69 protein-coding genes and 1 pseudogene (2 of these 70 cut by a window edge) are annotated in these 57671 nt (G+C 39.5%); 4 read left to right on the plus strand and 66 right to left on the minus strand.

What is annotated here, in order from left to right; translation table 11 throughout:
• The 5 genes from HXT40_RS04420 to HXT40_RS04440 form a co-directional block, all read right to left on the minus strand.
• Positions 1-403, minus strand: the 5' end (the start) of a protein-coding gene (locus tag HXT40_RS04420; protein ID WP_421777178.1) for an AAA family ATPase. Its footprint begins 1559 nt before the window's first position; only the first 403 of its 1962 coding nucleotides appear in the window; the start codon lies at positions 401-403; its stop codon lies beyond the left edge, outside the window.
• The gene (locus HXT40_RS04425; protein WP_033888671.1) at positions 396-1469 is read right to left on the minus strand and encodes a DNA cytosine methyltransferase; all 1074 of its coding nucleotides are present in this window, start codon (positions 1467-1469) and stop codon (positions 396-398) included. The genes HXT40_RS04420 and HXT40_RS04425 overlap by 8 nt, the downstream gene beginning before the upstream one ends.
• Positions 1470-2189 (minus strand): DNA-methyltransferase, encoded by a 720-nt coding sequence (locus tag HXT40_RS04430; RefSeq protein ID WP_410310502.1) that lies wholly within the window; start codon positions 2187-2189, stop codon positions 1470-1472.
• A 26-nt stretch (positions 2190-2215) separates the two neighbouring features.
• The gene (locus HXT40_RS04435; protein ID WP_004110921.1) at positions 2216-2401 is read right to left on the minus strand and encodes a helix-turn-helix domain-containing protein; all 186 of its coding nucleotides are present in this window, start codon (positions 2399-2401) and stop codon (positions 2216-2218) included.
• 599 nt (positions 2402-3000) lie between these two features.
• Positions 3001-3318, minus strand: coding sequence for an integrase (locus HXT40_RS04440; protein WP_410311213.1), 318 nt, complete (start codon positions 3316-3318; stop codon positions 3001-3003).
• Between the two features lie 140 nt (positions 3319-3458).
• Between HXT40_RS04440 and HXT40_RS04445 the strand changes: the two genes are divergently transcribed.
• Positions 3459-3764, plus strand: coding sequence for an IS3 family transposase (locus HXT40_RS04445; RefSeq protein WP_421777179.1), 306 nt, complete (start codon positions 3459-3461; stop codon positions 3762-3764).
• Between the two features lie 128 nt (positions 3765-3892).
• Here the strand turns inward: HXT40_RS04445 and HXT40_RS04450 are convergent, their stop codons facing one another.
• The 4 genes from HXT40_RS04450 to HXT40_RS04465 form a co-directional block, all read right to left on the minus strand.
• Positions 3893-4117, minus strand: coding sequence for a hypothetical protein (locus HXT40_RS04450; protein ID WP_410310504.1), 225 nt, complete (start codon positions 4115-4117; stop codon positions 3893-3895).
• Positions 4118-4130: 13 nt separating this feature from the next.
• Positions 4131-4694, minus strand: a complete 564-nt coding sequence (locus HXT40_RS04455; RefSeq protein WP_410310505.1) for a hypothetical protein — start codon at positions 4692-4694, stop codon at positions 4131-4133.
• A 469-nt stretch (positions 4695-5163) separates the two neighbouring features.
• Entirely contained in the window at positions 5164-5487 is a 324-nt protein-coding gene (locus HXT40_RS04460; protein WP_116438308.1) for a type II toxin-antitoxin system RelE/ParE family toxin, read from the minus strand.
• Complete coding sequence (locus HXT40_RS04465) at positions 5487-5789, minus strand: type II toxin-antitoxin system RelB/DinJ family antitoxin (protein ID WP_410310506.1); 303 nt, start codon at positions 5787-5789, stop codon at positions 5487-5489. Before HXT40_RS04465 ends, HXT40_RS04460 begins: the two co-directional genes overlap by 1 nt.
• Before the next feature lie 257 nt (positions 5790-6046).
• On the opposite strand from HXT40_RS04465, the gene HXT40_RS04470 reads away from it, so the two are divergent.
• Positions 6047-6211: a hypothetical protein gene (locus HXT40_RS04470; protein WP_410310507.1), complete on the plus strand. Its 165-nt coding sequence runs from the start codon at positions 6047-6049 to the stop codon at positions 6209-6211.
• A gap of 19 nt (positions 6212-6230) precedes the next feature.
• Here the strand turns inward: HXT40_RS04470 and HXT40_RS04475 are convergent, their stop codons facing one another.
• The 3 genes from HXT40_RS04475 to HXT40_RS04485 all read right to left on the minus strand — a co-directional run bounded on the left by HXT40_RS04475 (position 6231) and on the right by HXT40_RS04485 (position 8370).
• Positions 6231-6818, minus strand: coding sequence for a DUF7010 family protein (locus HXT40_RS04475; protein ID WP_416091214.1), 588 nt, complete (start codon positions 6816-6818; stop codon positions 6231-6233).
• 377 nt (positions 6819-7195) lie between these two features.
• Positions 7196-7681 (minus strand): NUDIX hydrolase, encoded by a 486-nt coding sequence (locus tag HXT40_RS04480; RefSeq protein WP_033888665.1) that lies wholly within the window; start codon positions 7679-7681, stop codon positions 7196-7198.
• Positions 7682-7977: 296 nt separating this feature from the next.
• The gene (locus HXT40_RS04485; protein WP_231130970.1) at positions 7978-8370 is read right to left on the minus strand and encodes a hypothetical protein; all 393 of its coding nucleotides are present in this window, start codon (positions 8368-8370) and stop codon (positions 7978-7980) included.
• Positions 8371-9003: 633 nt separating this feature from the next.
• Here HXT40_RS04485 and HXT40_RS04490 point away from each other — a divergent pair.
• Complete coding sequence (locus HXT40_RS04490) at positions 9004-9873, plus strand: IS3 family transposase (protein ID WP_421777339.1); 870 nt, start codon at positions 9004-9006, stop codon at positions 9871-9873.
• A 120-nt stretch (positions 9874-9993) separates the two neighbouring features.
• Here HXT40_RS04490 and HXT40_RS04495 read toward each other — a convergent pair whose 3' ends face one another.
• The 53 genes and pseudogenes from HXT40_RS04495 to HXT40_RS04755 form a co-directional block, all read right to left on the minus strand.
• Positions 9994-10269: a type II toxin-antitoxin system YafQ family toxin gene (locus tag HXT40_RS04495; protein WP_004110346.1), complete on the minus strand. Its 276-nt coding sequence runs from the start codon at positions 10267-10269 to the stop codon at positions 9994-9996.
• Entirely contained in the window at positions 10262-10531 is a 270-nt protein-coding gene (locus HXT40_RS04500; RefSeq protein ID WP_004110348.1) for a type II toxin-antitoxin system RelB/DinJ family antitoxin, read from the minus strand. Before HXT40_RS04500 ends, HXT40_RS04495 begins: the two co-directional genes overlap by 8 nt.
• Before the next feature lie 302 nt (positions 10532-10833).
• Complete coding sequence (locus HXT40_RS04505; protein WP_421777180.1) at positions 10834-12006, minus strand: exodeoxyribonuclease V; 1173 nt, start codon at positions 12004-12006, stop codon at positions 10834-10836.
• 34 nt (positions 12007-12040) lie between these two features.
• Complete coding sequence (locus HXT40_RS04510; RefSeq protein ID WP_004110353.1) at positions 12041-12694, minus strand: response regulator transcription factor; 654 nt, start codon at positions 12692-12694, stop codon at positions 12041-12043.
• Between the two features lie 187 nt (positions 12695-12881).
• Positions 12882-13433, minus strand: coding sequence for a hypothetical protein (locus HXT40_RS04515; RefSeq protein WP_076002703.1), 552 nt, complete (start codon positions 13431-13433; stop codon positions 12882-12884).
• 12 nt (positions 13434-13445) lie between these two features.
• Positions 13446-13907 (minus strand): hypothetical protein, encoded by a 462-nt coding sequence (locus tag HXT40_RS04520; protein ID WP_004110362.1) that lies wholly within the window; start codon positions 13905-13907, stop codon positions 13446-13448.
• A 279-nt stretch (positions 13908-14186) separates the two neighbouring features.
• Entirely contained in the window at positions 14187-14360 is a 174-nt protein-coding gene (locus tag HXT40_RS04525) for a hypothetical protein (RefSeq protein WP_004110365.1), read from the minus strand.
• A complete protein-coding gene (locus tag HXT40_RS04530) occupies positions 14357-14650 on the minus strand; it encodes a DUF2089 family protein (RefSeq protein WP_004110367.1) in 294 nt (97 codons plus the stop codon). Before HXT40_RS04530 ends, HXT40_RS04525 begins: the two co-directional genes overlap by 4 nt.
• A gap of 810 nt (positions 14651-15460) precedes the next feature.
• Positions 15461-16507 carry a virulence RhuM family protein gene (locus HXT40_RS04535; protein WP_116994848.1) on the minus strand — a complete coding sequence of 349 codons (1047 nt, stop codon included), beginning with the start codon at positions 16505-16507 and terminating at the stop codon, positions 15461-15463.
• Between the two features lie 64 nt (positions 16508-16571).
• Entirely contained in the window at positions 16572-17921 is a 1350-nt protein-coding gene (locus HXT40_RS04540; RefSeq protein ID WP_116440555.1) for an SEC-C metal-binding domain-containing protein, read from the minus strand.
• Between the two features lie 23 nt (positions 17922-17944).
• Entirely contained in the window at positions 17945-19765 is a 1821-nt protein-coding gene (locus tag HXT40_RS04545; RefSeq protein WP_116440554.1) for a DUF262 domain-containing protein, read from the minus strand.
• A gap of 160 nt (positions 19766-19925) precedes the next feature.
• Positions 19926-20973, minus strand: a pseudogene (locus tag HXT40_RS04550) (ABC transporter transmembrane domain-containing protein); the annotation flags it as partial.
• A gap of 102 nt (positions 20974-21075) precedes the next feature.
• The gene (locus HXT40_RS04555; protein ID WP_116440553.1) at positions 21076-21648 is read right to left on the minus strand and encodes a TetR/AcrR family transcriptional regulator; all 573 of its coding nucleotides are present in this window, start codon (positions 21646-21648) and stop codon (positions 21076-21078) included.
• Between the two features lie 736 nt (positions 21649-22384).
• Positions 22385-23962 carry a recombinase family protein gene (locus tag HXT40_RS04560; protein ID WP_101888695.1) on the minus strand — a complete coding sequence of 526 codons (1578 nt, stop codon included), beginning with the start codon at positions 23960-23962 and terminating at the stop codon, positions 22385-22387.
• Positions 23959-24369 carry a recombinase family protein gene (locus HXT40_RS04565; RefSeq protein WP_101888694.1) on the minus strand — a complete coding sequence of 137 codons (411 nt, stop codon included), beginning with the start codon at positions 24367-24369 and terminating at the stop codon, positions 23959-23961. The genes HXT40_RS04560 and HXT40_RS04565 overlap by 4 nt, the downstream gene beginning before the upstream one ends.
• Positions 24339-25931 carry a recombinase family protein gene (locus HXT40_RS04570; RefSeq protein WP_065189634.1) on the minus strand — a complete coding sequence of 531 codons (1593 nt, stop codon included), beginning with the start codon at positions 25929-25931 and terminating at the stop codon, positions 24339-24341. The genes HXT40_RS04565 and HXT40_RS04570 overlap by 31 nt, the downstream gene beginning before the upstream one ends.
• A gap of 61 nt (positions 25932-25992) precedes the next feature.
• Entirely contained in the window at positions 25993-26205 is a 213-nt protein-coding gene (locus HXT40_RS04575; RefSeq protein WP_065189633.1) for an SHOCT domain-containing protein, read from the minus strand.
• On the minus strand, positions 26192-26602 hold the full coding sequence (locus HXT40_RS04580) for a sigma factor-like helix-turn-helix DNA-binding protein (protein ID WP_032817876.1): 411 nt from the start codon (positions 26600-26602) through the stop codon (positions 26192-26194). The genes HXT40_RS04575 and HXT40_RS04580 overlap by 14 nt, the downstream gene beginning before the upstream one ends.
• 55 nt (positions 26603-26657) lie before the next feature.
• Positions 26658-29561, minus strand: a complete 2904-nt coding sequence (locus HXT40_RS04585; RefSeq protein ID WP_101888697.1) for a DNA polymerase — start codon at positions 29559-29561, stop codon at positions 26658-26660.
• Between the two features lie 184 nt (positions 29562-29745).
• On the minus strand, positions 29746-30294 hold the full coding sequence (locus tag HXT40_RS04590; protein ID WP_065189632.1) for a DUF2815 family protein: 549 nt from the start codon (positions 30292-30294) through the stop codon (positions 29746-29748).
• 1 nt (position 30295) lies between these two features.
• Entirely contained in the window at positions 30296-31435 is a 1140-nt protein-coding gene (locus tag HXT40_RS04595) for a DUF2800 domain-containing protein (protein ID WP_065189631.1), read from the minus strand.
• Positions 31428-31718, minus strand: coding sequence for a hypothetical protein (locus tag HXT40_RS04600; protein ID WP_065189630.1), 291 nt, complete (start codon positions 31716-31718; stop codon positions 31428-31430). The genes HXT40_RS04595 and HXT40_RS04600 overlap by 8 nt, the downstream gene beginning before the upstream one ends.
• A gap of 2 nt (positions 31719-31720) precedes the next feature.
• Positions 31721-31906, minus strand: coding sequence for a hypothetical protein (locus HXT40_RS04605; protein ID WP_020757758.1), 186 nt, complete (start codon positions 31904-31906; stop codon positions 31721-31723).
• Positions 31907-32071: 165 nt separating this feature from the next.
• Positions 32072-32992, minus strand: coding sequence for a GH25 family lysozyme (locus HXT40_RS04610; protein WP_065189629.1), 921 nt, complete (start codon positions 32990-32992; stop codon positions 32072-32074).
• Complete coding sequence (locus HXT40_RS04615; RefSeq protein ID WP_064340487.1) at positions 32985-33404, minus strand: phage holin family protein; 420 nt, start codon at positions 33402-33404, stop codon at positions 32985-32987. The genes HXT40_RS04610 and HXT40_RS04615 overlap by 8 nt, the downstream gene beginning before the upstream one ends.
• Positions 33401-33946: a hypothetical protein gene (locus HXT40_RS04620; protein WP_231108437.1), complete on the minus strand. Its 546-nt coding sequence runs from the start codon at positions 33944-33946 to the stop codon at positions 33401-33403. Before HXT40_RS04620 ends, HXT40_RS04615 begins: the two co-directional genes overlap by 4 nt.
• A gap of 9 nt (positions 33947-33955) precedes the next feature.
• Entirely contained in the window at positions 33956-34549 is a 594-nt protein-coding gene (locus tag HXT40_RS04625; RefSeq protein ID WP_065189627.1) for a hypothetical protein, read from the minus strand.
• A 14-nt stretch (positions 34550-34563) separates the two neighbouring features.
• Positions 34564-34776 carry a hypothetical protein gene (locus HXT40_RS04630; protein WP_020757763.1) on the minus strand — a complete coding sequence of 71 codons (213 nt, stop codon included), beginning with the start codon at positions 34774-34776 and terminating at the stop codon, positions 34564-34566.
• The gene (locus tag HXT40_RS04635) at positions 34776-35072 is read right to left on the minus strand and encodes a hypothetical protein (RefSeq protein WP_020757764.1); all 297 of its coding nucleotides are present in this window, start codon (positions 35070-35072) and stop codon (positions 34776-34778) included. Before HXT40_RS04635 ends, HXT40_RS04630 begins: the two co-directional genes overlap by 1 nt.
• 13 nt (positions 35073-35085) lie before the next feature.
• Positions 35086-35367, minus strand: a complete 282-nt coding sequence (locus HXT40_RS04640; RefSeq protein WP_065189626.1) for a toxin — start codon at positions 35365-35367, stop codon at positions 35086-35088.
• A complete protein-coding gene (locus HXT40_RS04645) occupies positions 35348-35560 on the minus strand; it encodes a hypothetical protein (protein ID WP_231108436.1) in 213 nt (70 codons plus the stop codon). Before HXT40_RS04645 ends, HXT40_RS04640 begins: the two co-directional genes overlap by 20 nt.
• A gap of 10 nt (positions 35561-35570) precedes the next feature.
• Positions 35571-38402, minus strand: a complete 2832-nt coding sequence (locus tag HXT40_RS04650; protein ID WP_065189624.1) for a phage tail protein — start codon at positions 38400-38402, stop codon at positions 35571-35573.
• Between the two features lies 1 nt (position 38403).
• Complete coding sequence (locus tag HXT40_RS04655) at positions 38404-39066, minus strand: hypothetical protein (protein WP_231108443.1); 663 nt, start codon at positions 39064-39066, stop codon at positions 38404-38406.
• Positions 39067-39077: 11 nt separating this feature from the next.
• On the minus strand, positions 39078-41903 hold the full coding sequence (locus HXT40_RS04660) for a phage tail tape measure protein (protein WP_065189635.1): 2826 nt from the start codon (positions 41901-41903) through the stop codon (positions 39078-39080).
• Between the two features lie 245 nt (positions 41904-42148).
• Positions 42149-42514, minus strand: a complete 366-nt coding sequence (locus HXT40_RS04665; RefSeq protein ID WP_020757771.1) for a hypothetical protein — start codon at positions 42512-42514, stop codon at positions 42149-42151.
• A gap of 14 nt (positions 42515-42528) precedes the next feature.
• On the minus strand, positions 42529-43110 hold the full coding sequence (locus HXT40_RS04670; protein ID WP_020757772.1) for a major tail protein: 582 nt from the start codon (positions 43108-43110) through the stop codon (positions 42529-42531).
• Complete coding sequence (locus HXT40_RS04675) at positions 43094-43432, minus strand: hypothetical protein (RefSeq protein ID WP_065189442.1); 339 nt, start codon at positions 43430-43432, stop codon at positions 43094-43096. The genes HXT40_RS04670 and HXT40_RS04675 overlap by 17 nt, the downstream gene beginning before the upstream one ends.
• Positions 43425-43805, minus strand: coding sequence for an HK97 gp10 family phage protein (locus tag HXT40_RS04680; RefSeq protein ID WP_004117070.1), 381 nt, complete (start codon positions 43803-43805; stop codon positions 43425-43427). Before HXT40_RS04680 ends, HXT40_RS04675 begins: the two co-directional genes overlap by 8 nt.
• Positions 43802-44134, minus strand: coding sequence for a phage head closure protein (locus HXT40_RS04685; RefSeq protein ID WP_065189443.1), 333 nt, complete (start codon positions 44132-44134; stop codon positions 43802-43804). Before HXT40_RS04685 ends, HXT40_RS04680 begins: the two co-directional genes overlap by 4 nt.
• Positions 44135-44413: a head-tail connector protein gene (locus HXT40_RS04690; protein WP_004125785.1), complete on the minus strand. Its 279-nt coding sequence runs from the start codon at positions 44411-44413 to the stop codon at positions 44135-44137.
• 30 nt (positions 44414-44443) lie between these two features.
• The gene (locus tag HXT40_RS04695) at positions 44444-45628 is read right to left on the minus strand and encodes a phage major capsid protein (protein WP_065189444.1); all 1185 of its coding nucleotides are present in this window, start codon (positions 45626-45628) and stop codon (positions 44444-44446) included.
• Positions 45629-45630: 2 nt separating this feature from the next.
• Positions 45631-46374 (minus strand): head maturation protease, ClpP-related, encoded by a 744-nt coding sequence (locus HXT40_RS04700; protein ID WP_081264729.1) that lies wholly within the window; start codon positions 46372-46374, stop codon positions 45631-45633.
• Positions 46331-47620, minus strand: coding sequence for a phage portal protein (locus HXT40_RS04705; protein ID WP_101888693.1), 1290 nt, complete (start codon positions 47618-47620; stop codon positions 46331-46333). Before HXT40_RS04705 ends, HXT40_RS04700 begins: the two co-directional genes overlap by 44 nt.
• 11 nt (positions 47621-47631) lie before the next feature.
• Positions 47632-49224 (minus strand): terminase large subunit, encoded by a 1593-nt coding sequence (locus tag HXT40_RS04710; RefSeq protein WP_065189445.1) that lies wholly within the window; start codon positions 49222-49224, stop codon positions 47632-47634.
• Between the two features lie 120 nt (positions 49225-49344).
• Entirely contained in the window at positions 49345-49569 is a 225-nt protein-coding gene (locus tag HXT40_RS04715; RefSeq protein WP_065189446.1) for a DUF7678 domain-containing protein, read from the minus strand.
• Between the two features lie 132 nt (positions 49570-49701).
• Complete coding sequence (locus HXT40_RS04720; protein WP_065189447.1) at positions 49702-49986, minus strand: transcriptional regulator; 285 nt, start codon at positions 49984-49986, stop codon at positions 49702-49704.
• Between the two features lie 113 nt (positions 49987-50099).
• Positions 50100-50327, minus strand: a complete 228-nt coding sequence (locus HXT40_RS04725; RefSeq protein ID WP_065189452.1) for a DUF4314 domain-containing protein — start codon at positions 50325-50327, stop codon at positions 50100-50102.
• A complete protein-coding gene (locus HXT40_RS04730; protein WP_065189448.1) occupies positions 50327-50962 on the minus strand; it encodes a virulence protein in 636 nt (211 codons plus the stop codon). The genes HXT40_RS04725 and HXT40_RS04730 overlap by 1 nt, the downstream gene beginning before the upstream one ends.
• Before the next feature lie 66 nt (positions 50963-51028).
• Positions 51029-52516 carry a DNA (cytosine-5-)-methyltransferase gene (gene dcm, locus HXT40_RS04735; RefSeq protein WP_065189449.1) on the minus strand — a complete coding sequence of 496 codons (1488 nt, stop codon included), beginning with the start codon at positions 52514-52516 and terminating at the stop codon, positions 51029-51031.
• A complete protein-coding gene (locus HXT40_RS04740; RefSeq protein ID WP_421777181.1) occupies positions 52509-53777 on the minus strand; it encodes a site-specific DNA-methyltransferase in 1269 nt (422 codons plus the stop codon). The genes dcm and HXT40_RS04740 overlap by 8 nt, the downstream gene beginning before the upstream one ends.
• A 14-nt stretch (positions 53778-53791) precedes the next feature.
• Positions 53792-54577 (minus strand): S-adenosylmethionine synthetase N-terminal domain-containing protein, encoded by a 786-nt coding sequence (locus tag HXT40_RS04745; protein WP_004117103.1) that lies wholly within the window; start codon positions 54575-54577, stop codon positions 53792-53794.
• 12 nt (positions 54578-54589) lie between these two features.
• A complete protein-coding gene (locus HXT40_RS04750) occupies positions 54590-55141 on the minus strand; it encodes a P27 family phage terminase small subunit (protein WP_101890248.1) in 552 nt (183 codons plus the stop codon).
• Between the two features lie 160 nt (positions 55142-55301).
• On the minus strand, positions 55302-55661 hold the full coding sequence (locus HXT40_RS04755) for an HNH endonuclease (protein WP_020760705.1): 360 nt from the start codon (positions 55659-55661) through the stop codon (positions 55302-55304).
• Positions 55662-55734: 73 nt separating this feature from the next.
• Between HXT40_RS04755 and HXT40_RS04760 the strand changes: the two genes are divergently transcribed.
• Positions 55735-56148, plus strand: coding sequence for a hypothetical protein (locus tag HXT40_RS04760; RefSeq protein ID WP_101888632.1), 414 nt, complete (start codon positions 55735-55737; stop codon positions 56146-56148).
• A 28-nt stretch (positions 56149-56176) separates the two neighbouring features.
• Here HXT40_RS04760 and HXT40_RS04765 read toward each other — a convergent pair whose 3' ends face one another.
• Positions 56177-57671 carry the 3' portion of a glycoside hydrolase domain-containing protein gene (locus tag HXT40_RS04765; protein WP_101888631.1) on the minus strand. Its footprint extends 911 nt past the window's final position, so the window shows 1495 of its 2406 coding nt (coding positions 912-2406); its start codon lies off the right edge, out of view; the stop codon is at positions 56177-56179.

Genomic DNA, 57671 nt, shown 5'->3' on the forward strand with positions numbered 1-57671 from the left:
TGGGATACCTTATTCCACCTGTCCTTTCTGCACTAGCAGTTTTATCTTCATCAATAAAGCTGATTTTTGCTAACTTCCAAATTAGCTCAAAGGCTACTATTAGCGATTCCATTTGAGACTTAAATAGTGAATTATTATTTATAGCATCTATTACTGTATCAATGTTAATACCATCTTGTTTACAAATTTGTGCTAGTTTATTTTTAATAGCAGTTTTCAAATTTGGATTAATTACTATTTTGTCTCCACTTTGCACGGAATACTGAAGCTCAGCAGACTTAATAGAGCACTCCCAAAACAAAAGTATTAGCGCGACAGCACTCTTAACATGTGGGAGCGAAGATTTAATACCAAGCTTTAAATCCAATGCATTATAAACGGACATATTATCTGGTCTATTCATCAGTGTTTCCCTCCATAATATCATTTTTAATTACTCTAGCGATTGCTGATGCCAATAGTGGCGGAACAGCATTACCAACTTGTCTCATTTGAGAACTCTTACTACCAATGAATATGAATTCATCTGGGAATGACTGTATCCTGGCCGCTTCTCTTACTGTTAATGCCCGATTTAAAAAAGGATGAGTAAATTTGCCTGAAGAAGGTGTATCAAATCTTGTTGTTATCGTGACGGATATATCATCTTTTTTCATTCTGGTCCACGTACCACTATATATGGATTTAGTCAGATGCTCTTTTGGTAAAACTTCTTTACCGGCATTAGGAGGAATCATTCTCAATCTTTTTAATGAAAGTGGAGAGTGTTTTGTTGCCTTATGATTATACAAAAGGTTAGCATGTCCACGTAATTTTTTTTCATACTCGCTTTGAGGCGCATATCTGTATTCTTGCACCTCATCGCCTTCTCCTGATTCTAAAAATGCCAAGTCGCTAATTGCGTCCCATATAGTTACTTTCTCATTCAGCGAAGATGGTAAAGACGGAGCAACCCCATTCATTTTGCCAATAATAACTGCTCTTTTTCTATTTTGTGGTACTCCAAAATCCGCGGCATTAAGTACTCCATGCTGCAAAAAGTACCCCATAGCATTAAATAGCGTCTCAATTTCATTAAAAAAATAACCTTTTTCAGCAGTAAGCAGGTTTGGGACATTCTCCATTACAAAATACTTAGGTTTTACAAGCTCAACTACCTTTACATAATATTCAAATAAAAAATTTCTTTTATCGTAGATTGTTTTCCGCTGACCTTTTTGCGAAAAGCCTTGGCAAGGTGGCCCTCCTATAATGACGTCAATCTTATTTTTATATGTTCCAAAAACAGCATCCAAATCAAGAGAGGTAATATCACCAACGACCATTTTTGTTGTTTTATGATTTTTCATATAAGCGTTTGCAATGGATTCATCATACTCATTAGCTAAAAGAACACTAAATCCTTCTTCTTCAAAGCCTAACGATAATCCTCCTACGCCTGAAAATAAATCTATTACCGTTGGTTGCATTTATTTGCCCTCTATCCTAGATTTAGCAATGTTGTAGTATTCTGAGTTTAATTCTATACCTATAAAATTGCGACCAGCTCGTTTTGAAACAACTCCCGTTGTTCCAGAGCCCATAAATGGATCTAGAATATTATCACCAGGGTTGGAAAGTATTTCTACAAAGTGCTGCATCAAACTTTCTGGCTTTTGCGTTGGATGTTTTCCATATTTTCTTTCGCTATTCGGAGTGACGGATGTTTCTATAAAATCATGAAACATAGCTCCACCATTGTTAAATGTTCCAGTCTTTGTTTTATAAGTGAAATACACCCATGCTTCTGTAGAATTTACAAAATGTAAATTCATATTTCTGGGCATAGGGTTAGTTTTATGCCAAATCCCTGTTGTCTTATAGTAAAATCCGTATTTCTCAGCTAACTTTATAATCGTTTCAACTTTTATAATAGCCATAAACACAATCATAGAGCCACCCTTTTTCATGACTCTAGAAGATAGTTCAAAAAAAGACTCCATGGATTTCTTCCATTCCTCAAAACCCATGTCATCCCAACCTGCGGCAGCAAAAAAATTGTCTCTCATCTTTTTTAGATTAGTATCTCTAGTTTTCATAAAACTACCAAGATTATATGGCGGATCTGTAACAATTAAATCTATTGATTTTGCCCTAAGATTATCCATAGCAACAATACAGTCATCGTTGTAAAGTTCTATTTTAGACAATATGAATCACCCTCCTAACTTAACAGCTACTCTGCACTTTCTCCACTGGCAATCCATTTATCTAATTCCGAGCGTTTAAATTTCCAAAGTTTTCCTATTTTATATACTGGCATATCTGGTTTTTTTCTTATCCAGGTTCTCAGAGTGACAGTTTTTATCCCCAAGTATTCTGCCGCTTCATCAATGCTGATATAGCTTTCTTCATTTTTCATCTGTGTTATACCGCCTCTAAATTTTCATCACTACAGACCTAATTACCATTATATCTGCTTTTTATAAAAGGTCAATGTATTTGGTTGTATTTGGATATATTTCATTATATTTGTATATATTACTAGATATTTTACATTATAAGAAATTGCCTATCTTTGACGCTGTAGCCTGTGAGCAAGTCGTGTGTACTTTTTACCGTTACCATCCTGTGCACTCGACCCTAGAGCGTCGACATGTTCCCTCATACAGCCAAAACACACCCAAAAACCGCGAGAACCCAGCTTAAATCCACCGCACGCTAAACCTTTTAACAATAGACCCTGTAAACCCCTGCTACACAAAGACAAAATTTGCTCAGTTAATCAGCTCTTGACATCAAAACAACAGTCTCCACGTGGATTGAGAGAACGGGTAGTATAGCTACACTTTTTGAGTGCACACTATGGATACTGGGTGCACTTTTTAACGATAGGAAAAGCTATCGTTAAAAGGTTTAAGACTGGCTTAATAACTTGGTTTTTGAACATAAAAAATAGCCTAGAGGAACTCCCCTAGGCTGACTTTTGTAACATTTCAAACGCTCACATTCTTTTGACTTTTACGATGCCCTTTCAATATTCACACTAATCTCTGATTTAAAAGTTACGCTGAACCTGTCCTCGTAAACTTTTATTTTCTTGATGTACTTTCTTACCAGCTTCTCGTCATACTCACTAATATCGTGACGCTCACTTTTCAGAAAATCTTCCATTTCTCTGATTCGTCTTTTAGCATCTTCTTGACCTGCTTTTTCTATAAGAATCTGCTGTTTCTTAACCTTAAGCTCATCAATCTCATCAGCTATTTTCGTGTAGTCTTTTTTAGCTTTGAGCAAGGTTAATGAAACCTGTCGTGATGGTTTTTTGTAAAAGCGCATCACCTGCTAGCCTTGGAAACTACAAGCTTCAAGGTCTGCTTAACATTCTTTTGCATTTCCATCACCTCGCTTTCTGTTTCATCTTTTACAAAAAACGAAAGATTCTCTTTTAAGAGCAATTTGTGTAAAATAAAGACGTTATGTACGAAGGCAGCTCTCCTTTTAAGCAACGTATTGGACTTTTAGAGCGCAAGATTAGAGTAGTTAAAGAGAATAGTTATAATGAAACAGATTGTCTCAAATGGTCTAAACGTGCATTTTTGAATCTATTTATGGTTTTTAATATCAAAGAGATAGTCTTCTTCTGGCAAGAGAAAACCTTCTTGCAACATAACTGGGATAGTACAGAAGAATTACGTCAAACTATTCATACTTATATTGATTTTTACAACAATCACAAAATTAAAATGGGGCTTAAAAGACAATTAGGGAACATCGTGCTATGATTGCACAAAATGTCTAAAAAATTGTCCTAAGCCCCTTTTGTTTTCAATGTCAAGTAATACTAAATGTTAAGCTTTTTTAGCTTAACTACAGCAAGTTTTCCTTGGTATTTCAACGAAAACTCGGGTTTTTAGACACACTTTTGCCGCTTACCCTCAAAAATAGTTCCTTCATTAGGCAACGACATCGTTGTCATCAAAGCAAGCACAAACATAAGCGGACCGAGCGCATTCCCATACGTTTTGAACATCGCACCAAAATCATGGCCGAATACCACCATCGACAAGTAAAGGAACATAAAATTCACAGCTGTAAACATAACCAACTTCAGCACGAACATAAGAACTTTGTACATGAGAATATCCTCCTCACTCACTCCACGGAGTCGCACACCAAATAGCAGAAGCTGCTAAACATGCAGCTAGGCCCACAGCTCCACCTCTAAATGCGGCTGAACCAGCTACCTTTAAAATATACATAGCAGCTTGCTTCCAAAGCTGCTTTTCAAGTAACTTTGTGAAAGCACCATGAAATACTCCAGCAAGGGTGCCTAGCCCAGTAGCATTAATTATACATTTAGCATAATCCTTCGAACGCACTGCATGATTATCATTAGACGAAATCTTATCAACAGATGCATTTGCATTGAGCTTATGAATTAAATTCTCAAGCACTTCTTTCGGAACATGAGAAAACTCCCCAGCTTGTGTTATAGTCCATTTTTTATTAATTTCATTAAACTTGAGATACCTTGAAAAAATAATTTCAAGACGCTTAGCATAATTATCTATATTCACATCACTGACATTACTTTCTACAACACTTGGTTCGTTATCCACTATCTCACTAGCTTGAGCAGTTGATACCAGAGAAATACAGGTTGATAATGCTACAACAACTACAGCAATAGACTTAAAAATATGACATTTCATAGAAATTCTCCTTTGTAATTACAATATATAAAAGACCTATCATTAGGTTTAGTACTCATCTTATTACATGATTTTTTGCCATACAATTGTTGTTGTTATTTTTGATAACATATAAAATGTATAAGGTGTTATAAGTTTTACTTGTAACAACTAGAAATAGGGTTATCCCCCCCCCCCAAAAAAAAATACTAAATTATGCAAATAGACTACAATTAGAATACTCTAATGAAACTAACCTAATCTACTGTTGTAATTAAATGATGAACTCTTGCAATAATCCCATTGGTAGTGTATGTAGCAACAAGATGGTTAAGAATGGTAAAACCGGCGCAAAGAAAACACGATGGATTGAAAGAACTACTATACGGCTACACTTTTTTGAGTGCACACTATGGATATTGGGTGCACTTTTTAACGATAGGAAAAGCTATCGTTAAAAGGTTTAAGATTGGCTTAATAGCGCGTTACATTACAATTCTTCCAGTTGTTTAGTCTGGTCTCTTCTCACGTAGATAACCGCGAGTATTTGAACTTCTTTTCTACTATCATCAACACAAAAATAAACGTAATAATTTTTTACGCGTATTCTTCTAAAACCAAGTTCACACCACGGCTGCTCACTAATTAACTTCACACAATAAGGCATCGTCTGCAAAGACATCATTTCCGACTTCAACAGCTCGAGCATTCTTTTAGCCACTATCGGTGCTTGTAACTCAGTGGCAATATATTCTCGAATAAGTGCAAGATGCTCTTTCGCCTGACGAGTAACTTTTATCTTATACTCATCCATTAAAGACCTCGTTCAAGATCTTCAAAAACATCATCTATAGGATAACTATCACCACGAACCGCCTGATCATAACCTTTAGCCATCAACGCGTTAAACGTTTTCTCATCCATATCATCTCGTGCCGAAAGCGACTTCGGAATAGTAAGCGTAAACGGAATACCCTTATTAAGAATGATTTGACGATAAAACATGTCAATAGCAGTAGCCCTAGGAACTCCAATCGTTTCCAGAATCTGCTCCGCCTGCTGTTTAATATTTTCTTGTATTCTCACATTCACATTCGCTGTTTTAGTAACTGCCATATCAATCAACCTCCATACACACATCATAAAATACTGTATCGCATATTGCAACACAATTTATATGAATAAGATCCCTCAGCTGCCATACATGTTTTTCGTGTTCGTGTTACCTTCGCATTGCCTTTGTATTACCGCTTTTTATAGCACGGTCAAGTGCTATGATGCCGGCGATAACTCCATCTATTCTATAGGTTGATTTTTGAACATAAGAATAGACTAAAGAAAATTCAATAGTCTGGATTTTATAATATCTCCACATGAAATTGAGTGGTCTAGTTTCATCACGTGTTGGATACAACGAAAACTTAACATTAAACTATGAAGCTATTTCTTTGAACTCTGAAAATTTAACCTTGAATTCTGAAACCTTTTTAGGCATCAAAAAAGACGGTATTACTACCGCCTTAATTATTTACACATAACGCTTTTAGATTTCCATTTCTATTTCATAGAAACTTGATCCTTGCCAAGCTCTACAAACTGGGATTTGTTGTAGTTATCTCCCATTTTCTTTAATTCCATATGTAATACACAAACAAATACTATCTCAATAATACATGCCGCAACAGCAACCGTTGTGCCGTTTAATGCACATCCTAAAATCAAGGAAATCATCGGAATGGAAATTGCAGCAACTGTATATCCCTTTGATTGATACAACCATGAATACGGCAGTAAATGTGCGCCAAAGACCATAGCGTATACCATAATCATCTTTCCCGGAACCGCACTAAACACCCACATAACGATTAATAAATAAATCATTTGATTTAAGGTGAAAATGAAGCCTAATTGCCCAAGTGGATTTTGTTTTGAAAAGATATCAACCTTTATAAGTTTACCAATGAGCCAAGCCAGCGGTAATAATGGGCATGAACAGCAAAATACCAATAAATTTTTCATATCCATATTGATATTTAAAATTGACACAAGTACTATCAGAAGCCATATAATCACCGATGCCATGATAAATGGCAATCCTTTTTTCTGCTTTATGATGATATCATTCCTCAATTCATCTAAGCTCATTGATTTCTCCTTCAAATGCTAATTTATACAATCTGATATTCCACGTCGTGGCAGTGTAAAAGCACTACGGTAATCAATCCAAAACATAAGTGTTTCAAGTATCAAGGTTTGAGACTCCGCTTTAGCCTTCTGATTTTCTTCTTCCTCTCCACCGAATTCAATGACCATTGCTCCGACATCAACACGTATTCTGCGCCTTTCGAGACTCCGATAAGCGCAATTGTATCATGATCTATGTTTTCATAATTTATGTAAGAGAGTACATCTTCGAACTGCTCTAATGGTATCCTGGCTAATGTTTTCGTCTGATTGTTCTGTCCGAACATAAACAGAAATAATGTTTATGTAACGATCTCTTGCCATAATAGCGGAATTCATTAATATCTTTCATCTGAAATTATATGCTCTATTCCACTATGCTCCGATTTAAGATATTCTTTCATAAATGTCGGGTAAGCCTTGAACTTATCAAGCTCATCTATAGGTAACCAATGCATTGTCTCTTTAGCATCTGACTCTGTAGTGCTTTGGCTCGTAAAATCTCTTTTGCCCATGGGCTTCATCATGTAGTAGAATGTCAGCTCATGGAAGTCTACTCCTTTTAAGCCAGAGCTGCCGATGAATAAGTTCTCGTGTATGACAGCAAGGTGATCTACTTCATAATTAAGACCTGTCTCTTCAAATACTTCTCTCTTAACGGCTTCTTCTGATGTCTCGCCCATGTGAACCGCTCCGCCAACTGAGTAAAAATAGTCGTCCTCATCATTTCTTGCAAATAGCACACAACCTTTTTCGACTATGATGGCTGCTGCTCTATATCTAAATGCTTTTTTATCGTTAATAAATCCGCAATTATGTTCCATAGTTTACTCCTTTATTTTTTATCTAATGACTGTGATTTATGGTTCAAATGCAAACAAGTTCCCAATCTGAATTGAAAATCCAAGTGATTGATACATTTATATATCACATTGTGCACAAGTAAAACAGTCATTGAACTTATTGCACTCACAACCCTAGAGCGTTGATATCTTCCCTCATACAGCAAAATCGCACTCAAAAACCGCGAGAACCCAGCTTAAAGCCGCTTCGCATTAAACCTTTTAACGATAGCCCTCGCTAAGCCCTGCTACACAAGGGCAAACTTGCACCCACCTAATCAGCTTTTGACATCAATACGACACTCTCGACGTGCATCAAAGTCAAGTGAAAGATTATAGTTACGTGGAAAATGCTCTTCAGTAGCATACTCCACATCATCTTTATTCGGCTCATAACCATGCTTAAGATTAAAATGCTGGATATATTCTTCTTTCCACGCCTTAATCTCAGCTTTTTCTTCAGCAGTTCTAGTTGGACGCAGGTTCTTATTGTTGTAGTAAACCTCACTGTCATCCATTGAGTGAAGCATCTTAATATCCGCAACGGTTACACCATTTTCGCCTGGTTTAATCTCGATAGTTTCTTCACTATAACTACCATCTTCATTACGAACACAACTTGTATACTTATATGTTGCTCGATCGTTGCTATTAGTTTTACGAGTCCTCATGCTCACCCTTCCCGCCTGCAGCGGTAGGGTGAAGACACATACAAAAAAGAGCCGATACTTTATGAAGTACCGACTCTAATACCTGAAAAACAGCCATAGTAGAATAGAGGTACTTCATAGGAGTCATGAAAAAACCATGAGGATCCTATTGACGTATCTCATCGCCCTATAGCTAATCAGGCTTTAACTGTTTATTAGTAGTGTCTTATTGATTAATCATTAACCACAATCTTGTTAATTGTTCCAAAAATTCTTATAACATTTACCCGCTCTTTCTTAAAACCCGTATCATGAGTGTAAAAAAGAGTGTAATAATCTCGTTTTTATAACAGTTTGACATGTAAAAACCACACTTGCCTTGAAAGCTACGTGCTTTGAGGTTTAAGCGTTAACAATGTTTTCACCCCCCTTCTCGTTAAACAACACTCGTTTTAGAAAACAAAACGAGCATTAGCCACGCTCTAATAGAGTCCCAACCGTAGCTAATAAAGTCCCAACTGTATTTAATACAATCCCAACAAATCTAATATAATCCCAACCGTATTAATATCAGAAATCCTCACTCCGCAAAAAGTGTTATAGGCCTAACTACTTTTAGTATTACCGTTAGAGCTTCTGATTAAAACACTTCAGATAAAACGTTCAAGTTATTACTATGCTAAAAAGGCTCTTCAAAAACCTGACAAATACGCACATATACGAGGTTGCATACACGAGATTGCAGAAGAAAACTTCTTTACTTATGACTCTCCTAGAATATGGTTAATGTTGAGAACTAAAGGTATTAAAGTATCTGAAAAAGTAGTAAGACGGCTCATGAAAGAAGAGTTAATTGAGGTTAGATATGCCAGGCGTAAAAGACGCTATTCAAGCTATATAGGAGAAATTACTCCTGCATGCAGTAACATTGTTAACAATAATTTTCATGCAGATTCACCTAATAAGATTTGTCTTACAGACATTACTGAGTTTTCAGTAAAAGAGTCAAAACTCTATTTAAGCCCTATGATTGACTGTTTTGATGGTAAAGTGGTCTCTTACGCTCTTTCAAACCACCCAGATCAGTGTCTTGTAGATGAAATGTTAGAAGGGGCTTTAACTACCCTTAAGATTACAGAATGTAAAAGCTTAGCTATTCATACAGATAGAGGAGGTCACTATAGAGGTGGCAGGTGGATTGAGAGATTAGAAGGTCTTGGTATTACACGCTCCATGTCAAGAAAAGGAAATAGTGGAGATAATGCTGCCTGTGAAGGCTTTTTTGGACAAATGAAAACAGAAATGTATTATCCACTTAACTGGGATAGTACAGAAGAATTACGTCAAGCTATTCATACTTATATTGATTTTTACAACAATCACAGAATTAAAATGGGGATTAAAAGACAATTATGGAACATCGTGCTATGGTTGCACAAAATGTCTAAAAATTGTACTAAGCCCCAAGCGACATTTTTATGTCGCCAAAATTGTCGCTTTGTCGCCAACGGATACAAAATTTAGTCATTTTGCTTAGAGTTAAGAACGTTCAATAAGTTTATAATTTCATCAAGTACGCTTGAAAATGTGATTCCTTTTGTATAACTATATTTTTAAGCAAGTTATCGTGGTAGATTTTGCTATCTAGAATAAGTCGTCGTGAGATCCTAAGCGTAGAAATATAATGCAATCTTCTTTAACTTGATACAACAGTAGAACATCTGCAGACACATGCAATTCATGCACGCCTTTATATGAGCCTTTAAGAATATGATCTCTATAAGTTGCAAGTTCGCGAGAATCTGCACCATTGCAAATAAGTCTTACAATATTGATTACTTGCTCAATATCGTAATGCTTCTGCTTATATTTCTTAACATCTCGCAGATAGATTAGACTATAAAATGGCGGTTTAGGCATTGCGCATCAGCTCAGCAAAATCGTCTACAGTACCTGCAGCTATTGGTTTTTCTTTCATAGCTTCATCAATAGCATGCTCGTATGGAGAACTTTCAAGTGAAAATGGGAAACGTTGCGTATTTACAATCTGATATAAAAATAGGTTGACTGCTGAACTCATATCAAGACCATAATGTTCAAGAACTTGCGATGCGCTATCCCGTATTTCTGGATTAACTCTTACACTTAATCTGCCTGTTCTAGCTGTTTTTGTAGAAGTCATGTCGTTTCCTTTAAGCTCAAAATCATGAATTTGTTATTCATGCTTTGCTTTATTATAACAGACCTACAGCACCCAACGTAATACCAAAGTAGCACCATTGTGCACACAATTATTACTAAATCGCGCGTTATCGTGGCAAAAATTGCAAAATTAGCAAAAACTGCCACGATAACTGGTATAACATAGCAACGAAGCAGCATTCTGCATTGCAAATTAACCACCTACTTGCATCTGCTGCACAAAGGTTCGTCCAAATACTCGATTGAAGCGCAAGAAAGCACAATAAGCATCTTGCGCAATGGCTATTTCTCTGCATGAAGCGGAACATGTACATTAATAATCCACGAATCGTCATCTTCAATAACTTTAAAAGTTCCACCAACGCATTCCGCAAGCATCTTATGAAAACGCAGTCCATATCCTAATTGCAAGTTAGCAAGAATACCTCGTTGCGCACTATTTATACACGTAATATGACATTCATGGTCATTAAGCATTACATTCATGGCGTATTCTTTAGGCTTTGCAGCATGCTTTTTTACGTTCGCAAGCAGTTCTCGGCAAATATACTCAATTTGAGCACATTCTTCAAAAGGCAAATGGATTGATTGAGAATCTTCAGTAGCTAAATCACTACTCAAGTCAATGGAACCAATATAGCCAAGCTTTTCAAATGACTTTTGTTCACAGTCAAATAAAACGCGTAAGCCTGTACAAAAATCTTTATAACATGTAGTCGATTGCATAACATCGCCAGTGCTTGCAGTTGTAGCATTGTCAAGAAGAGAAATGATATTACGTGCTCTATGAACAGTTGTAGTAGCACGTTGAAGAATCTCTCGCGAATTTTCATGCTCTTGCTCATGAGTTGTTTGAGGTTCAATAGATTGTTGAGCCATCATCATAATGCTGGAAAGCTCATTAGTTACTTCATCATGCATGCGAATTGCTGCAATAGTGGCATATTTTTGAAAAACGTTGTAACGCTGCGCAAATAACTGTTCCTGCTGTTGGTGAATAGTAGAAATATAGTATTTTACGATTGCACTAGAAATAAGAGTGATAAGAAGCCACCACGCTAACACATAGGCGTTTTGAAAATCGCAGATAATAAAGAACCATGAAGATACTCCGCAAGAAGAAAGCACGGTGTACCAAGGTTGAGCAATTACAGCAATTGCCAAACAAATCAATATGGTAAGCATCATAGATGAGTAGTTGATATTTGGCGCAATAATTACCAACGGCATCCAAATAAGTACAATAAAAGATGCTTTACGTGGCCATATTGCAATGCATAAGCAGATTACAATCCATACTATTTCAACTGTAATTGCATGCCAATTAGAGTAGTAATGAAGATTATTATAGGAACAAATCTCAAGAATCAAAGTACAACTTATGATTACACCAATTCCAATTTTCTGCCAGGCATCATGCGGCAAAAAATTGATCATACGCGTTAATAATTTCATAACTACCTACTTTTACACGTTAATTTCTTACACGTTATATGTCATGTGAATATTTTGCGAGCACAGCAAGCGCCTGCATGCGACTTTTAACTTGAAGTTTTCCATAAATACGCCGTAAATGCGTGTTGACTGTTGAAACTTTCACATTAAGCTGATCTGCAATCTCTTTTGACGAATACCCCTGTTTACACAAGCGCATAATTTCCGATTCTTGAGGAGACAAAACTGAAGTCTTCGGAAGTTGAGAAATCATATTAAATGATTCTTGCGGAGTGTGAAAATAGTCAATATATTGTGGCAATTCTGGACACCCGTAGCTCGTTGCGCGCGATTGGATAGCTGCAACTACGTCTGCTAAATTGTCTTTATGCACTAGCGCTTGACCACCCGACTTAGCAACTTGCAATACGTATTCATCCAGCATGTAGGAAGTAATGCCAATTAAAACAATATTGCTATTGCGCTCGCGAATTGCTTTAATTACATCAACACCACTCATTTCTCTCATTGACATATCTACTAAAAGTACGTCAGGAGTATTTTCTGTAACGCAACGATGAATAGCTTGTTTTGCAGAAGAACACATCCATGCACAAACAAAGTTTTCAGGCAAACGACTTTTTAAAAGAAGTTGCATATATCGCAATACAAACGTGTCATTATCAACAATTGCATAAGTAGTGTTCATACAATATATGATATCTTGTTTTGGAATTTGCTTGTCAATAGATGTTTAGAATGATGATTAAAATGCTTCGGCTCTGTCGCAAAGTAATTGTGCGATAAAGCCAAAGCATTATTTTCATATTTTGCAATACAAAATTGCAATACATGCATCATAAATCTATGACAAAAGTGAACAATTTATTACTATTTCATCCAAAAATGAGACATTTCCCAGCGCCAATTGCGATTGATGCTACGATACCTGCAACATTCACCTTCAATCCAAATTTAGCGATTTGTTTTGCAAGGAATTTAGCAAGCTTATCCCAAGCATGCCCTTCAATATAAGCTTTAAAATCACCACTGGAAAGCAGTTGAGCAATATCCATCCCAGGAATTAAACCTATAAGTTCGCCGCCCATGCAAGACCAAAAATCCTTATCTTGGCTATTCGCGCGGATTGCGTCCAACAGGTTATCATTTGTATATACTTGTCGAATACCTTCAGCAATGTATGCGGCCATTACTTTTCCATATTTCATCTTAAGGAGCTCATCTTTAACAGAAACCACGCCATTCTTATAACTGCTAGCTTCTTCAAAAATAAAACGAACTTCTTGTTCAATTTTCTTAACATCCTGTTGTACAATAGCTGTAGACTTATTTTCAGTCGCTTCCGCAGCTGGAATTGTTGTTGACAAGAATCCGAAAGACAAAACAGTCACAATCAGTGATGTTACAATCTTTTTTACCTTTAACATAACCGTATCTCCTTACTTAATGTGCGATTGTATTGTTTTTCTCAAATTATCAAGATTGTACACATTAAAGTGCCATACGCTAGCACTTTCCGTTGGTACACTCCATTCTTCGGTTTTACTATTGACAGTAAAGCGAATTATTTGAGTTGTTGGCTTATTTATAACTTCAAAATTAGTGAGTTGATTCCACGGAATGCGACGAAGATGCTTATCGTCTAATTTAGCTAGATTACCCGAGCCTAAAATGGCATTCGGATTAACCACAATAAACTCATTATTAGTGGCAGCGACAATACGCGCATCAACGCCTTGCGCTACATAGAATAATTTAGGTAACAAAAATAGTTTGATTAAATCTTTCCACCAAGGGTCGTATTTCATTGTAAATACATACGTCTTATCAACTGAAAGATTGTGATCTTTAAAATACTTGACGATATCTTCTTCTCGTATACCGCGCAAAGGATTAGTCATAATAAGCACCTCCTCGTGATTCTCGTTTCGTAAATTACCAACATACTAACGTGCAGATTTTATCTACACAAATAGGTGTACCTATTTTTAACGATAGTGCTTTTAGAAAACTTTTTAAAAAAACTTTTACTATTAGTAGTTTGTATGTTCCTAACAACCAACATTTAAAAATATTTACATTTTGGAACCATTCTTAAATAAAGACATATTTATGGAGCTATCGTGGCAGTTTTTGCTAATTTTGCAATTTCTGCCACGATAACTTGTTATTTTTGTGTTTTATAAGTCCTGTAATGCGATTCTTTTATCTTCTGCAGACTGCTTAGATGACTTATCGTCTTTCTTAAGAGAATGCGCATATCGAATAAGACTTCTTGCAATAAAGAACACTAAAGCACATATAGCAAGTGCGATAAGAATGTCAATTATCGGACCAAATAATGCATAGCTCATGATTCATCCTTCCTTTTTCTATATTCGTTTATGAGTGTTCGAGCTGTGTCAACATCGTATTTATCGTCAATAGCAAGACTCTTTACCAAAAGAACGAACGGATCTTCTGGTTCATTGTCGCTTATGCGCAGTTTTTCAATGAGCCTGTTAAGTCTGATTCTCATCGTTGGGTAAGAGACTTGATACATTTGCGACATTTCTTTTAACGATCCAGACGATAATACAAAGTTCTTTATAAACGACATATCTTCATCTGTGAGATTAGCCATCCATTTTGGAATATGATCCATATCACCCCTTTCTTCAACCTACAAAACTTTAATTAAATTAAACTTTTATTAAAAATATTAAAGTTGTTGTATGGGTTTGTCAAGAATGAGCATGAGAGATATGACGTAAAGGGGGCTTAGGACAATTTTAACCTATAACTCCAATCCTTATTTTTGTTTTACGCCTTCGATTCGCTGAGCTTGCTCAAAGTTGAAAGCACAGTGTGCTTTCAACGCGAGCGAAGTACGTTAACATCCTGTGCACTCAACCCTAGAGCGTCGACATCTTCCCTCATACAGCAAAATCACACTCAAAAACCGCGAGAACCCAGCTTGAAGCCACTTCGCATTAAACCTTTTAACGATAGCCCTCGCTAAACCCTGCTACATAAGGGCAAAAATGCACCCACCTATTAAGCCTTTGACATCAATACGACACTCTCGACGTGGCACGATAGGTCCGGATTGATGTCAGTCATCAGGAACCTATTCAGACTAATACGAAATGTGGCAACATATCTCCGTTTGTTAGTGGAAACATATCCACAAATTCTATAGCAGAAAATTCTTGATACATTCCGCTATCCATATCACGGTCTGAACCTCGCCCATCCAAGGAAAAAGTTCAACTTTTTTATTTGTTTCTACTATTTATAGTGATTCCAACATAAAAGTCAAATCTCGCGAGGAACCGCCATCGCCTCAATCTTGTCCGTTCTTCCTACAAAAACAGGTCAACAGATATTTTTCGTCCTAACTGATAGCCAGGTTTCCGTGCACTCGACCTTATCATACCTGAAAATCCTGCATTGAACGAGAGAAACATTTTGACTATTTCTTTGCATTTTCTTCCAGTTCCAACATGTATTTATCAAAGTCAGACATGAACAATCTGTCCTGAATAACACGATACTTTTCAAATTCAGTCTCGGCTTTAGCCTTGGCAATCTCTGCCGTAATCTTTCCTGCATCCTGAAGGACCTCTCTGTCATCAGCCATCAGGAATAGATCCAGACGCTTTGCCCAGTCCTCCATTGTCATCGGAATGTGACGTTCAGCACGATCCTCTGCCAGATCTAAATACGCTGAAACAATACGCTCTAATGAACGCATTTCCCGATCAGAAAGATAATTTTTTGCAACAGTCACATCACTTTTTACGATCTTGCCTTCTGGTACTGCTGCCCATGTAGTTAATCCCATATGCGGCTTGCCTGCATCTGCTCGCTCATAAATTAACTCTGCTGCCGTATGTCCGTGAACTGCATAATGCATCTTGTTCTGCACCTTGGCAAAAAACTGCTTTGTCGTTTTTGCTGTGCGGTCATAGTCAAGAGCTGTAGCATAGATGTCCGTTATCTTCTGATAGAATCTACGCTCAGATAAACGGATTTCACGAATCTGCTCAAGCAAACGATCAAAATATTCTGTTGTGAGCACGGAACCACCGTTTTTTAAACGCTCATCATCCATAACCCATCCTTTGATGGTATAGTCCTTTACGATGCCATTGGCCCATTTACGAAACTGCACTGCTCGTTCATTATTCACCTTGAATCCAACAGCAATAATCATTTGAAGATTATAATGTTTCATATCACGAGTAATCTGACGTGAACCTTCGGTTTGAACTATCCGGAAATTCCGGATAGTTGTATCTTCCTCAAGCTCTAAGTCGGAATAAATCTTCTTAATATGCTCATTAATTGTACGAACATCCACGCCATACAGCGTGGCCATCATCTTCTGTGTCAGCCATATGTTTTCGTCCTCATAGCGCATCTCAATACTGTCCTGCTGATCGCCGACAGAGGCAACATAGGTCAGATATTCTGCCGCACTGGAACGAATGGTTATTTCATCTTTTTTCTTTTTCAAATAAGAGACCTCCTTCTTCGATAAATCACTCTATAATAAACAATGAATGAATTTCTGTATGCTCTCATCGCCCATGACAACGCTTATACTTCTTCCCACTTCCACATGGACACAATTCATTGCGGCCTATCTTCTTCGGCCAATTTGCTCTTTCCTGAACCATAATAGGAATTTTTCCGTCATGCATAAGTTCAAGTTCCCTAAGACGATATAAATATTCAGAGACTCCCAATATAGCTTGAAACATACACATTGCCTCATTTTCAAATTCAAGCAAATATTCTGTTTTCTTTTTTGTTCTATCTTTCGGATTAGGAATATAAGTTATCAGCTGGTCTACTGAATTGTATTCAACATCATTATGACCGATAGCATTTCTCAATTTCGCATTCACGAGGATTTTCAAAAAGCCTGTATAGTCCTCAGAATCCAAGCAAAAATGATATCTTGATGCTTTTGTGAGTTTAATATAATCCTCTAAAAACTTTACATTTTTCTCAATCGGATTCATAGCATTGATATCAGACCTATACTTAATATTGTTAAGAGCAACAGGAATAATCATCAAATTACCTAATGCCTCATAAACATCCAGATAAAACTGTTTTACACTATCAAAACTGCTCGTTGTGGAACCTTCGTATTCAAAATCAAAAGAATTATCTTTACAGTATTGTATAGCCAATGCAGGTATAAGTCTTTGATATACGACCATAAACTCATCGTAGACCTTGTAGATCAGTTCCTGTAATTCTTCAAGGTGGAATCCATCATGAGAATTAAGGAACTCAATCAGGTCTTTCATTTGCGCTGAATCCATTTTCAATATTCCAGTGCTAAACGAAAGGTCATTATAGATATCTTTTCTTAATGATGAATAAAATCCATATACCTCAATCATATGGACAGCTCTCAATGTTTCGAATTCATCTCTACATTGAAAAAAATGACCAGAAAACTCCTTTTGAATCTCTTGAGTTAAGTATTCGCTATTGTTTTTTGCTAAATTGAGAATTCTTTTATAGTTCTTCCACTTTTTGGCAGTTACGTTCAACTTAGACACATCTTGTCCAAATTCCTCATAAGAATCATTCGTTTTCATACAATTCATATATCGAATAAACGGTGTAATCACTAGTCTCTCTAAATCAGCTGCTTCTACTTGTTTTAAGGTAGGAAATTCACCAGAACACTCAATAATGTAATCCGCATTTTCGCCCTGAACTTCATCAGCATTATCAAAAGAAAAACTTAACCCCGGACGATCTTGCCCTATCTTCACGCTACCAGACAAAGAGGTTCCACATTTACCGCATGCTACTTCTATCGGATGTTCTTCTTGACAGCCAACTTGTAAACGAACTCTAGTAATACATCCGCAAACCTGACATTTTATAAAAGTATTAAAAACCATAAAACCTGCCTCCTTTCGCTGGATTACATAAACATATCATCGTTCCAAACGAGTTTTACCAAGTCAATGAGTACTGCTATTCTTTCAGCAATTTCATTCTTACCAAATGAAGCATACGATTTGAAGCCAAGATTATTATCTAAAACGAACTTCTTAAATTGGGGATTATTCTGATATGCCAGATCACCAAGTGATTCAGTATAGATATTTCCTTCATTGGAACAGTACTTTTTCAGTTTGTAATCATACTTTGCATCATTTAAGCTTGCATTGATGCTCTTATGAAGAAGCAATAACGCACCGATGCTATTTCTCCAACGTCTGAAATCGTCTCGGTCAGAATATTCCGCGGTAAACCATTCATAATGGTCTGTAATAATGTGCTCAATCTCAAATGGATTCTTTGTTTGAGTGTTCATGTAATTGCAGTAGTTTGATGCAACACCAGTATGTTCTTCAATAAATCCTGTAATACGTGCAAGGATATTCTTAATGTATTTCTTAGTAAAGCTGTTAAGTCCTAAATTACTTAATGCTGCTGCCGGGTCAAATGCGAGATTGATATACTGCTGTTCTAATTTCTGTTTCAATGTAGGTATGTCTGTCATGCGGATATCCTTAGTAACATTGAAAACAAAGTTTTTAATTGTGCTGTAATTTACAGAGCTGCACTTCGTTACTCTGGATACAATCAAAACATCAATAAATCTTGCTACCAGATTAATCTTCTCAATAATAACTGGCCATGAATCTTCATAACATACAGGTGCTAATAATAGCTGTGGCTGTAATGTGAAGTTAACTTGCGCATTGTAATATACATACTTTGTTTCTTCAGCGAACGTTGTTTCTGCCTGACGGATACGCTCATAAACCTCTGCGAATTTTGCAAATTTCTTTATGAACAACTCAAAGTCATCGGAACCATTAAGTCCCAGCTTATCACGTTCATCTCGTACCCATTTGTGGAAGAAACCGCCGATGATATCAAAATCCTTATTTACTGCACCAGCTTTTGCTTCACGAATTGTTTCTGCATAGTGAGCTCTCAACCATGCCTTAATAAAGATCTCATCGCCTTTGTCATCGTACTTCTTCAAAGTAAGAACTTTTTCTTTCCAAAGGCCATTCATTTTTTCTCGTATGGAGTCAGATTTTATCTCCGAAAGCAAATAGCCCTTCAACATTTCGGTGGATGTCAAACTCAAACCACGATCATTCATTGTAACGAATATCTTATGAGCGTCCTGTTCTGTTGTTGCTACAATCTCAATAAAGAATACTTTCTCCGCAACCCAATCACAAAAATGCAGCAACATATCATCTGTAATGCATGCCGGGAAAACATCCTGAATATCTTGATAACGACCATATAGATTTTTTACGGACTCACCAGCACCAGTAGTATCAAAGTCAGTATCGTTGAAAATTGCATTCATACAATCCTGCCGGTCATCTACATTGATATTAAAAGACTTCGAGCCAAAGGACTCAGAGAAAATCATGGTCTCAATCATGTTATAACTCTGACCGATGCTCTTTAATCTGTTATTAAGATACATCAGTAGCAATGTCAAAGATGAGAATCTTTGCTGACCATCGATAATAGCATTCTCCCTACCAGCTAATACAATGGATCCCATAAAATACGCTCCATAATCAGCAACTGCTAGTCTAGAGTCCCCCGGATGATAATACTCTAAAAATTCCGAAGTTAAATCGTCTATCAGTTCTTCAATATGCTTTCTCTGCCACATATACTCACGCTGATAATAATGAATTGAATATTTTGTATTCTGCAAAAGCTGCTTGAGATTCTTTGGTGAACCTTCTATCTTTTTCATTAAGCTTCCTCCTCCAGAAACAGTTCCGGTGTATTATACCAAGCCAACTCAGCATCTGCTTTAACACCCTTGTTAAGACATTATAATAGTGATTTCTTGAGTTCTAGCCCTGTTCCTGATTTATAAAAAACGTATTCTGCTTCGTGTTGTAATATGTACAGAGCAGATTTCCTTGAAAAGCCATATTTTTGAATTTCAATTGAACGCTTATTTGTTGAACCATTTCTATGTTTCCAAATTCTAAACCTTGTTCTGTCTTTTTCTTTGGAAGCGGAACGGTTAAAACTTTGTCAATCGCCTTTAATGCCTCCTTAAATACAATAGAAAAATGTTGTAGAGTAGCTGTCTTGCTTATGGATGCTGTAAACGCAGATGATAAAATAATTGCAAGTATAAAATTAAGGGTTGTAATATTTCCATAGTAAAGAAATATACTTCCCAAAATCATGACAATAACTACTCCAATTTCCATAAATATGTCAATAAGTCCCATTGGAATTGTGATTGCCCCCATACTCTTTTTAACCTAGTAAACATACTCTCTTGCCGTTTTTAATGCTCTTTCACTTATCTCCTCTTCTTTCGAAAAGGCCTTAATAACAGAAATATTTTTTACATATTCCATTAGCTCTTCTCTCATCTTCTTTTCGTGATTAAAATAAATAGCAAAGTTTTTATCCATTGTTTTCTGCGAAAGAACTTTTACCAAATACATAAGTGGAACTCCGGCAATCATTCCAAGAGCAAGACGCCAATCCACAAAAATCATAGCTACAAAAATAATGGTAGGTAGAAGTGTAACTGACATTATTTCAGGAAGACCATGGGCAAGGTATACTTCCACTTGTTCCACATCATGCTGAACAATGTTGGTAAGCTCTCCTGTATTATGTTCTTTAAAAAATCCTAAACTTAGTTTTTTTAGATGATCAATAATATCTAACCTAAGTTCTGTTAATTTTTCGTATGCTTTCTCATGAGCAACCTTTGTTGCAAAATAGTAAAACACGCCTTTTAACACAAATGAGATAAAGATTCCAAAAAATACATACTTTAAATCAACTTCGTTAGTATTGTTTGTGATTAAAGAACTAATCAAATATACAAGTAAGATTTGTGGTATCAAATCAAATACTATTTTTAAAGCAAGGAGTGCATTGGATAAGCCATTTTACCTATCACTTTTTCCTTAATTCTTTTTCTGGCATAAACAACGCTCCTTCCAAAACTGAATAATATTGAATTTTAATTCAATATTAAGGTTTAAAATAAGACTTTGCTGATTACGCAAAGTCTATTTTTAGTGCTTATTATAAGGATTCCACTCCCTTGTAATAACACCTTGCAATAAGTTTTAGCATATCTTTCGCCCACTTTTCACTTTGATAGTGCCTTACTATCTCAAGAAACCCCTCTGTAAAGTTACTGGCTAAAATATGGGCAAGCATTGGATCATATTTCTGTTTAGATTGTCTTTTTAAACTTACTTCAATATGAACCTGCATTTGCGATATGAGTTTTTGTTTTGCTTCTGCATGCTTTGTACCTGAACTTTTATCCATTAAAATAATTAACTTCTTACGCTCTTTTAAAAGTTCATGAATATAATTTTCTCCAACTTCATCAAACCTTTCAGAAGCAGAACCCTTTTCCAAAGATTCTTCCTCATTAAAAGCTGAGTCAAAGTTTATATAAACAGAACTTACTACTGCATCAAACAAAACTTCCTTATTTTTGAAATAGGTATAAATGAGTGCCACAGGAATATCTGCTTCTTTTGCAATTTCTGTTAATTTAGCACCTCTATAATCATTTTTATAAAATACTTTTTCTGCTGCATCAAGTATCCTATTTCTAACTTCTTCTTTCAATACTTGTGCCATATCACACCTCTTTCAAATAAAATACTGAACCTAAATTCAATATTTGTCAAGAGTTTAGTGTATTAGTTCAAAAAGAAACTGGATTTAAGACTGCAAGAAAAAGCAGATTTCCGTTAAATTACATCTCATTAATTCTGTTTGATAAAATTGTAACCACGCCAACAACCTTATTTTCCCACTTCACAAGGTGGGTGCAAAGTGGCGAATCGACTTGCATGAGCGATTAAATATAATTCGCGAATGCACTTCGATTCGCTGAGCTTGCTCAAAGTTGAAAGCACAGTGTGCTTTCAACGCGAGCGAAGTACGTTAACATCCTGTGCACTCGACCCCAGAGCGTTGATATGTTCCCTCAAACAGCCAAACTGCGCTCAAAAACCGCGAGAACCCATCTTAAAGCCACTTCGCATTAAACCTTTTAACGATAGCCCTCGCTAAACCCTGCTACATAAGGGCAAAAATGCACCCACCTATTAAGCCTTTGACATCAATACGACACTCTCGACGTGGATTGAGAGAACTCCAAGTATAGCTACACTTTTTTGAGTGCACACTATGGATATTGGGTGCACCTTTTAACGATAGAAAAAGCTATCGTTAAAAGTTTAAGATTGGCTTAATAACTTGGTTTTTGAGCATAAAAACAAAAAACAGCCTAGAGAGTATTCCCACTAGGTTGACTTTTGTAACATTTCAAATGCTCACATTCTTTTGACTTTTACGATGCCATTTCAATTTACGATGCCCTTTCAATATCCACACTAATCTCTGATTTAAAAGTTACGCTGAACCTGTCCTCGTAAACTTTTATTTTCTTGATGTACTTTCTTACCAGCTTCTCGTCATATTCACTAAGCTCGTGACGCTCACTTTTCAGAAAATCTTCCATTTCTCTGATTCGTCTTTTAGCATCTTCTTGACCTGCTTTTTCTATAAGAAGCTGCTGTTTCCTACCTTTAAGCTCATCAATCTCATCAGCTATTTTCGTGTAGTCTTTTTTAGCTTTAAGCAAGGTTAGTAGTATCGCTTGTTTGTCCGCGATTTTTTTATCAACCGTTTCAAGCTCACTTAAGTTGTTGCCCGCGATAATTTCTCTAATACTGTTATTCAACGTATCCAATACTTCATCCGGTATACTAAACACCTTGTTTATGGCTTTCACTGTAGCAGACTGCAGTTCTTCCTCTTTTACTGTCGGAGCATCACAAGCACTAGGACCATTTTCCCATCTGGTACAACAACGCCAAACAACAGAACGCACTCCTCGATTGTTCCAAGCAATTCTTCTGTAAACATCCCCGCATTTAGAACAAACACATAAGCTGGATAAAGCGTACTTACTGGAATAAACTCTCCTTTTTTTATTCTCCTCACCACTAAACATGTTGGCTCGTCTTACCATTTCTTCTTGAACTTTAAAGAAAATATCTCTTGGAATAATCGAAGCGTGGCTATCTTTTACATAATACTGTGGTTCTGTCCCATCATTTTTTATACGAACATGATTAATAAAATCTGTCGTGATGGTTTTTTGTAAAAGTGCATCACCAATATATTTTTCGTTTTGCAAGATGGTTTTAATATTAGACAAGTGCCATTTTAAATGCCCAGCGCCGTTTTTAATACCGTCTTTTTCAAGACCCTCCGCTATATCTCTAAGACTTGCTCCTTCTAAATATTCTCTATAAATTCTTCTTACGACTTTTGCTTCCTGTTCAAGAATTACAAGATTCCCTTCATCGTCTTTTGTGTATCCTAAAAACCAGTTATGGTTGATTTGCACTTTGCCTTCCTGGTAGCGGAACTTAAGTCCAAGCTTCACATTCTGAGAAAGTGACGCGGATTCCTGTTGAGCTAAAGAAGCCATGATGGTAAGCAATAGTTCTCCGCTTGCTTCCATGGTGTTGATGTTTTCTTTTTCAAAAATGATTGGAATGTTTTTGTCTTTCAACTGTCTAACAAACTTTAAACAGTCGATAGTGTTTCTCGCAAAACGGCTAATCGACTTAGTGATAACCATGTCTACTTTGCCACTCATGCAATCGTGGATCATGTCGTTGAAACCGACACGTTTTTTCGTGCTGGTTCCTGAAATACCGTCATCAGCGTAAATGCCGGCAAACTCCCAGAGAGGATTTCTTGAAATATAATCCGTATAATGCTGAACTTGCGTGTCATAACTTGTTGCCTGTTCTTCACTGTCAGTACTGACACGACAATACGCTACTACTCTTAACTTCGGCTTATCTTTATGCTTATCTACCGTATTCCCCGCTATTTTTCTTGGTGGAATAATTGTAACGTTGGCACTCATTTTACACCTCCCTTGATTTGACTGTACGCGTATGCTGCTTGCCGATAAGGATCATCATGTTTCTTTTCTATAACGCCTATTTCATACGTGAAATTTGTTGTAATTAAAGGTTTTAGCTCTGTTGTACGAGGTTTTTTTCTAAAATTGTTGGCTCTTAACTGCTGAACTTTATAAAAAGTTTCTTCATCTAAAAGACTCGGGTAAAGCGATGTTCCTAAGTACGTTTTATTTTTCAAAATATTACTAATTACAGAATGTGTTTTATCAATGTTCACCGCTCGAGCCGTTTCAGAAATCGTTCCAAATTCTAAGAATTTACGGAAAAGTTCTCTAACTTTCAGAGCTTCTTTTTCGTCTATAACCGCTTTACCGTCTACTATTCGGTAACCATATGGGATGTGTGCCATGTTTCTTTCACCTCTTCTTCTAATTCCAATCCGCATTTCAAACGAAAAATGAATTCTGTTCTGCTTTTAACTACGACACTGTCTACAAAATCCAGAAAATCCTCGTCCTTAAACTCGCTAAATACTTCTGTGACGCTGACGAACCGTTGAAGTTTTTGCGCCTCGTTTAAGTGCGTTAAGTTACCGTTTAAACTGTTGGAAAGCTGAAGTTTTTCCTTAAGACAAGTATCCATTTCCGTTTTAAGCTGATTGCTTTCCAGATAGTAGGAATCCATCTCAATGTAGCCACCGGCGAAAAGCTTACTGAGTACTTGCTCCTGTTCTTGCAACTTAGCTATTTTTTCTTCGAGTTCGATAACCTTGTTCAATCCGTCTTTATTATTCACGTTTCTTAAGCTTTTTATGAAAGGCGTTAATATTTGAGCGGATGTTGCTTTGAACTTGTTAAGCATTTGAAGAAAAGCTAATTTAACATACTCCTCTTTTACAGCTTTCATAGGGCAGCATTTAGTCTCACGTATATGCTTGGTACAACACCAAACAACATAGGCTCCATCTTTTTTATGCCGGTCGTGTTTCTTTAACCTACTATGGCAATTACCGCAGTAAAGTTTTCCTGAAAACACATATCTAGCAAGGTATTTATTACTACCGCCGGTGATATTTAGTTTTAATTTTCTCTTCTGTCTCAGCTCATGCACATTATTAAAAGTTTCATGACTGATGATAGCCTCGTGATGGTTTTCAATAACATACTGTTTTTTCTCGCCACGGTTTTTATGGCGGTTAAAATTATCGTCTGTAAATGTCTTTTGAAAAATCACATCCCCTGTGTATGTTTTATTGTTCAAAATAGCGTTCACGGTAGTCGAAGACCATTTAGCTCCTCTTTTCGCAGGAATCTTTTTAGCCGTCAGCTCATTAGCTATCACATGCCCGCCTTTACCTAAAAGTGCCATACTAAAGATGTCTTTTATAACCTCAGCTTCCTTTGGAACTATAATCATTTTCCCGTTCTCGTTTTTATAGCCATACGATGGGGAAGAAATGACATAGCTTCCGTTTTCGAACCTTTTTTGAATTGACCACATGCTGTTTTCCGAGATGGATCTTGACTCGCTTTGTGCTATGGAACTTAAGATAGAAAGCATAAGCTCTGAACTCATACGCTCGGTATCAATGTTTTCTTTCTCAAAATACAAATAAATACCGAGACCGGTAAGTTTTCTAACTATTTCAAGACAGTCAACCGTGTTTCTTGCAAGCCTACTAATAGACTTTGTAATAATCCTGTCTATCTGACCGCTCTCACAGTCTTTAAGCAGTTGTTTAAGACTTTCACGCTTATCGATTTTCGTGCCACTAATACCCTCGTCAAAGTAAAGTCCCGCATACTCCCAGCATGGATTAGACTTAATATAGTTTTCGTAATGCTCCTTTTGTACCTCTAGGCTGAGAAGCTGTTCGTCACTGTCGGTAGAAACTCTCGCATATGCTGCAACCCGTATTTTTCTAAGAGAATTATCCGGCTGTTTGGCTTCCAGTTTTGTTATCATTTTCATCATCTCACCTCACTTTCTTACAGTCATATACATCACTCTAAAAGCAGTGTTTATCAAGCTTTTAGCCCAATAATTCCTTGTAAAACGGGTGAAATTTTTCCCTGTTAAGACGGCTTATTTTTCCTTTTTCTTGCTCGCTGATAAGCCCTTTTTTAAAGAGTGAAACGGTAAGTTTTTCGGCTATTTCAAAACGAAAATCCGCCTGCATACTCTCTTTTGTCCAATCTCTGGCTTTAACATCCGTTAGCCCGTGAACATCCTTACTGATTTGCATGATGCTCACCTCCAAAACGATGTTCTATATAGCAGGCGTGGCAGCAGTATTTTCTGGTTTTATTACCGTAAGAGATAAAAGAATTTTTGCAGTTAAGACAAGTGCACTCATAGTTTGCCTGTCTTTTTACCAACTGTGTATGCTTGTTCCACCATGTGTTTCTACACGCATCAGAGCAGAAACGTTTAACTTTTCTTCCTTTGTTTTGTTTGATTGGTTTTGAACAAGATTCACATAATGCTGTCTGTGTTTTCGTAGACTGGATTACGCCTAGGCTGTTACGTTTGCAGTAGCTTTTAATCGTATTAACGGAAACATCCATACGGTTTGCAATCTGCGTATAGCTAAGGCCTTCATCTCTTAGCAATTTGACTTTGCGTTGTTCTTCCATATTCATAAAAAGGCCACCTCCTATGAGGTAGCCTTGGGAAAGAATAAAATCTGACGGTTTTTTAATCTTTTTTGTAAAACTCACACTCGTAGCCGTCAGCTCGTAAAACAAGCCCTTCTGCCCAAGGTGGTGTTCTTCCCATTAGCTCACACACGCTTTGAACACTCACATTCTTATCGGTTTCGATAATGGCTTCATCATGCACGTGAGCAACGATGCGATATTCTTTCAGCGTTTGCATGGCGTAAAGTAGAATGTCACGAGCTATAGCTTGCGTAATGTTTTCCACGAATTTAGGCCCGTAGCTTTCCAGCCGCTCCCATTTTTTAGTAGACCCCACACCCTCATAGGTGACTGATTCGCCACCATACTTGTTTTCTTCCACGCGTGGCTTCACATAGTAAAGGCATCTTTTCGAAGGCAGTTTGATGATAAGAAACCCACTCTTGTAAGTGAACACTATATTGTGTGTTCGAACAGAAATGCGTTCGTGTACACACTGTTTTACAGCTCTGTCCACATCCCACCACAATGAAACAATATGTGGATTAGCAGATCTCCAATCATTAACTAACTGTTGCAAATCATCTTCATGTAAACCCATATCAAGAGCACCCATTGCCTTTAATGCTCCTACTGCACCACCGTAGCCACAGTTATGCACGAGCTTTCCCGATACGGTAAAACGATGATTTGGTCCGGCATTTCGTATGTCATAAACTCGAGCCTTGCTTCGATTAAACGCCAGTTTTTTCTGTGTTGCACTACAGCTGTATTTGCTCTTGATATGATTTCTTCTCTGCCTATTCCTTTCGATAACATTCTTGTAACTACCGATCTTGCGTATGGCCAATATTGTTGCTCCCACCGTGTTAGGATAGCGTTCTGCTTGTTGTTTTGATTGACTATTCTTGGAACAAAGCGGATATTTCCTTTTTCGTAGTTGCCGTTTGTATTTATCCGATCTAATTCCCAGTCTTTTTGCACATTGTCTACCTCTTGTAAAATCCACAAGCCTGCTTCTAAAACAGAATGGAAGCACCACTTTATCCCTCTTGCACCATAGTTTTTGTAATTTGGATCTCTTGGATTGATGCATCGCTGTTTCGCAGCACTTAGCCGCTTTTCTAGCCATATTGGTATTTGTTTCGGCTGCGAGCAAGCTTGACACCCTTTTGATTTGCCCGACTTTAGACTGTTTAAGTCCTGCCATTGAACGCTTCCGCACCCTACGCATTGTGTCAATACATAACAGTGGTTTTGCTTTTGATTCCAGTGTTTCTCTGCACTTATGATTTTCACCCAGCCGTATTGTTCTCCGACCATCTCCGGTTTGTATGAGATGTGTTTTGCAGATGGCGGATTCAATAAACCGTATTGGCTTCGGTTTCCCTTTAACCCAGACGAGATGGTCTGGTGTTGCTCTAAGTCCTTCATACTCGATTACCTCCTTTACACCCTTAAAAACAACTCCGTTATGGTTGACCCAGTTTTCTCCGTCCCACACTTTTTGTTTTGTAGTGACTTCTTCAATTGGAACAAGCCCTTCATCTGTGAGTACAAGTTCACCTTCAGCAATACAAGCAAGTTCCGCTATCTTACCTTTCTGCCGCAAATGCCCGTTTACTCCATGCTTTTCAACAGGCACGCTAAACATTTGAGAGGCTGACGAGCAGTAAATGTCTTTGCCTTCCTCGAATACTCGCATACGCCATTTTTCACCTGCAAGCCAAGCCAAGACTCTCGCTTCGATTGCTGAAAAGTCTGCGACAATAAACTTAAATCCCGTGCGTGGGATAAAAGCAGTGCGGATAAGCTGGGATAAAGTATCTGGAATATCCTCATAAAGCATTTCCAACGCTTCAACATTTCCTTGTTTAACAAGACTTCTAGCCTCCGCTAGATCAGGCAAATGGTTTTGTGGCAGGTTTTGTAATTGCACGAGCCTTCCCGCAAACCTTCCTGTACGGTTTGCACCATAGAAGCGAAACATGCCACGCTCCCGATAATCCATGCATGCAGCGTTTTTCATCACCGTATACTTTTTCACCGATGATTTAGCAAGCTGCTGACGAAGCCGCAACACTTCCGCCAACTCTTTACCCACTGTTTTAAGTTCTTTAGCGACTTCTTTTTTACCAAGCGACTCCATTTCAAGCCCATGCTCTTTAAGCCAAGAGCGCATTTGTAACACTGAGTTCGGGTTTTCTAAACCTGTAATATGCTTAAGCTCACTCATGAGATGCGTTTTCACCTCTAAGTCGAGTTTTATGGCTGATTCAACGAAACGAGGATCTATTTCTATCCCACGGTCGTTGATCTCCTGGTCGAGATAAAACTCCTGCCATAAAAAGTCTGGTACGGGAAAGCGTGAGAGCTTTTCTTGAATACTCATTTCAACTTCCACATCACGCTTGTTATACGATTTAAACAGATCCCACTTTTCCTTATCGTGAAAATACTTGTTTCTTGTTCTTCCACCGTTTACTTTCGTAGGATTACACGGCAGGCAGAAATATTTAATAAGATTCTTACCCTCAGTGAGTTTCTGCTTATCAAGACCCAGTACTGTTCCCACGTTTTCAAGCGACATGGGAAGTCCTAGGGTGGCTGACCAGATCATTGTGCAATGCCAGGAGCTTGGGTTTAAAAACAAGCCTTCACTTTTCACTGTCTGACTAGGGTTAACATTGATGCCTTTATCTCGCAGGTAGCGTGATAAGCAGACTCTTTCAAACTGAGCGTTAAACGCCCACTTGGTCACTGTTTCATCTGTTAAAGCGGAAAGCACAACCTCTGGTATGGTTTCACCTTGTGCTAAGTCAACGACCTGAACTTCACTACCGTCCACACTGTAGCCAAAGAGCAGTATCTCAAAATCATCCGATTCTGCGTACTTGTAAACTCCACATTTTTTAAGGTCAACGGAGGAAAACGTTTCTAAATCTATACTCAAATTTTCCAAATTACCCACCTCCAAGTTAATAAAAGAGGTGACAGAAAACCTGCCACCTCCTTGACTTTCTTACTTTCTGTTCAGCATGTTTTTGACTTCGATATAAAGACTGACAAGTTTTCTTACCACGAAATCAAGAAGCAATACGCCAGCAAATATTCCAACAAACCAGCTAATCATCTTTACATGCTCCTTATGCTAGAAAGTCATCATCTTCTAAGGTCGTGAAATCATCGGTTGCGAGGCTACGTCCGCCGAGTGGTTCACCGTCTCGGATTTTTTGAATGTTGCCAAGACCGCAAGCGATACCCTTATTACCGTTAGAGTTAAACGCGTAGAAGTTGATGGAAACCCTCGCATAGCAGCCTGAATACACTTCGCTGCGGTCCATGATTGGTTTTACCTGCTTGTCTACAATCTGCGGAGGAGTAGTAGAGTTTGCGTTAATGAAGTAATGTCCTTTATACGCTTCATCATCACGCTCAATATCCCCGTCCCTCAGTGGGAGTTTAATTGCTTGCTTGTTTGGTTTCTTACCGCCGAACTTGCCAACACCTTCCTCAATCGCAGCATCAATAGCTTTCTCAATAGCATTTACTGTTTCAACATCATCTTTAGGGATAAGCAGTGAAACACTGTATTTTTCAGGGCCGCCGTTAATAGACTTTGGCTCCCAACCGTTGAAATAGGAAAGACGCGTGTTCTTACCGGTGATAACCTTTGTTCTACTAATATTTGTCATTTTAATTTACCTCCGTTATTTCATTGAATTCTTGATTTGCGTTTGAAACATTGACTTTTGCCCGCTTATCCGAGTCTGGTACGAGCGTAAGTTTTCCGGACGGTCTTATAATGAGGTCGCCCAGAATATCCTCAAATTTTTTCTTGCCCATCAGCTTTTGCATTTCCGTTAAACCGATAAGACTAGTTTTGAAAATGTCGGTAAAGCCATGAGCTTTAGCTTTCTCAATAACAGCTGTCTCGTCCTTAAACTTGCGAACAGAACGTCCTTCCACGAGTTTGAAACCATGCCACTCTTTCCCGTGGTTAATAGCGGAATCTGTGGCGTACGCTAAAACATCATCAGCCCACTTCGTTAACTGTGGGATAAGCGTGAGTACTTCTTCAATCTCACTATCCGTTAAAACAGATGGTGGTTTGAACTCAAGTTCTGCAAGCTTAAGGTTTTCTTCCGCACGTTTACGGCACGTGGCTTTTGCCCTGCAAAACCTGCACCAGTCACCGGCTTCAAATTCGCCTTCGCCTGTAATTGCAAGCTCTGCTTTTGGTTTAAGCACGCTTTCAGCCCAAGAGATAAGCTCTGCGACAGATAGCGTAAAAGTGGATACGTTGTCACGCCGTGGCTGAAAAATACTCATCTCAACGCTTTGTATCTCGTACAAGCTGTCGAAAAGCGTTAAAGCTCCAAGCGCGTAGCATTTCATCTGCGGATTCTCGTAAGCATCAACCAGCACGCCTTGACCGTACTTAAAGTCGATAACCTGCAGCGTTTTTTCGCCTACAATAATGCAGTCCGCTGTACCAAACCCGTCCGGCACGTAAGCTGAAAAATCAACCTTCTGCTCGATGAGAAGGATAGGATCTTGACAGTTAAGTTTTGCCTGTTCGTATTTTTCCATTACGAAATCCACGTAAGAATCCGAGCATTCCTGCATCTCGTTTGAGTCATACTCTGTTGACGGTTTTTCGCACGGACGGTTAAGAAGCTTATTCAGCTTGTACTCACACCACGCGTGTGCCGCCGTTCCTTCCTCAGCTGCCACAGAAGTAGTGTTTTCAAACTTTTCTTCTAAAACAGCACTCGGAGTACACTTAATCCACCTGTGAGCAGAAGATGGGGAAAGTAAAGCATGCTTAGTCACCTTTAATTCCCTCCGCTTCATGCAACAGGCTCGCATACTCGCTTTCAGGAATATCCGAGAGCTTTTGCGCACCGTGTTTTACGATGAGTTTCTTCACATCAGCAGTCTTTCCCATCTGGCTAAGTTTTGCTAAAACCGCTCGCACCTGCTCAAGACTTACCTTTTTAGTTTCAGGCACTTGTTTTGGTGACGTCTTATGTGTTGTTTCACCCGTGATCTCTTTTAGGTGACAAATCAGTGATTCAAGATCGCCAATTATCTTTTTTACCGTGTTTTCGTTCATTCTTATTCACCTTTCTTGTTTTGAACCACAACTTCATCGATCCTGTTACTTGGAATAAAGACCATAATGTCTTCTTTCTTTCCGAGAAAGAATCGGATGATTTTTTCTCTCAGCCCGATAGGTTTACAACTTGCAAGCCCATCTTCTTTAGGCTTTTTTGAAACACTTACGACAAGTTTTTGTTTCATGTGCCGCCTCCTTTCTAAAAGGACTTTGTGCCCTTCTATGGGGTAGCCTTGGGAAAGGTGATAATCTGACGGTTTTTCTAAAAAAAGTTTTCAAAAATAAAAAAAGCCCGAGGATTGCTCCAATGTAGGAACAAGCCTCGGGCTTTATAAGTGTTTCAAACTGTTTTACAAGAGTTCGTTTACTCGTTTTTGTACTGCATCATAATCATATCCTGCTTGAGTTAGACGATGTTTTCGCATGCTACCGTTACCCCAAGTGCCTCGGATTACTTCACGTGCAAGCTCATCAACCGACTTTCTATAGGCTTTAACACCAAGAAGCTCATTAACCTTATTTTGCACGCTCGCATAATCATATCCGGCAGAAATTAAACGGTTTTTACGATCATTTCCGTTACCCCAATCACCGTTAATAACTTCTCTTGCCACTTCATCAATACTTGATGTTTGAGGAGCAGTGTAAGAGCCACCGTTTTGATACCCGTTTAACCCAGCGTTTTTTATCACGCTTGGATAATCTACGTAAGCATAATCCATGTCAACTCTGCCGGCTATCCCGTTAACACTGCCACTTGACGAGTATTGCCAAAGACCATACGAGCCTTGATAGCTACAGTGCGTGTTCCACTGTGCGATCCACAAAGCGTAACGGTCTCTAACATGAGAAGACACAAGGTTATTAGCTACTGAAAGCGAAGTGTAAAAACCTGCATAATATCCGCAAGCTTCCAGCTTGTTACAAAAACTTGTAATCAAAGAATCACAAAAATCCCGTCCACGGTTAAGCTGGCTTTTTTCTTCTAAATCAAAGTAAATAGGATACTCAAAACTCTTACCTGAAAGTATATTCACGCAGCTTTGAGCTTCCTCAGACGCTTCGCCTGCAGAGCTTGCGTACGAATACCAGTAAGAGCCCACATCAAGACCTGCTGTTTTTGCTTTACGATAGTTTTCCTCAAACCACTTGTCTTTGTGTCCGATACCGTATCCTGCTCGAATGATCACAAACTCAACACCGGATGCTTTTACCGAGTTGAAATCAATGTCACCCTGCCAGACTGATACGTCTATTCCTTTTTTACTCATGAGTATTGTCCTTTCTGTCTTTGTCGTGTAATTGTTCTAAAACGTTTTTTAATTTCTCAGGCACGGGAAGCCCCAGGTGAGCCGCGTTTTCGATAAGTGAAAGTCCTTCGTTAGATAGGTAGAAGAAAATTACCGCGGTTCTAATCACGCTTCCTTGCTTAATAACCTGAAAATCTATAATGTTTGCTATGCCAACAAGCATAAAAATGAGCACCTTTCTAAAGATGCCCTTAAAACCCACGCTGCTTGAAAGCTTTTTATCAATCGCCGCACACATCACGCCTGTGATGTAATCAGTTACCACAAATAAAAGAAGTGCGAGGATCAAACCATCGCACCCACCTAAAAAGTATCCCAGCCAGCCGCCTACTACTGTGAAAGCCAACTGTAGTGTATTCCAAAATTCTTTCATTCTACCGCCTCCTTAATAAGATCAGTTACATCTTCTACCTGCATAAATGTAATAATTACCGGTATTTCGTTTGAAGGTTTATCCCCATAACAGTAAATCCGCCAATCACTGCCGATTGCTATCGTTAATTTGAGAATCCCGTTAATATCTCCCACACCATAAAACCTCGTATACGGTAGGCTTTCATAGTCGATTTTTATATAAGCTGCTGTTTTCTGTTCCTGCGCATTGTTGGAGTTGTAATATTTTTCGTTAAAAAAGCCATACACGTAACCATCCTGTATTCTTTGCCAAGAATCAGGTGTAATAACCCATTTGAACTGCTTGGGGAGCTTAGGCATTTCCTGATGTATCAACAGCTTTGTTACGAAATCCACGTATTCACGGTTAACGATTTCTTTTCCTCTGGTGTCCGGTATATAGTTTGGTGTTTTAACGGTCGGTTTTCCCGTAAAAGCAGGACTGTCCAGTGTGGCAAATTTTCCTTTCAATTTTTCTATCAGCCTAAGTAAACCTTCTTTGCCTAAAAACCTGTCTGCCATAAGCTTCACCTACACAAACAGTGCATCGATTTCTTCATTGCTGATACTTTTAACATCTTCTTTTTTCACATAGTCGCTTAAATCAACTGATGTTGTACCGATTTTTTCAAACCTGTCGTTTACATAAATGTACTCATCATACGCATCGTTTTCGCCCTTGTTATCGCTTATAAGATAGATTGTTGCCTTATCACCTGTCTGAGGCAGGCTATCAACCACCTTAAAATCAATTGATTGAATGTTGCCGACAAGATGCTTTACCTCTTCAGTAAGGTCTGTCTTTTTCACATAATTCGCTGAGTCTTCCAGCTGTTCTACTTTTGTCGGTAATGCGCTAGTTTTCGCATACGCGTCAATACCTTGAAGGCTTTCTACGTTTGTCACGATGTCGGTTTTCTTCGCGTATTCTGACGCATCCAGCAGGTTTTCCACCTTGGTTGGCACTGAAGATACTTGTGCATAGTTTGCCGCATCACTTAAATCCGCAACTTTCTTCGGCACTGTTTCCAAGGCTTTTGTCAGCTCTTCTTTTTTCACAAAGCTTTCCTTGATTTTCTTCCAAACGTATAAAAGTCCGTTGTTGTCTAAAAATTTAGTTTGCATAATAATTTCCTTCCTTATTTAAGTAGTTCTTCGAGTTCAATATTGCTGATAGAGCAAAGTCCCAGCTCTAAAAGCGTTTTATTGCCTATAAGCTTTACTTGGTTAATTTTCGGCAGGTTAGTAAGCCTGTTGTAATCTGTTGTTTCTTCGCCTGTTACTTTTATGATGCTTTCAAAAGATGCGCTCATATCTGTATTGTGTTTAAAACTTGCCTGTAGTTCTGCCATTAAATCTCACCGTCCTTTACTATTTCTTCAGCTGTTGTTCGTATCAGATTTGAAGCGATAGCCGTGTTGTCGGGAAACTTGGCTCTGATTTGAATCGTGACAATACCGTCTTGAAACAAAAGTGTTTCTTTCTGCGTGAGATTTACTGTTACAAGCGTCTTTTTAACACTCACATCCTCTAAGCTTTTTTCTAAAACAACTTTTCCGTTTTGCTTATAGCTAACAAAAAGGACAGATGCGTTTTCTAAATCCACATCTGTCCTGAACACGTTTGTAGGTGTTGTTCCTCTATACATAAGGCTTTCCTCCTTATGGTTTTTCTTCTTTTTCTGCTTTAAGTTTTAGGATTTCCTCGTTTAGTTTTTCTAACTGTTCTTCGTAATACTTTGTGTTTTCCTCACTAAAAGCAACATGTTCCATCGTGTTTTCAGCTATCAGAGCTGAGCGTATGTCAGCTAAAATTGATGCGATTATGCCTTCAACCATATAAGTCGGGATAGGGATAGTTTTTTGCAAAGACACTATCTCATCGCTTAACTTCGCTCTAAACTTTTGTGTAGCTATCGCATAGTTAATGGTCGGCTTTTCCATCTTCCACCTCCTTTTCTTCGATTAGAATATCCAGTTTGCGATTGATATCTTCTATCATCTTTGCGTACTTACTGTTGCTGATAAACTGCTCTAGTTCCATACTCTCATCAACAGTTTTAGCAACTTTTATGTCACTGTTTTTAGTACCTTCGTTTATCACAACCTCGTTTGTGTTAATAATAAGTTCTGCCATATTCATCTCCTTAGTTGTAGAAAGTCAAGTCCATGAGGATACCGTTTTTAAATACCATGCGCCCGTTTTCACCCCATCTTCTTACTTTGCCGTACTCATCCACATCAAGCACCTGGACATAATGAATGGTTGCCGTAGTTCCAAAGCCTCCTTCCCACTGCGGGTTTATAACCTTGAAACCGTGGGCATAAAAGTTGCAGCCTAAATGCAAGCCATACTCGTCATATATACTGCCTGAGCGTGAAAAACAAAGCATCGTATTATACGAATTAGAATAGGATGATTCTTTTTGCGCGAAAGCCATATACTTTCCTTCAGGAGAGAGGTCAAACACAAGCCCTTTATGAGAGTCGTCTTTATTCCACTGATTCGTTCCGATTTTTCCCACATAGTAGCCATCACGATAAAAATGGTTACCGTTTTGATCAAATACGGCACGCCTACTACCAGAATCAATCGACCCGTTGTAAAGACCTATTTGCCCTGCAGTGATTTGAACATAGTTGCTTGACTCGTTAAATCCAATCAGAAAACTGTTGTAGTTTTGCCGCATAAACGAACCGAACTCACCCTTTTTCACCATGGAAGTAATCGAGTCTTCAACAATAGACACCTTGGATATAGCTCTGTCAGCTGTTTCTTTAGCCGCCTGAATGTCTTTATCACTAACTCTAACCCAGTCAAACTCCAGGTAGCTGTCAAGACTCTCATTTGACGTATACCGCCAGAGTTTTCTCGTATTATCCTGATACGGATCATGCTCTGACTCAGGATAGTTGCTGCCTGACAGTTCTATTATGTTTCCGGCATCATTAGGTAAAACCGCTAAACTATCTTCAACTTCTTTCCTTGAACCACTTTTTCTTATCGCATCAATCTTAAAACCGTAATAATCATGGCTTGAGCCATCGCTTCTAAAATAAAGCCAGAACGTATTGTTTGGCACAAAGATTCTTTTATCTGCTATGTCCGCACCGCCAAGTTTCGGTAAAACGTGAATCTTACCCTCAGACTCATAGAAAACTTCCACCCAATCATAGTTTGCACTTTCCGTACGGCAATTACTGTTAAACTTAATCTCTAAGCAGTCTCTTTTAACCCGATACCTGTAGGCGTAGCCTGTTTGAGTGTCGAAGAAAAAATCTCCCACGTGGTTTAACTTCTCACTTCTGCTTGTCCAAGAGTTAGCCGGAGCATTAGAAGAGTAGGGAGTATACGTGCCGTAATAGTTACCGTTTTTCTGCTCCAGTTTTTGATTAACTGTTTCAACACTTGATTCAATCTTTCGATCAGTTACAGAAAACTTGGTGTTAACCTCGTTTATCGTATAGTAGCTTTTAAGCTTCTCATCACTATCAGAAATAGCTTCCTGTTTTGCGTTACTAATCTGCTTTTCCACCTGAGAAGTGTAAGAAACTGAAAGTTTCTCAGCATCAATCGAATGCCCGATTATTCTATCTCCGTAAACACGCCCGTCTAAAGTAATCGCCGTATTGTAAGGGCCTGCAAAACCGTTATGGCTTCCGCCGATCCCGTTCATATTAACCTGTAATACTTTTGTAGCAGTATTCTTATCAGGCGTATCCATGTAAAGGTCTCTTAGCCACCTGCCTGAATCATCATATTCTGTTACCTTGTAGCCGCCTGATGTGATGTTCATCTGTGCTTTAATATTGTTGATTTCACTTTGCACGCGCTCGTTGTCTATTTTTCTTGTTGCAAGATTTTCTTCACGCAGGCTTTGCACACTATCATGCGAGCTTTGCACGTAGCTTCGTCTGGTTTGACTGCCCAGGACGATTTTCATCTCACCGGGTTTTTGCAATGGAATAGACTGTCTCATCACGGGAAATACCCGGTCCATGCCAAAAGGCGAGGCTATGCACCTAACTCTGTCTCCACACTCAATAGTTTCAAAATCAAGGTCAAACTCGGATAAGTCAACCGCGCTTAAGTTAAGCTCTGTCTGTTCGAACTGATTATCTTTAAGCCAAAGAGAGGCTTTACGTAACAGGTTTTCAGGAACAGCAACATCATCCCATCTAACGACTTTACAAACCCAACCAAACGCGCTCTTTGCCTGAGCGGAAACAAGATAATTTTTCCCATTATTAACGCTTGTAATATCCGTGTATTTTTTAAGAACCTCGTTTTTGCTGTTTTCACTTTCCAGTTCTTTACCTAAAGGGATAAGTGCTGTAGTAACATCTTCTGCCGATAAGTTTTCAGTATAATCAAGCAGGTTCAAACCGAACTCAACCGGTTGCTTCGCCATTTTACCCATTTCTTCCAAGCGAAGATAATCAAGGTACAGCCCGTCTTTTTCTCGTCTTAGCTTTAAGTATCCGCCCAGCTTATCTACCATTTTTCCCATAATTGCTTCAAGCGTGGTTTCAAAATTAGTGAACCTGTACAGGGAATTATTGGGATCTGTCACGCTGACTTTTCCGATATGAATCTTCTTCCTATCATCCACCTGCTCGTTATGAATGTTTAGGAATTTTTCCAACAGTTGGTAAGGTGTGTGATCATGATATTCTTTCTGCGGCTGAATACTGTCTGCCAGATACGTTAAAAGACCTGCGCATACTACTTTCTTGTTTTGGTTTAAGTCTTTCTCCTGTTCTCTTACCTCTCCGGTAAAAATTTCTTTCTCACCGCGATACACGCTCACCACTGATTTTCTGTTCAAAAACTTCTCATAGCAGGGATTTTCTTTCGGACACGTAAACACCAGCGTGCCTGCAGTGTTAAGCTCCACGTTAAGCGTCGCGTCAAGAAGAACATTCTTAGTGTCGCCCGGATAATACAAGGCTGTTTCATCAAGAGTTATTCTGTACAATTTATAACCACCCCCTTAGGTAGGAAATATCAAGTGTGCCTGTGCCTTGAAACGTAAGCGTCATATTATTTTCGCGTGTTCTAAGTTCAGGAAAACGAGATACGCCTTGTTTTAGACTGTAGGTTTTTCCTTTAAAATCAACGCTTATTGTGTTTAGTGTTTTATTAGTAAATTCAGGTATAAGCGTCATATCAAAATCACGGGTAAGCCTGATTTCTTTCCCGTCTTTAACCTGCACGTTTTTTAACGTGTACACGCCACCTGTTTCCATGTCTAAAACACTGTGCTTATAAGGGTTTAGCCTGTAGTTAAGCGTAATCGTTTCATAGTTTTTATCTGATTTAAAATCACTTACCCACACTCGACCCTGATAGTAAAAGGAAGATTCACTGTCCAATACAAGTGTTGTTTTAAGCCCGTGAACATCACGTTTAAGCCTCTCGTAAGCTTTCTGCCACACGACTTTATCTGCGACAATGAACTCAAAACTTCCTTCACGCATCTCGTATAAAACTTCACCTGCTAAACTTTCTGTAAGATCAAAACTTCCCAATCTTCCGGGTACTTCCAGATAGCTAAACCTTGGGGATGGTAGATTAACATGTGGCTTAAGTGTTGGAACTAAGCCTAAATCCTTAAAACTATGCAACCCGTTTATTGTCATGCCATACACTTTTACCACCCCCTTGTTTTTCTTGTTTGAAGCTTGAAAAGCTCACTATCCATCTTGTGTGCAATACCTCCCACAAGCTCGCCTGAATCAAGCACAATACTCTGGTTGGAAAACTGTGGGAAATACGAGTCCATAATCGCTAGAATCTGGTTCATAACACTAAGCATTTGCGTGTTTGCTCCCGCACTCATATTCTGCAAAGTATCAAGCCCCATAATCACCTCAGGGCCTTTTTCGCCACCGCCAAGCAAATGCCCGTTTTTCTCACCGAAGATAGTAGCCCCGTTTAACAGCATCGGCTTATCCATTGCCTTCTTATACCAGTCGATAGCAAGATACGGTACAGACGGTGGTGCGAGTGAGAAGTGTCCTTTAATACTAAAATGAGGCAGTTTAATATGAGGAAGACTAAGTCTAATACCTGCAAAAAAGCCTGTTATAGCGTCAACTACTGCTTTAACCTTGTTTTTCGCCGCTTCAATCGGAGTGATGATAGCGTTTTTAATACCGTTCCAAATTGATACGGCCGTGTTTTTAATACCGTTAAAAACGTTGCCTACAACGCCTGCTACCGCGTTAAACACTGTAGAAACCGTATTTTTAACCGTGTTCACCACGTTTGTTATAACACTGCAAATTCCATTCCATATCGTTTCAGCCACCGATTTTATACTGTTAAAAACAGAGGTTACAACACTTAAAATCGCATTGAACACGCTCGTAAACACGCTGCTTATAGTGTTTAGCACGCTTGTTATAAACGACATAATCGTGTTCATAACACTTGTTATTACACTGTTTATGGCTTCAAGCACGCTACTTACCGTGGTTTTAATCGCATCCCATGCGCCTATAATCACGTCTTTACAGTTTTCCCAGATAAACCTAAACGGTAGTGTGATAAGCGAAAAATAGCCTTTGATAAGCTCTACGATAAACATGAGAGCTACCGTGAGCACGTTTTTAATCGTATCCCACACGCCGGTAAAAACCTGAACTAAGCCTTGCCACACGTTTTGGAAAAACTCCGAGATGTTTTGCCAAATACTGCTCACGCTCTGGCAAACACCCTGCCACAGGTTTTTAAACCATTCGCTTATAGCACCCCAGTTTTTAATAATCGCAATAATCGCCACAACCGCGGCAATAATCGCTGCAATAATACCGATAATAGGAAGAAGTGAAACGTTTAACGCACCAAACCCTACAGCCGCCGTTCCTGCTGCTGTCCCTGCCGCCGCTGTTCCTGCCGCACTTGCTCCTCCTGCCACACCTACCGCAGTAGTGGCTGTGGCTGTGCCTCCAAGAAGTCCGATTAACCCTCCCAGAGCAGAAGTTATTGTTCCAACAGCACTAATAATTTTCCCGATCACAATGAGCACAGGACCGACTGTTGCAGCAATAAGCGTGATTTTTACTATCGCATCCTTCATTCCCGGAGACAGCCCGTTCCAGGCTTCGCTTAAAGATTTCATACAGGAAGCGAACTTTTCAAGCATAGGCTGTAAAACCGTTGCAAGAGAACTGCCAAGATCTGCTCCCACGATTTTCAGACTATTCATTGAAGTCTTAAACTTATCTATCGGATCAAGCGTTTCGTTAAACGTTTTCTCCACGCTACCGGCATTATCTTTAAGGGAAGTACCAAGCTCAGCAAAAGACAGCGAACCGTTTTTACACGCCTGATAAATAGCCGCGCCTGCACGCTTACCAAACAGCTCATAAGCTACTTTTAAACCTTCAGTGTCGCTTTTCGCATTCACCATACTGTTTTGAATATCTTCTAAAGCCTGTTTCATAGGCGTGCCTTTAGCAGTAGCAGCAGCCAATGCTTTAGTAAGAGCAGTCATAACCTGTGACGTGTCAGCACCCGACATTTCAACATTACCTAAGAAATTAGCAGCATCCGATGCATTAAACCCGAGCTGCTGTAAGGAGGCACTGTTAGTAACCATGGTTTTAGCAAGCGTATCCATGCTGACACCGGTACGCTGACCGACTGCGTTCATCGTATCAAGTAAAGCCCCGGCATCCTGTGCTTTAAGCCCAAAAGCAGCCACAACTTTCTGCGTGTTATCAACAGCCGTAGAAACATCCATGTTGTTAATTTGAGCAAATTTAATAAACCTGCCTGACAGGTCTTCAAGGCTTTTACCTGTTAAACCGAATCTTGTGTTCACCTCGCCGATAGCAGCACCTGCGGTTTGAAAATCAGTAGGAATACTGGTAGCAAGATTTTTCATACTATCTTGCATACCCTCAAGTGCTTTTCCTGTTGCGCCTGTTTTAGTAACAATTGTGTCCATACCGGCATCAACTTCGTTAAACGCGGCTAACGATGCGGCTCCAAGCCCCACAATTGGTGCGGTAACATGCGTGGATAAGCTTGTGCCGACTTGGGCTGTTTTCTCACCGACACTTTTAATTTTATCCCCGGTTTCTTTCATAGAAACTGCTAACGCTGATGGGACTTTCTTGGCCTGCTGTTCTAAATTTTTAAGATTCTGCTCGGTTTCAATAATCTCACGCTGCAGTGCATCATACTTGTCTTTACCGAGATCCCCGTTTTCAAGCTGTACTTTAGCCTGCTTATCCGCCTGTTTTAAAGCGTTAAGTTTCTCGGAAGTGTTTGCTATTTCCTGCTGCAACAACTGCTGTTTTTGTGCTAAAAGTTTAGCGTTGGACGGATCGAGTTTTAACAGCCTGTTTACGTCACGAAGCTGAGCTTGCGTGGATCTGATAGTCGTATTCACGTCTTTTAACGCCTTATCCAAGCCTGTCGTATCTCCACCGATTTCAACGGTAATACCTTTAATCCTGTTTGCCATAACTTCACCTCCTTTTACTCTTAATTTAGGAATAAAAAAAAATCAGATATTTTAACGCCTTGCATAAGAATGCTTGGTTCTCGTCTAGAACCTGTCGAATTCTGCCTGGCTTGCGAGCTTGTCGTATTTCACGTTATCGTTTGCTTTCTCCGTCCACATGTCTAAAATCATGCCGATAGTTAAAAGATCCAGTTCACAAATACTTATCCCAATCTCTGTGCATCTAAGAAGAAATAACGCGGTCGTCATTTCTCTTGTAGTTGACGTAACTTTTTTTTAGATTGAACCTGTGTTTGTAAATTAGCACCCCAAAGCTCCAAAATTTCAGGCAGCACCTCGTAGATAGAAAACATTTCAAACTCATCGAGCCATTTTTCAATCGTTTCAGGAATCGTGTTATCCGCATGGTAGGCCATGATGTAGGCTACGTTTTCAAAAATCTCCAGATCATCAATCTCAAACCCGGTGCTTTTACTCTTATACGATTTTTCGAGTTTAGAAAGATCCTGAAAAATATCACGCTTGAATTTGATGCGATACAGTCTTGGAATAGTGGCAGAGGAGCGAAACTTCACGTCTTTGCCACCGATTTTTACTGTTTTTTCAATCATGTTCACCACTCCTTTTACTTAGGTTTAACCTCTGTCGTGTTTTGAGGAACGTACACGCTCTTATACCAGTTAGCGTAAGTTTCATCAGATGTCGTATCTCCGCTACGGGATTTCACAAGCCCATCTTCTCTAGGATCAGCCGTGAGCGAGAGTGTTTCAGTACCTGGTTCTATCGTGTCTTCCTTGGTTTCCGAAGCGATAGAAGGTCTGGAAGCCGAGCAGTTATAAAGCACGTGGCGGATTGCTTTAACATCACCGTCAAACTCAAAAAGGAGTGCGAACTTTTCTGCTTCACCGGTAGTTGCTTTTTCTACCAGCACACCGTTTTTATCAAGTTTTTCTTTTAATATTTCTGTTCTAAACCATTCAGGTATAAGAGCCATTTCCAAGTCGCCACTGTAACCGTTGTTCGCAGTCGACCTGAAGTAGACAATCCCGTCAGCGTAAAACGGTGAGGATTCACCTTCCGCATCAAGGCTTATGCTCACAGCTCCCGGAATAGGTTTAGGCGCATCATAGTTAAAACTTCCGCCTGCGTCTTTTTTAAGTTTTGCCGCGTACACGTTTTTAAGATTGTATTTAACCTTGTTTCCCATTTTCTGTTACCTCCATTTCAAAAATGTAGAGTGTTTCATAAAGCTTTTCCGACTCTATGAACGTCTCTGTTTTGTTATAAAAAATGCCGTGTCTATCAAGCACGGCTTCAACTTTTTCTTCCAGCACGGGGTTCTTATAATCTGTGTATAGTTCAATATGAACTTCGTTTGCTTTAAAATACGCTTTCCCGTCTGCCGCGAAATTACTGCTTACAGGCGTAAGAAACACAAGAAACGGTGGGGAAGGTGATTCTCCTTCAGCAAAATGATGGTAAGCAAAAGGAAAACCTATCTCTTGCATAATGTTTAAAAGTTTAGTCATGTTCTATCGCCTCCCTTATTTTTTCTTCGAAACTTTTAACCGCTTTTTCTTCCGCAAGCTTAATGTGTGCTCTTGCTTCCACACGTCCTCCGCCTCGTTTAGCGTGACCGTACTCTAACAAGTGTGTAAGCTGATACTTGTTTTTTGAGTGAACTACCAGTGTGAGAGCGTTTTCTGATTCTTTAACAGTTTTAACCGCCCAACTTTTCGCATACTTACCCGTGTGTTTCGGAGCAGTGTTTTCTATATCTTCTTTAACGGTTTTACTCACATTTTTAACTGCTTCTTTTACTTTCTCACTCGTAGTATCCGCGTAAGTTTTAAGCTCTTTTATTATCCTGTTTGAAAGATTATCTACTCCTGTTTTGCTCACTTTTTACACCTCTTACAGTGAAGTTTCAGGCTTTTCTTCTTATAATTCATGTGGTCAACACCTAAAATCTCGTAAACCGTATCACGGAAAATAATCCTGTAACCAAGCGATGAGACTACGGCTGTTTCTTTCGAATAGCGGATAGTAAAATCTATTTTTGACTCATCCCATACGTTTCCTGCCGAAGTCTCTTCTATGGGACTTTCAGCACTCACCGTAGCGTAACACTCGTAATATTTACTCCACTTAATCTTATGATTACCAACCTCATCAATTTCAACACTGTTTTTAAGCAGCACAATACGCTCGTTTAATAAACCTATTCTCATTTAAAACCCCGTTTTTCTAACAGTAAAAAGCATCGAACGTAAAGTGAGCATAAGCGCGTGGTGGTCTGCTTCCTCCCGATGCTCATACAAGTAGCCTGTAGCGTATAAGACTGCGAGCCGATACTCGTCAAAGTTTTCACTAATCAAACTAGTATCGTTTTTACGAGCTACTCCCTGGCAGAGTTTTTCAGCAGAACGAATAAGGGTGTTGATAAGCTCATCATCTTCTCTACTATCCACCCTAAGATAGTTTTTTGCTTCCTCAACTGTAACTATCATCAACACCCCTCCTTAACTTTTAACCGTCTTTTAAGCTGCTACGCTTGTTTTAACAGGCAGAATCTGCACTGCTTCTTTAAGCACGAGTTTGCCGTCTACACGCTCTTTAGCAACGAAACCTATCATGCCGTTTCCAGCGAAAAGCTCGGTAAGCTCTTTAAACGAGCGTGAACCACGGTCGCCAATGTTGTAGTACGAGTAGTCACCAAAAGCCACCATGTTTTCAGGCGCGTAAGCAGACGTGTAAACCGGGTATCCGAGAATCCTGTTCGGCTCATCATCCTGGTATGAAGGCTGCCAAACATACGCGCCATTATTGTCTTTAAGTTTTCGTATGCTCGCGACCGTTTTATCGTTCATAATAAAACTCGCGTTTTTACGGTATGGTCGTTTCAAAGCGTGAACAAGATCAATCAGATCATCAGTTTTAATACCGGTAGTTTCTTTAAGGAACGTACCACCGTCTTTCTTGTTGAAAATACCAGTCGGTTTTCCCACGCCATCCCCGTTAAGAAAAGCGTCTTCCTCAGCGTTAGCCAACGCCATGCCGAAGGATGTGAGAAGATGATTCTCGAGGTTAAACGCATTATCATACAAGAGTTCTTCAGTAACTTTTACCGCAACGTGAAGCTTATGAGCGTCAAGCAGGATTTGAGCAAACTTGGAATCTCCAAAGTTAAGGCTTGCGCCTTCTTCAATCCAAGCCGCCGCAGGATCACTCATCGCAACATTAATCTTATGCTCGCCACTAGTAGTAATCGTGGTAGCAAGAGAGCGAATAATGTTTTCTTCTTTCAACGTTTCAATCAGACGATTATCGTATTCTTCCGGCACAAGATACCCGCCGTCAGCGTCCACACCTTCCTGCAACACGTTATCGACTCGTTTAAAATTACTTCTAAGAGCTGTAAGCATTGCCTGCTTATACTCGTCACGCGCACGCCCTTGTTTTTCAAGGTTCACACCGGTTTTCATAGGTTTTGCAACAATCGCCTCAGATGTTGGTTTTGAAAGCTCCTTATCCATCACTTCCATCTGCTCCAAACGATCAATTTCCATACTGTAAGCTTTCACTTTCGCTTCCATCTCATCATAAGTTTTCGCGTCTTCTTCTGAAATAAGCCCGTCCTTGTCACGTTTAGACTCAAGGAAAGCTTTCGCACCCTGCCAAGCCTTATTACGTTTCTCAACCATGTTTGAAATAGTGTTCATCATGTTTACCTCCAATTTTTGATTAAAAAAAGACGATCCATAAGATCGTCTGCACTAATATTGTTTGTTTCCTTACCGCTTATCCGGCAGGCTTTACATATTTTTTCCAATAACGTGTTTTGCACGCTTAATTTCGAATACAATGTTGAAACCTGTGGTATGCCAATATCAGCGGTTTCACCTCTAGTTAAAACACCGTCCGCGAACCCGAGTTCTACCGCCTTGTTAGCATCCATCCACGTTTCCGAATCCATTAAATGCGACAGTTTCACACGGTTAAGCCCTGTTTTAATCTCGTAAGCGTTAATAATGGACTCTTTGACCTCATCAAGCATTGATATTGCTTTTTCCATTTCGCTTCTGTTTCCAAAAGCAACCGTCATAGGATTATGAATCATAAGCATTGACACCGGGCTCATATAAACCTTTGTGCCAGCCATCGCAATCACTGATGCAGCCGAAGCTGCAATCCCATCAATCTTTACCGTCACACAACCCTTGTAATCCATGAGCATGTTATAGATTTGTGCCGCAGCCACACAATCGCCGCCGGGAGAGTTAATCCACACGGTAATATTCCCACTACCAGCGTTTAACTCGTCTTTAAAAAGTTGTGGGGTTACATCATCATCAAACCATGATTCTTCAGCAATCGTACCGTTAAGAAACAGCGTTCTCTCAAAAATCTCATTATTCTCATTAGTCTCATTGTTTTCCTTTTGGTTTTTCCACTGCCAAAACTTCCTCATTACCTTTTTCCTCCTTTCCGCTACTGTTTGCGAACGCTCCTGCACGGTTAAGCGGGAGCATGTTGCCGTTAATCAAATACAAGTCACCACCCTCACAGGCTGGAATCTTATCCAAGTTTTCTAACTGTCTAATATCGTTTGCGCTCATCCAACCGTTTTGACGAGCGGTAGCATAACCATTCATACGACTCTGATAGTCTCCTCGAAGAAGACCATCCACGTTAAACTTCACATAATAAGTTTCTTTCTCCTTATCAGTAAAAAGCCGTCTCGTAATAGACTGTTCAAACCGTGCCACCCAAGGATCAAGCGTGTATTTCACAAACTCCAGCGACTGCTGTTCAATATTAGAAAAACTCGACTTTTCTAAATCACCAACCATGTGTGGTGGGACTCTGAAAATACGAGCGATCTCGTTAATCTGAAACTTACGAGTTTCAAGAAACTGTGCTTCGTTAGGCGAAATAGAAATAGGCGTATACTTCATGCCTTCCTCTAAAATCGCTATCTTATGCGAGTTAGAACCCGAGAACCCCTTATTCCAACTATCCCTCATACCAGACGGATCTTTTACTGTTCCGGGGTATTCCAAGATTCCGCTTGGTGTAGCACCGTTAGCGAAAAACGATGCACCATACTCTTCCGTAGCTATCGCCATACCGATAGCGTTTTTTGCCATCGCAATAGGCGAATAGCCAACAAGACCGTCAAAACCAAGACCGGGAATATGAAGCACGTCAAAAGGTTTAAGTTTCACACTCGTTTCTTTACCCGCTAAAACATCACTATCATTTAACGTATACTCGTAAAAAATTTGGCCACTCTCATCCCGGTCAACTCTCATACGATCAGGCATTAAAGGGTATAAGCCTAGAACCTCGCCTTTACCGTTTCGAATAATCTGAGCGTAAGCATTACCCCATAACAGTAGATGCGTCATCAATGTTTCTCTAAACACGAAGCTTGTCATCTCAAGATTCGGCTCATCATGAAGCACCTTATACAAAGGATGTTTAACAGCTTTAGCCGTACCTGTACTCGTTCGCTCATACACGTGAAGCGGCAGACTCGCCACCGCCTCAGACAAAATACGCACACACGAGTAAACCGCCGTCATCTGCATCGCCGAACGCTCATTCACCCTTTTACCGGACGAGGACGCGCCCATTAAGAAACGATAACCGCCGCCTAACATCCTGTTTTCAGGCTTATCCCTGCTCTTAAAAATCTTACTAAAAATACTCACGACCCACCTCCTTACATGAATAGGATTCCTCGAGCGTCATACACGCTTTGAGTGTTCGCGTTACCGCATCTGATAGCACGGTCAAGCGCCATAATGGTGGCGATAGCACCGTCGATTTTCTCGGTTGATTTTTCCTTATCTGCCTTAATGTTTCCGGCAGGATCTGTGCGAATGAAAATGTTATCCATGTTCCATCGAAGCACCGGATGCCCTGCGTGTGCGATTTTCTGCTCGAGTGTAAGCTTCATAAGCTCCTTTGTAGGCGGACTCATATCCTTGAATCCCTGTCCGAACGGGACCACGGTAAACCCCATGTTTTCAAGGTTTTGCACCATTTGCACCGCGCCCCAACGGTCGAAAACAATCTCACGAATATTGAAACGTTCACCTAAAGTTTCGATGAATTTTTCAATAAACCCATAGTGAACAACGTTTCCTTCCGTAGTCTTAATAAACCCTTGTTTTTCCCACACATCATACGGCACGTGATCTCGTTTCACACGCAAACTCAAGGTTTCTTCAGGCACCCAAAAATAAGGTAGGATACGAAACTTATCCGACTCATCTAAAGGCGGAAACACAAGCGAAAAAGCCGTAAGATCAGTGGTACTTGAAAGGTCAAGACCCCCATAGCAGACCCTGCCCTCGAGTTCTTCCTCATTCACCTGAAAACCGCAAGCATCCCACTTTTCCATCGGCATCCAACGAATAGACTGTTTCACCCACTGGTTAAGACGAAGCTGACGGAAAGCATTCTCTTCACCAGGATTTTGCCGAGCGGACTCGAAAGCAGCCTTAACTTTCTCCATTTGAACCGTCACCCCAAGAGAAGGATTAGCTTTCTTCCACACCTTAGGATCCGTCCAATCATCCGAATCTTTTGCACCATAAATCACTGGGTAAAAAGTTGGATCAATTTTCCTACCCTCGAGAATATCCACTGCTTTCTGATGCGTCTCATAGCAGATAGAATGCGTATCCGTACCAGCCGTGGTAATCAGAAAATACAGTGGCTGCATGCGAGCATCCCCGGAGCCTTTAGTCATCACGTCAAAAAGTTTACGGTTTGGCTGCGTGTGAAGCTCATCAAACACGACACCGTGAATGTTAAAACCGTGTTTAGAGTAAGCTTCAGCCGACAACACCTGGTAGAAACTGTTAGTTGGTAGGAAAATAATACGTTTTTGCGAAGCTAAAATTTTAACCCTACGATTAAGAGCCGGACACATTCTAACCATGTCCGCCGCCACATCAAACACGATCGTTGCCTGCTGACGATCCGCCGCACAACCATAAACTTCCGCACGCTCCTCATTATCCCCACAGCATAAAAGCAGTGCCACTGCAGCAGCAAGCTCACTTTTACCCATCTTCTTAGGTATCTCAATATAAGCAGTATTAAACTGACGGTAACCATTCGGTTTCACCACGCCAAACAAGTCCCTAATAATCTGCTCCTGCCAGTCAAGGAGCTTAAAAGGCTTACCAGCCCACGTTCCCTTCGTGTGTGTTAAACATTCAATAAAACTTACAGCATAATCCGCTAAATCCTTACTATACGTTGAATCTTCTTTTTTAAACTTAGTAACCTCGTATGCTTGCAACTTAAGCTCCTCCTTTCTTTAGGCATAAAAAAAGACGCTTTCAGCGCCCACATCATTTCTTATCTTTCCTACGAGAAACAGGGCCTAAAAGCCCTGCTACTTTTAATAAAACTTCAGTTTCTAGTTTCTAGCGTCAAGGATCATTTCTAAAGCCTCATTTGCAAGCTTGCCTGTTGGCATAATATCCCAGCCTCTATCATAGTTTGCGATAACCTTGTTATTGTTTTTCAAAGTAAGCTTGGAAATTCGACCCTGGTTAATCCCATATTCGCTTGGCTCTTCAAAAACCTTCATACTGTAGCTTACAACCTGATCTTCAACTTTAAGCGTATCTTGTTCCCACATGGTTTTGCTCCTTTTTCTGTGCTTTTTGTTAGTACTATATATCACTCTAAAAGCACCTAATAGCAAGTCATAAATGAGAAAAAATCGCAGGTAATTCCACGATTTTTCTTTAGGTTTAACCAATTTTTCTTTTTAATTTCTTGCCTGTTTAATCGCTTGGTAGGCTTTTTGAATATCCTTGTCCAAGGTTTCAGCATCCGCAAACAGTTCAAACTCCGTATCGTTTAGTTTTCCTTCGCTTACCTTCCAAAGCTCCTCGTGAGCTTGCATGGCGCAGGTTTTTGCTGTTTGCGCAATGTCGAGCATGCTGATAGCCGAACTAATTTTCCCTTCTTCAGCTTTTTTGATTGCGTTTAGCGTGTAGCGTCTGCAGGCTTTAACTTCGCTTGCAAGTCTTTGTAAGGTTTCTTTTTTCATGGTTTTTCTCCTTTGCTTCTTTGCTTTTGCTGATACTATATATCACTCTAAAAGCACATATTATCAAGCAATAAACGGGATAAAACCGCTGATATTCCCACTAATTATTGTTCTTAAAAGTCGCTAATTTTTCGGCACTTATCCACGCCATAAACAACACTTAGCCCGCTTCCTGTTTCCCAAGAAACCATGATTGAACCCATATCATCAACACCTCGTACTCTGCCTTTAGTGCCGATAGGAGGTGCCTGAACATCATCCATTAAGATAAGCTCTACCACACAACCTTTAGGATAAGTTTTTCTCAGTTTTTCAACCTGTTCTCTACTTAATGCTCCCATCATTCACCTCTTTCGTTTCTAAAAGCACACGAGCCTTCTAAACGGGAAAGCAAAATCTTTCTATCCTTTTTAAACTCGTCTCCTATAAACCCGAGTCTAAGAAGAAAACATCTGAAAGCATACTTATCGTTAACCGGCTTATGCTTAGTTTCATTCACATGTTTTACTTCCAAGCTCATTTTGCAAAGAGCAGAAATAAGCTTCGTGTAAGTATCCATATGATCTTGGCTTACATCTTTAAACCAGGGAAAACTAACTGTTTCATCGTTTTCTTCTATTTCAAGACTTGTCACATCGAGTGCTTTTTTGATTAAATCACACTTGTTTTTGATGATTTTTCTAAGCTTAGTCACATCAAGCTTATCTTTTGGAAACTCGACTGTAAGCATGCGTGTGCTTTCACTCAGGTTTTCCGGAAGGCTTATACCATAATCGCCCTCGAGTATTTGTTTTAGATCCTTTAGGTCTTCATCATCCGCAGATGTTACTGTCCCAGTTTTATCAACTGTGAAAGGACCTATCTTGTAAGCCATGCTGGGTGTTTTAAGATACGCGGCTTTAAGACCTGTTAAGTTTTCTATTGCTTGTATGAGTGGTTTTCTTTTAGAACCTTTTAAACCATATTCTAAGCTCATTTTAATACCTCCTTTAGGTTTTTCCTTGTGTATATACATCACTCTAAAGAAGGTTTATAGCAAGTCTTATGTGCTTTCTTTCGCCTGAAAATAAGCGATATTTTTGAGAACGAAATACACGCAGGGAAGTGCCACGCCGTTGCCCCACATCTTGTATTCCGCTGAATCAGTGTGAGGATTTTTAAGCCATTTGATTATCTGGTTTTTGCTTTTAGGCTTACAGGCGTTCGTGACTAGTTTTCGATGTGTTTCAAACACATCCTGCCAAAAGATAAGCTCTTCATCGCTTGGATTTTCTGTTTGAAGATTATCACACCAACAGTCAGGAAAGCCCTGCAGTCTTGCGCATTCTTTCGGTGTTAAACGTCTAACCACATAGTGTTTATCCTCATTCATATCGTTTACGACAGGAGGATCTTTATAGTCACTTGCCACAAGCGTGTCTGTCATTTCAGCCCGAGCATTCGTGTGATGCGAGTTTTTACTCGTAGAGTACACTATTGCAAGACCGCCTTGATTAGCTTCAGGCGAGTTTAGCCCTGTGTTAATTGTTCTTGCCAGTTTCGTTTCATACACTTTAGCACGCTTGTTTTTCGTGTTGAGCGATGTTAGACGAACGTCAAAACAGGTTTTATCACAAACCACAAAAGGCTGATTATTCCCGCCGGTTCCAAGACTTGCTCCTATGGTATTACTAATATCTATCGGGCCTTTAAATCTAGAGTCCTGTCCGTGATTTTCAAACACGAGCGGTGGATGGTTTCCCACGCTTGCTGTAAGCGTGCCGCTTTTGTTTTCAAACACGTCCATTCTGTTTCCGCCCTGATCGTTTAAACAGTATCTTTCGATTGATTCACCAGTGCCTGTTTTAGAATATCCGGCAGTTTCTTGCCACGGCTTTCCGCTCGCCGTAAAATCCCCAGGCAGGCTTTCTTGCTCAAATAATATTTTTCCGGCACTTTGTCCATCAAAATCTGCGACAAGAAAGATACGTTTTCTTCTCTGGGGTACTCCGAAGTATGAAGCATCAAGTACCCTCCATGCGAGTGAGAAATCTTCTGCCATGACAAGTCCTGCACTGCTCCATTTTTCAGGTCTAGGAGCATTAAACGAATGTCCTTTGACAGCACAGATTTCTTTGATAACTTTCTCGAAGTCTTCTCCTTTATTTGAGGAAAACGCTCCCGGAACGTTCTCCCAAACGATATATCTTGGTTTTTGTCCACCTGTTTTCCTCCTCATCTCTTTAATAATCCGAACCGCTTCAAAAAACAGGTTCGAGCGAGAACCGCTAAGGCCTGCCCGTTTACCAGCAATCGACATGTCCTGACATGGACTTCCAAACGTGATAATATCAACCGCATCCACAGCATCACCGTTAATCTTTGACACATCACCTAAATGCTTAACATAAGGCAATCTTTTAGTGGTAACTCTTATAGGAAACGGCTCAATTTCACTTGCCCATAAAGGTTTAATCCCCGTAAGCGTAGCCGCTAAAGGAAAACCGCCCGAACCATCAAAAAGGCTGGCGAGTGTAAGTGTTTTACTCATCGCCAGCCTCTTTCATCATTTCAATTGCCTGCTTAAAGCTATACTGTTTCCCATCCCGCATAAGAAGCACGTCCTTGGTTTTATCATCGTGAAACTTCATATACCGTTTAACCGCAACGTCAATGAATTTAGGTTCAAGCTCCACTCCAAAACAAACTCTGCCAATCTGCTCACAGGCTATAAGCGTGGACGCTGATCCTAAAAACCCGTCTAACACAACACTGTTTGTTTGCGTGCTTTGTTTAATAAGATAAGCAATCAGCGGCACGGGCTTACTGGAAGGATGCCCACAGCCTTCTTCCTTCGAGTTTTTAATCCCATCGAACTCAAACACGGCTGTCTGTTTCTGATCGCCATACCACTTATGTTTACCGTCTTTACGCCAACCGTAAATAATCGGCTCCATATTAAACTTCCAGTCCGTTCGCATCAGCGGTGCTCTCGGCTTTTTCCAAATCAAACCTGCCGCCACCTTAAAACCCGCGTCCTCAAAAGCATCGTAGAAAACACGCGCTTTCATCGTTGCGTAAAACTCGTAAATAGACGCGTCAGCTGCCATAGAGTTTTTGAAGTTGGTAAAAACTTTCATTAAAAACTCGTAGCCTTCTTTATCGCTTAAATCATCGTTTTTAATTTTCCCTGACGCGTTTTCAAGGTTTACGAAATAAGGTGCGTCCGTGCAAACAAGATTTACCTTTGTTTCACCGAGTAGTTTTTCAAACGTAGAAGAATCGGTTGAATCACCGCAAATAATACGATGCTTACCAAGCATCCATATGTCACCTGTTTTAGAAAAACACGGTTCTTCCAATTCTTTTTCAACATCAAAATCATCATCGCTTACGTCTTTATCAGCATCAAAAATACTGGAAAGCTCCGCCTCGTCAAACCCGAGAAGATCAAGATTAAAATCAGCTCCTTCAAGCTCCGACAACTCGACTGCTAATAGCTCATTATCCCAGCCTGCGTTAAGTGAAAGCTTATTATCCGCAATAATATACGCACGCTTTTGTGTTTCAGTTAAATGATTTTCTTTCACACACGGAACTTTTTTAAGACCCAGTTTTAATGCCGCGGCAAGCCTGCCGTGGCCTGCGAGAATCGTATTATCTTCCGCCACTAGAATTGGGGATAGAAAACCAAACTCGCGAATACTTGCCGCTATCTGAGCTACTTGCGCCTCAGAGTGCGTGCGAGCGTTTCTCACATACGGGATAAGCTCACTTACGTCAGCCAAATAATACTGCATTTCTTTTTCCATAAGCTTTCCTCCCGTTAGAAAAGACCCCAGCAAGCCAGCTTTTCAAAACCACCCACCGAGTCAATATAATCTTTCGCAATTTTCACAATCTGCGAATACGGTTTACCATCAACCATTTCGTCCCCGATAGCACAAGAAAACTCAACCACACGGCCGGTTTCCTGTGCTTTCAAAAATGCGTAAATGTTAACCGACACGTCAGCTTTCGTAAGATCCTTACCATGAAGACCGCCGCCCGTGACAGCATCAGCCATGTCTGACCCGAGTTTTCGGTTAACCGCTCCCGTATCAACGCTGATACCACCCGTCCAGTCGCCTAAAGGATTAACAAACGCATTCGGATAGTCTTTCAATAAGTCTTCTCGTTTAGCGTGAGACTGGCAGATGATAAGCTTTTCACCATCAAGAACATACTTGCCGTCATACGGATACTTTTCATAAACCTTTCGAACAATAGCCGCGAGTTTCTTCTGTTCGTCTGTTAGCGGTACGCCTTTAAAAATCCCGTTATCAGCGCAGCGAACCATGCCGTTTTGGTTTTGGCTTAAATGCTTATCCTGCGGCACGACCGTAATATCAATCTTTACTTTCCCAGGGCTTAAACGGTGGATAATATTTTTAATATCCTTAAACTTAAACATCACCGTGCTTTCAATAAACACGGCACACTTACCATGCCCGAGCATCACTTCAACAGCAATCTTCGGGTTCTCATCCAGCTTGTAAGCCAGATCAACAATTGCTCCGGCAATACGATCCGCAATCTTGTCCGGGTGACTTGGATTTACTTTTTCTATCATAATTTTTTCTCCTTATAATTTTTTACGTGTTAAAAGCAGGCGTTCCATTAAATCGTTTTGAGGTGAAACACCATCAAACTCAGTCGAACAGTTTTCTTTCACAATCTGAAAAATCTCATTCCAAAGCCTGACCGCCTGATTCATGTAGTTAATACCAATATTGATAAAAGGCGATGGTATCGGTTTACCCGTGGTCGGATGCTTGGAAAGAAACCCGAGCTTACTGGTTACTTCCTCGCATTGAATCCAACGAGCACAGCTCATCGCATACCGTTCAATAAGAGGAGACGGGACTTTACTGCTCACACCAATGTCTTTTAGCCACTTCCACGTTTCTTCAAAAATTTCTCTAGCCTGAAGCTGAGTACCGTCTTTTTGCGTGGCGGATAAAAACTCGTGAGGCTGAGGCATTTCAGCACCTTCAAGCTCCGGAATATCAAGAACGCTTAAAGGCCTACCGCCGGGGTTTCCTTCACTAGCTTTTTCAACAACCGCTTTCTTTTTACGCCCGGCACCCACGCGTCTGCCGCCACGACCGCCAATATTATTTGATTTTGTAGGCAAACTTTTCGCCTCCTTCCCGCATGAGTTTTAACTATTAAAAAATTTTTGTGTCTGATTTTGCCTATTACCCTTTTGAATACGCTGTTTTTGCACGCGAGACCCTGCGCCCGTTCCCTGGGGAATAGGTTTTTAGAGATTTTGACCGCCCCTGGGGTGGTTTTTATTTGTTATGCCAGCGATCTCCACGCTTAGCGTGAATTTTAGAATGACAGGATTTGCATAGAGAAATAAGATTCTCTCTAGCGTGTGTTCCGCCTTCAGCAATCGGTTTAATATGATGAACCTGTTCTACCGGCACAAGCATATGGTTCTTAAAGCAAAGCTCACAGAAAGGATGCTCTTTCACATAAGAATCCCGCACTTTCTGCCATGCTCTGCCGTAACGCTTGTGAGCATCATAAGGACGCTCGTATTTTTCGTAGCGTCGGTTCTCTTGTTTTAAGTGTTCCTCGCAAAACCTGCCGTCAGTTAGGTTCGGACAGCCTTGATAAGAACACGGTCTTTTAGGTTTTCTTGGCAAGACTCATCCTCCCTTTCAGCAAGCTTGCACGTATTGTATAATTACTAAAATAAATTGGTAGGAGATGCTTATTATGACAAAAAAACAAATAGTATATTTTTACACTTATATTGCTTGTATTATCATTATTCCAGTTGTCTTATCACTGATTGCCGATAGCATACCTAAAAACGACAGCCTATCTCCTAGCGGCCATCCGTTTGAGTACATAGACGATAGAGCGTTTTTTATCTGGTTAGGTTTAGACCTTGGACTATATCTATATCCACTACATCTCATTTTTATTAACAAGACGACATTAAAAATATCTAAATCTTTGTTCCTACCATCTATTATTTTTGCAATACTTTTGCCACCAGCCGTTTTGATTTTATCAGATGCTTCTGCGCGAGAATTCTTCTTTATATTCATGTCTTACGTGGTTATAGCATTCGTTATACCATTTCTGATTATCTACTATATAAAACGCAAAATTTGTAAGGGGTAGAAGATTAATTTTACCCCTTACAACAGTATTAAATATGTCTCATTAAATAGTAAGCAAAAGCATAACAACACGCATTTTGCTCTTGCTCTGTAGCTCCACCTTTAAGTGTATTTAAACCAAAACGAGGTAGATTTGTTAAAACACTATTCATAACATACTTAATCGTTCTAGTTAACGAGTTGATGTCAGTAAAATCTAATCCATCACGCGCGTATTGAAGATACCTCTTTGATTTAGTAACACTTGAATAGTAAGTACGCATTGCATCACTTAAGTTATTTACTCCATTATCTGTCTTTAGGATTCTTGAGATTCCTATAGCATCAGCATCATCACACAAGTCGATAAAATGACACTCATTGCCATTCTCCTCACTATTCATAATGATACCTTTTGAAATAAAATAATCGGAAGAATATGGAGGATACGCACCAATGATTGAAATAGCAGACTTCCTAACGTCTAGATCAGGATAGTTTCCTATATATTTATGTAATGTTCTCATTCCTGTTGCTAAGTCTCCAGCCCAACCGACCCACGAATCTGGACTCGTATTCCAGATAGTGTATGCCAGCGTTGTTACTGCCCAATGTTGCAAATCGTTAAGTCCCACTTTAGTATCGCTTATTTCTTGTTTGATAAACTTTTGAAGTAGATTGTAAAACTCTGAATGCTTAGACTTGAAATATTCATCGAACTCCTCATCAAAAGGAGTTACAGCGATAGAGAAGTTACTATATCCTTTTAAATATTTCTTACTTAAAAAGTTCAATACCCCACGATATATCATTGACACATGACGATCTAAATGTATTAATTTTTCTTTTTGATATTCAGAGTATATTTGTTCTAATTTTTTCACTAAATCAATAGCTTCAAAAATTGTAGGAGTCATATTTTTAACATCTACTTCTTTAGGCAAATAGCTATTAGGAACATATTTTATTGCGATATTAACACTATTACAGGCTGGTATTTTCCCATTGTAAGCAACCTTGTCTAAGTCCCATTTACCACCAAATCCTGAGATTTCATGGAATTGATCATAGTTCCAGTTCTTAGGAATTGGGAATCCCAGATTGCCACTAAAACCAGTAGACATATCTGATACGAAACTAGAAGCAGACAACCCTACATTAGATATCCTTGTACACACGTTACGTGACGCATAGATACCCACTGAGTAACGAGAATCAATAGTTTCATTAATACCTTTAAAATAAGGAATAATGTTACTATCAATCTGATAATCATAAATATCCATGTCTACCGCAAAATAGATTGCTGTTGCTGGTACACCTTTAGATAATGCTGCTTCACTAGCTTTCTTACCGTGTTCAAGACCTTTTTGATACGTAAAGTCACTAAGATTACGACCATTTTCTTGGAAAATAGGGAAATATTTCAAGCCTCCATCAACAATACGTTTCAGCTCGCCTTCACGGATTTCTTTAAACGAGCCACCTGTTAAATAACGTCCAACAATTTCATATCCGTCACGTTTAAGAGTATTGAGTAATTCC

The organism is Gardnerella sp. DNF01180P, assembly GCF_049244205.1.
Classification (GTDB): Bacteria; Actinomycetota; Actinomycetes; order Actinomycetales; family Bifidobacteriaceae; genus Bifidobacterium; species Bifidobacterium swidsinskii.

Coding starts and splice junctions, on each gene's coding strand:
- HXT40_RS04510 (WP_004110353.1), bottom strand. CDS start 12,694: ATGAACACTACTTATGCAATTGTTGATAATGACACGTTTGTATTGCGA.
- HXT40_RS04695 (WP_065189444.1), bottom strand. CDS start 45,628: ATGATGAACACTATTTCAAACATGGTTGAGAAACGTAATAAGGCTTGG.
- HXT40_RS04450 (WP_410310504.1), bottom strand. CDS start 4,117: ATGTACAAAGTTCTTATGTTCGTGCTGAAGTTGGTTATGTTTACAGCT.
- HXT40_RS04495 (WP_004110346.1), bottom strand. CDS start 10,269: ATGCCTAAACCGCCATTTTATAGTCTAATCTATCTGCGAGATGTTAAG.
- HXT40_RS04690 (WP_004125785.1), bottom strand. CDS start 44,413: ATGATAGTTACAGTTGAGGAAGCAAAAAACTATCTTAGGGTGGATAGT.
- HXT40_RS04530 (WP_004110367.1), bottom strand. CDS start 14,650: ATGGATCATATTCCAAAATGGATGGCTAATCTCACAGATGAAGATATG.
- HXT40_RS04720 (WP_065189447.1), bottom strand. CDS start 49,986: ATGAAAAAAGAAACCTTACAAAGACTTGCAAGCGAAGTTAAAGCCTGC.
- HXT40_RS04660 (WP_065189635.1), bottom strand. CDS start 41,903: ATGGCAAACAGGATTAAAGGTATTACCGTTGAAATCGGTGGAGATACG.
- HXT40_RS04685 (WP_065189443.1), bottom strand. CDS start 44,134: ATGAGAATAGGTTTATTAAACGAGCGTATTGTGCTGCTTAAAAACAGT.
- HXT40_RS04565 (WP_101888694.1), bottom strand. CDS start 24,369: ATGGCACACATCCCATATGGTTACCGAATAGTAGACGGTAAAGCGGTT.
- HXT40_RS04560 (WP_101888695.1), bottom strand. CDS start 23,962: ATGAGTGCCAACGTTACAATTATTCCACCAAGAAAAATAGCGGGGAAT.
- HXT40_RS04455 (WP_410310505.1), bottom strand. CDS start 4,694: ATGAAATGTCATATTTTTAAGTCTATTGCTGTAGTTGTTGTAGCATTA.
- HXT40_RS04725 (WP_065189452.1), bottom strand. CDS start 50,327: ATGGGAGCATTAAGTAGAGAACAGGTTGAAAAACTGAGAAAAACTTAT.
- HXT40_RS04440 (WP_410311213.1), bottom strand. CDS start 3,318: ATGCGCTTTTACAAAAAACCATCACGACAGGTTTCATTAACCTTGCTC.
- HXT40_RS04465 (WP_410310506.1), bottom strand. CDS start 5,789: ATGGCAGTTACTAAAACAGCGAATGTGAATGTGAGAATACAAGAAAAT.
- HXT40_RS04635 (WP_020757764.1), bottom strand. CDS start 35,072: ATGTATAGAGGAACAACACCTACAAACGTGTTCAGGACAGATGTGGAT.
- HXT40_RS04610 (WP_065189629.1), bottom strand. CDS start 32,992: ATGAGTAAAAAAGGAATAGACGTATCAGTCTGGCAGGGTGACATTGAT.
- HXT40_RS04645 (WP_231108436.1), bottom strand. CDS start 35,560: ATGGCAGAACTTATTATTAACACAAACGAGGTTGTGATAAACGAAGGT.
- HXT40_RS04670 (WP_020757772.1), bottom strand. CDS start 43,110: ATGGGAAACAAGGTTAAATACAATCTTAAAAACGTGTACGCGGCAAAA.
- HXT40_RS04580 (WP_032817876.1), bottom strand. CDS start 26,602: ATGAATATGGAAGAACAACGCAAAGTCAAATTGCTAAGAGATGAAGGC.
- HXT40_RS04540 (WP_116440555.1), bottom strand. CDS start 17,921: ATGGTTTTTAATACTTTTATAAAATGTCAGGTTTGCGGATGTATTACT.
- HXT40_RS04590 (WP_065189632.1), bottom strand. CDS start 30,294: ATGACAAATATTAGTAGAACAAAGGTTATCACCGGTAAGAACACGCGT.
- HXT40_RS04425 (WP_033888671.1), bottom strand. CDS start 1,469: ATGCAACCAACGGTAATAGATTTATTTTCAGGCGTAGGAGGATTATCG.
- HXT40_RS04480 (WP_033888665.1), bottom strand. CDS start 7,681: ATGGAACATAATTGCGGATTTATTAACGATAAAAAAGCATTTAGATAT.
- HXT40_RS04505 (WP_421777180.1), bottom strand. CDS start 12,006: ATGAAATTATTAACGCGTATGATCAATTTTTTGCCGCATGATGCCTGG.
- HXT40_RS04545 (WP_116440554.1), bottom strand. CDS start 19,765: ATGAAAAAGATAGAAGGTTCACCAAAGAATCTCAAGCAGCTTTTGCAG.
- HXT40_RS04460 (WP_116438308.1), bottom strand. CDS start 5,487: ATGGATGAGTATAAGATAAAAGTTACTCGTCAGGCGAAAGAGCATCTT.
- HXT40_RS04655 (WP_231108443.1), bottom strand. CDS start 39,066: ATGACAATAAACGGGTTGCATAGTTTTAAGGATTTAGGCTTAGTTCCA.
- HXT40_RS04740 (WP_421777181.1), bottom strand. CDS start 53,777: ATGGAAAAAGAAATGCAGTATTATTTGGCTGACGTAAGTGAGCTTATC.
- HXT40_RS04675 (WP_065189442.1), bottom strand. CDS start 43,432: ATGACTAAACTTTTAAACATTATGCAAGAGATAGGTTTTCCTTTTGCT.
- HXT40_RS04715 (WP_065189446.1), bottom strand. CDS start 49,569: ATGTGGGAACAAGATACGCTTAAAGTTGAAGATCAGGTTGTAAGCTAC.
- HXT40_RS04445 (WP_421777179.1), top strand. CDS start 3,459: ATGTACGAAGGCAGCTCTCCTTTTAAGCAACGTATTGGACTTTTAGAG.
- HXT40_RS04605 (WP_020757758.1), bottom strand. CDS start 31,906: ATGAAACAAAAACTTGTCGTAAGTGTTTCAAAAAAGCCTAAAGAAGAT.
- HXT40_RS04630 (WP_020757763.1), bottom strand. CDS start 34,776: ATGGCAGAACTACAGGCAAGTTTTAAACACAATACAGATATGAGCGCA.
- HXT40_RS04555 (WP_116440553.1), bottom strand. CDS start 21,648: ATGGCACAAGTATTGAAAGAAGAAGTTAGAAATAGGATACTTGATGCA.
- HXT40_RS04500 (WP_004110348.1), bottom strand. CDS start 10,531: ATGACTTCTACAAAAACAGCTAGAACAGGCAGATTAAGTGTAAGAGTT.
- HXT40_RS04515 (WP_076002703.1), bottom strand. CDS start 13,433: ATGTTAAAGGTAAAAAAGATTGTAACATCACTGATTGTGACTGTTTTG.
- HXT40_RS04745 (WP_004117103.1), bottom strand. CDS start 54,577: ATGATAGAAAAAGTAAATCCAAGTCACCCGGACAAGATTGCGGATCGT.
- HXT40_RS04760 (WP_101888632.1), top strand. CDS start 55,735: ATGACAAAAAAACAAATAGTATATTTTTACACTTATATTGCTTGTATT.
- HXT40_RS04600 (WP_065189630.1), bottom strand. CDS start 31,718: ATGAACGAAAACACGGTAAAAAAGATAATTGGCGATCTTGAATCACTG.
- HXT40_RS04525 (WP_004110365.1), bottom strand. CDS start 14,360: ATGAGCTATGCATTATTTGGTCCGATAATTGACATTCTTATCGCACTT.
- dcm (WP_065189449.1), bottom strand. CDS start 52,516: ATGAGTAAAACACTTACACTCGCCAGCCTTTTTGATGGTTCGGGCGGT.
- HXT40_RS04700 (WP_081264729.1), bottom strand. CDS start 46,374: ATGAGGAAGTTTTGGCAGTGGAAAAACCAAAAGGAAAACAATGAGACT.
- HXT40_RS04570 (WP_065189634.1), bottom strand. CDS start 25,931: ATGAAAATGATAACAAAACTGGAAGCCAAACAGCCGGATAATTCTCTT.
- HXT40_RS04615 (WP_064340487.1), bottom strand. CDS start 33,404: ATGAAAGAATTTTGGAATACACTACAGTTGGCTTTCACAGTAGTAGGC.
- HXT40_RS04730 (WP_065189448.1), bottom strand. CDS start 50,962: ATGAGCTTAGAATATGGTTTAAAAGGTTCTAAAAGAAAACCACTCATA.
- HXT40_RS04475 (WP_416091214.1), bottom strand. CDS start 6,818: ATGAGCTTAGATGAATTGAGGAATGATATCATCATAAAGCAGAAAAAA.
- HXT40_RS04520 (WP_004110362.1), bottom strand. CDS start 13,907: ATGACTAATCCTTTGCGCGGTATACGAGAAGAAGATATCGTCAAGTAT.
- HXT40_RS04640 (WP_065189626.1), bottom strand. CDS start 35,367: ATGGAAAAGCCGACCATTAACTATGCGATAGCTACACAAAAGTTTAGA.
- HXT40_RS04435 (WP_004110921.1), bottom strand. CDS start 2,401: ATGAAAAATGAAGAAAGCTATATCAGCATTGATGAAGCGGCAGAATAC.
- HXT40_RS04620 (WP_231108437.1), bottom strand. CDS start 33,946: ATGGCAGACAGGTTTTTAGGCAAAGAAGGTTTACTTAGGCTGATAGAA.
- HXT40_RS04470 (WP_410310507.1), top strand. CDS start 6,047: ATGAAATTGAGTGGTCTAGTTTCATCACGTGTTGGATACAACGAAAAC.
- HXT40_RS04665 (WP_020757771.1), bottom strand. CDS start 42,514: ATGATTGAAAAAACAGTAAAAATCGGTGGCAAAGACGTGAAGTTTCGC.
- HXT40_RS04625 (WP_065189627.1), bottom strand. CDS start 34,549: ATGCAAACTAAATTTTTAGACAACAACGGACTTTTATACGTTTGGAAG.
- HXT40_RS04485 (WP_231130970.1), bottom strand. CDS start 8,370: ATGAGGACTCGTAAAACTAATAGCAACGATCGAGCAACATATAAGTAT.
- HXT40_RS04575 (WP_065189633.1), bottom strand. CDS start 26,205: ATGCAAATCAGTAAGGATGTTCACGGGCTAACGGATGTTAAAGCCAGA.